The 57,671-nt window shown below is 72.7% G+C and carries 34 protein-coding genes (1 of these 34 running past the window's edge); 16 read left to right on the top strand and 18 right to left on the bottom strand.

Features of this window, described 5'->3' with window-relative positions:
* Nucleotides 1–422: the 3' portion of a gamma-glutamyl-gamma-aminobutyrate hydrolase family protein gene (locus ACFWPQ_RS23605; RefSeq protein ID WP_384038056.1), read on the top strand. The gene continues 289 nt to the left of window position 1, outside the view; 422 of the gene's 711 nt are visible here — the last part of the coding sequence; the start codon falls outside the window, past its left edge; its stop codon occupies nucleotides 420–422.
* A 3-nt stretch (nucleotides 423–425) separates the two neighbouring features.
* Here the strand turns inward: ACFWPQ_RS23605 and ACFWPQ_RS23600 are convergent, their stop codons facing one another.
* The 3 genes from ACFWPQ_RS23600 to ACFWPQ_RS23590 all read right to left on the bottom strand — a co-directional run bounded on the left by ACFWPQ_RS23600 (nucleotide 426) and on the right by ACFWPQ_RS23590 (nucleotide 16,948).
* A complete protein-coding gene (locus tag ACFWPQ_RS23600) occupies nucleotides 426–998 on the bottom strand; it encodes a MarR family winged helix-turn-helix transcriptional regulator (protein WP_384038053.1) in 573 nt (190 codons plus the stop codon).
* 64 nt (nucleotides 999–1,062) lie between these two features.
* Nucleotides 1,063–3,585, bottom strand: coding sequence for a right-handed parallel beta-helix repeat-containing protein (locus ACFWPQ_RS23595; RefSeq protein ID WP_384038050.1), 2,523 nt, complete (start codon nucleotides 3,583–3,585; stop codon nucleotides 1,063–1,065).
* A 37-nt stretch (nucleotides 3,586–3,622) separates the two neighbouring features.
* Nucleotides 3,623–16,948, bottom strand: a complete 13,326-nt coding sequence (locus tag ACFWPQ_RS23590) for a hypothetical protein (protein WP_384038046.1) — start codon at nucleotides 16,946–16,948, stop codon at nucleotides 3,623–3,625.
* Nucleotides 16,949–17,119: 171 nt separating this feature from the next.
* Here ACFWPQ_RS23590 and ACFWPQ_RS23585 point away from each other — a divergent pair, with 171 nt between their 5' ends.
* Nucleotides 17,120–17,977 carry a hypothetical protein gene (locus ACFWPQ_RS23585; protein ID WP_383712390.1) on the top strand — a complete coding sequence of 286 codons (858 nt, stop codon included), beginning with the start codon at nucleotides 17,120–17,122 and terminating at the stop codon, nucleotides 17,975–17,977.
* 46 nt (nucleotides 17,978–18,023) lie between these two features.
* A complete protein-coding gene (locus ACFWPQ_RS23580; RefSeq protein WP_046730425.1) occupies nucleotides 18,024–18,335 on the top strand; it encodes a hypothetical protein in 312 nt (103 codons plus the stop codon).
* A gap of 72 nt (nucleotides 18,336–18,407) precedes the next feature.
* Here ACFWPQ_RS23580 and ACFWPQ_RS23575 read toward each other — a convergent pair whose 3' ends face one another.
* From ACFWPQ_RS23575 to ACFWPQ_RS23565, 3 genes are read right to left on the bottom strand one after another with little or no spacing between them, the layout of a single operon-like run.
* Nucleotides 18,408–22,949 carry an FtsK/SpoIIIE domain-containing protein gene (locus ACFWPQ_RS23575; protein WP_384038043.1) on the bottom strand — a complete coding sequence of 1,514 codons (4,542 nt, stop codon included), beginning with the start codon at nucleotides 22,947–22,949 and terminating at the stop codon, nucleotides 18,408–18,410.
* Between the two features lie 59 nt (nucleotides 22,950–23,008).
* Entirely contained in the window at nucleotides 23,009–24,211 is a 1,203-nt protein-coding gene (locus ACFWPQ_RS23570) for a hypothetical protein (RefSeq protein WP_384038040.1), read from the bottom strand.
* Nucleotides 24,208–24,783 (bottom strand): sigma-70 family RNA polymerase sigma factor, encoded by a 576-nt coding sequence (locus tag ACFWPQ_RS23565; protein ID WP_384038037.1) that lies wholly within the window; start codon nucleotides 24,781–24,783, stop codon nucleotides 24,208–24,210. Before ACFWPQ_RS23565 ends, ACFWPQ_RS23570 begins: the two co-directional genes overlap by 4 nt.
* 300 nt (nucleotides 24,784–25,083) lie before the next feature.
* Here ACFWPQ_RS23565 and ACFWPQ_RS23560 point away from each other — a divergent pair, with 300 nt between their 5' ends.
* Entirely contained in the window at nucleotides 25,084–26,034 is a 951-nt protein-coding gene (locus tag ACFWPQ_RS23560; RefSeq protein ID WP_384038034.1) for a ricin-type beta-trefoil lectin domain protein, read from the top strand.
* A gap of 21 nt (nucleotides 26,035–26,055) precedes the next feature.
* Here ACFWPQ_RS23560 and ACFWPQ_RS23555 read toward each other — a convergent pair whose 3' ends face one another.
* Nucleotides 26,056–26,718 carry a polysaccharide lyase family 7 protein gene (locus ACFWPQ_RS23555; protein WP_384038031.1) on the bottom strand — a complete coding sequence of 221 codons (663 nt, stop codon included), beginning with the start codon at nucleotides 26,716–26,718 and terminating at the stop codon, nucleotides 26,056–26,058.
* Nucleotides 26,719–26,959: 241 nt separating this feature from the next.
* Between ACFWPQ_RS23555 and ACFWPQ_RS23550 the strand changes: the two genes are divergently transcribed.
* Nucleotides 26,960–29,293, top strand: a complete 2,334-nt coding sequence (locus ACFWPQ_RS23550) for a Tat pathway signal sequence domain protein (protein ID WP_384038392.1) — start codon at nucleotides 26,960–26,962, stop codon at nucleotides 29,291–29,293.
* Nucleotides 29,294–29,318: 25 nt separating this feature from the next.
* Nucleotides 29,319–31,238, top strand: a complete 1,920-nt coding sequence (locus tag ACFWPQ_RS23545; RefSeq protein WP_384038028.1) for a glycoside hydrolase family 97 catalytic domain-containing protein — start codon at nucleotides 29,319–29,321, stop codon at nucleotides 31,236–31,238.
* A gap of 34 nt (nucleotides 31,239–31,272) precedes the next feature.
* Here the strand turns inward: ACFWPQ_RS23545 and ACFWPQ_RS23540 are convergent, their stop codons facing one another.
* Genes ACFWPQ_RS23540 through ACFWPQ_RS23530 form a run of 3 tightly spaced genes read right to left on the bottom strand, consistent with a single transcriptional unit; the run spans nucleotide 31,273 to nucleotide 33,905 of the window.
* Nucleotides 31,273–32,187: a squalene/phytoene synthase family protein gene (locus ACFWPQ_RS23540; RefSeq protein WP_384038025.1), complete on the bottom strand. Its 915-nt coding sequence runs from the start codon at nucleotides 32,185–32,187 to the stop codon at nucleotides 31,273–31,275.
* Nucleotides 32,188–32,243: 56 nt separating this feature from the next.
* Complete coding sequence (locus ACFWPQ_RS23535) at nucleotides 32,244–33,206, bottom strand: alpha/beta fold hydrolase (RefSeq protein WP_384038022.1); 963 nt, start codon at nucleotides 33,204–33,206, stop codon at nucleotides 32,244–32,246.
* A gap of 30 nt (nucleotides 33,207–33,236) precedes the next feature.
* Nucleotides 33,237–33,905, bottom strand: a complete 669-nt coding sequence (locus tag ACFWPQ_RS23530; RefSeq protein ID WP_384038020.1) for an MFS transporter — start codon at nucleotides 33,903–33,905, stop codon at nucleotides 33,237–33,239.
* Between ACFWPQ_RS23530 and ACFWPQ_RS23525 the strand changes: the two genes are divergently transcribed.
* Together ACFWPQ_RS23525 and ACFWPQ_RS23520 are read left to right on the top strand one after the other, a co-directional pair.
* Nucleotides 33,891–34,826, top strand: coding sequence for a LysR family transcriptional regulator (locus ACFWPQ_RS23525; protein WP_384038017.1), 936 nt, complete (start codon nucleotides 33,891–33,893; stop codon nucleotides 34,824–34,826). The genes ACFWPQ_RS23530 and ACFWPQ_RS23525 overlap by 15 nt on opposite strands.
* Nucleotides 34,827–34,937: 111 nt before the next feature.
* Entirely contained in the window at nucleotides 34,938–35,690 is a 753-nt protein-coding gene (locus ACFWPQ_RS23520; protein WP_384038013.1) for a YoaK family protein, read from the top strand.
* A 49-nt stretch (nucleotides 35,691–35,739) separates the two neighbouring features.
* Here the strand turns inward: ACFWPQ_RS23520 and ACFWPQ_RS23515 are convergent, their stop codons facing one another.
* Nucleotides 35,740–37,266 carry an APC family permease gene (locus tag ACFWPQ_RS23515; protein WP_384038009.1) on the bottom strand — a complete coding sequence of 509 codons (1,527 nt, stop codon included), beginning with the start codon at nucleotides 37,264–37,266 and terminating at the stop codon, nucleotides 35,740–35,742.
* Nucleotides 37,267–37,441: 175 nt separating this feature from the next.
* Nucleotides 37,442–37,909, bottom strand: a complete 468-nt coding sequence (locus ACFWPQ_RS23510) for a nuclear transport factor 2 family protein (RefSeq protein WP_350788741.1) — start codon at nucleotides 37,907–37,909, stop codon at nucleotides 37,442–37,444.
* Between the two features lie 75 nt (nucleotides 37,910–37,984).
* Here ACFWPQ_RS23510 and ACFWPQ_RS23505 point away from each other — a divergent pair, with 75 nt between their 5' ends.
* Both ACFWPQ_RS23505 and ACFWPQ_RS23500 read left to right on the top strand, forming a co-directional pair.
* Nucleotides 37,985–38,650, top strand: a complete 666-nt coding sequence (locus tag ACFWPQ_RS23505; protein WP_384038005.1) for a TetR/AcrR family transcriptional regulator — start codon at nucleotides 37,985–37,987, stop codon at nucleotides 38,648–38,650.
* A complete protein-coding gene (locus ACFWPQ_RS23500; RefSeq protein WP_384038001.1) occupies nucleotides 38,647–39,312 on the top strand; it encodes an epimerase in 666 nt (221 codons plus the stop codon). Before ACFWPQ_RS23505 ends, ACFWPQ_RS23500 begins: the two co-directional genes overlap by 4 nt.
* Here the strand turns inward: ACFWPQ_RS23500 and ACFWPQ_RS23495 are convergent.
* Together ACFWPQ_RS23495 and tnpA are read right to left on the bottom strand one after the other, a co-directional pair.
* Nucleotides 39,293–40,522 carry an MFS transporter gene (locus ACFWPQ_RS23495; RefSeq protein ID WP_384037998.1) on the bottom strand — a complete coding sequence of 410 codons (1,230 nt, stop codon included), beginning with the start codon at nucleotides 40,520–40,522 and terminating at the stop codon, nucleotides 39,293–39,295. The genes ACFWPQ_RS23500 and ACFWPQ_RS23495 overlap by 20 nt on opposite strands.
* Before the next feature lie 382 nt (nucleotides 40,523–40,904).
* A complete protein-coding gene (gene tnpA, locus ACFWPQ_RS23490; protein ID WP_266991251.1) occupies nucleotides 40,905–41,333 on the bottom strand; it encodes an IS200/IS605 family transposase in 429 nt (142 codons plus the stop codon).
* Nucleotides 41,334–41,356: 23 nt separating this feature from the next.
* Here tnpA and ACFWPQ_RS23485 point away from each other — a divergent pair, with 23 nt between their 5' ends.
* The 3 genes from ACFWPQ_RS23485 (at nucleotide 41,357) to ACFWPQ_RS23475 (ending at nucleotide 43,739) form a co-directional block, all read left to right on the top strand.
* Nucleotides 41,357–42,637 (top strand): RNA-guided endonuclease InsQ/TnpB family protein, encoded by a 1,281-nt coding sequence (locus ACFWPQ_RS23485; protein WP_384037995.1) that lies wholly within the window; start codon nucleotides 41,357–41,359, stop codon nucleotides 42,635–42,637.
* Nucleotides 42,638–42,729: 92 nt separating this feature from the next.
* Nucleotides 42,730–42,960: a hypothetical protein gene (locus ACFWPQ_RS23480; protein WP_384037992.1), complete on the top strand. Its 231-nt coding sequence runs from the start codon at nucleotides 42,730–42,732 to the stop codon at nucleotides 42,958–42,960.
* Nucleotides 42,961–42,989: 29 nt separating this feature from the next.
* The gene (locus ACFWPQ_RS23475) at nucleotides 42,990–43,739 is read left to right on the top strand and encodes a cytochrome P450 (RefSeq protein ID WP_384037989.1); all 750 of its coding nucleotides are present in this window, start codon (nucleotides 42,990–42,992) and stop codon (nucleotides 43,737–43,739) included.
* A 297-nt stretch (nucleotides 43,740–44,036) separates the two neighbouring features.
* Here ACFWPQ_RS23475 and ACFWPQ_RS23470 read toward each other — a convergent pair whose 3' ends face one another.
* Entirely contained in the window at nucleotides 44,037–44,213 is a 177-nt protein-coding gene (locus ACFWPQ_RS23470) for a hypothetical protein (protein ID WP_384037986.1), read from the bottom strand.
* Between the two features lie 170 nt (nucleotides 44,214–44,383).
* Between ACFWPQ_RS23470 and ACFWPQ_RS23465 the strand changes: the two genes are divergently transcribed.
* Nucleotides 44,384–44,671: a glycoside hydrolase family 30 beta sandwich domain-containing protein gene (locus ACFWPQ_RS23465; RefSeq protein WP_384037983.1), complete on the top strand. Its 288-nt coding sequence runs from the start codon at nucleotides 44,384–44,386 to the stop codon at nucleotides 44,669–44,671.
* A gap of 167 nt (nucleotides 44,672–44,838) precedes the next feature.
* Nucleotides 44,839–46,068 carry an alpha/beta hydrolase family protein gene (locus ACFWPQ_RS23460; RefSeq protein WP_384037980.1) on the top strand — a complete coding sequence of 410 codons (1,230 nt, stop codon included), beginning with the start codon at nucleotides 44,839–44,841 and terminating at the stop codon, nucleotides 46,066–46,068.
* A gap of 49 nt (nucleotides 46,069–46,117) precedes the next feature.
* On the opposite strand, the gene ACFWPQ_RS23455 is transcribed toward ACFWPQ_RS23460, so the two are convergent.
* Together ACFWPQ_RS23455 and ACFWPQ_RS23450 are read right to left on the bottom strand one after the other, a co-directional pair.
* Complete coding sequence (locus ACFWPQ_RS23455; RefSeq protein WP_384037977.1) at nucleotides 46,118–47,614, bottom strand: tryptophan 7-halogenase; 1,497 nt, start codon at nucleotides 47,612–47,614, stop codon at nucleotides 46,118–46,120.
* 37 nt (nucleotides 47,615–47,651) lie between these two features.
* Nucleotides 47,652–55,583: an SDR family NAD(P)-dependent oxidoreductase gene (locus ACFWPQ_RS23450; protein ID WP_384037974.1), complete on the bottom strand. Its 7,932-nt coding sequence runs from the start codon at nucleotides 55,581–55,583 to the stop codon at nucleotides 47,652–47,654.
* Between the two features lie 303 nt (nucleotides 55,584–55,886).
* On the opposite strand from ACFWPQ_RS23450, the gene ACFWPQ_RS23445 reads away from it, so the two are divergent.
* The gene (locus ACFWPQ_RS23445; RefSeq protein WP_384037971.1) at nucleotides 55,887–57,038 is read left to right on the top strand and encodes a glutathione-independent formaldehyde dehydrogenase; all 1,152 of its coding nucleotides are present in this window, start codon (nucleotides 55,887–55,889) and stop codon (nucleotides 57,036–57,038) included.
* 63 nt (nucleotides 57,039–57,101) lie between these two features.
* Here the strand turns inward: ACFWPQ_RS23445 and ACFWPQ_RS23440 are convergent, their stop codons facing one another.
* Nucleotides 57,102–57,542 (bottom strand): acyl-CoA thioesterase, encoded by a 441-nt coding sequence (locus ACFWPQ_RS23440; RefSeq protein WP_384037968.1) that lies wholly within the window; start codon nucleotides 57,540–57,542, stop codon nucleotides 57,102–57,104.
* Between the last annotated feature and the right edge of the window lie 129 nt (nucleotides 57,543–57,671).

Below are 57,671 nucleotides of genomic sequence, written 5' to 3'. Positions count from 1 at the left end.
ACACCTTCGACCTCCAGGTCGCCCGCCACGCGCTGGAGTCGGGCCTGCCGCTGCTGGCGATCTGCCGCGGGCTGCAGGCCGTGAACGTGGCGCTGGGCGGCACCCTGGAGCAGGACATGGGCGGCCCGGACCGCACCCACCGGCACCTGCGCCACCCGGTGACCGTCCGTCCCGGGTCGCTCGTCGAGCAGGCGGTGGGGGAGGAGAAGGTGGACGCCTCCTGCTACCACCACCAGCGCGTGGACCGCCTCGGCACCGGACTCGCCGTCACCGCGTCCGCGGCGGACGGCACGGTCGAGGGACTGGAACTGGCCGACGCGCCGGGCTGGTTCACCGCCGTGCAGTGGCATCCCGAGGACACCGCGCACGAAGACCCGGTGCAGCAGCGCCTGTTCGACGCGTTCGTACGGGCCGCGCGCTGAGGCTCAGGCCTTCGGGCGCCGCCCGCTGCGGCGCGGCGCGGGCTCGGCGCCGTCGAGCAGTTCGCGCCGCCGCTCCTCGCCGTGGTCCTCGACCTGGAGCACGACCCGCCGCAGCAGCTCCGCGAGGGTGCGGCACTCGGCGTCGCTGAGCCCGGAGGTCACGAAGGCCTCCTCCTCGTTGAACGCCGGGAACACCCGCTGCATCAGCTCCTCGCCCTTGTCGGTGAGGCTGAGCAGGACCAGGCGCCCGTCGTCCGGATGCCCGGCGCGGCCGAGCAGCCCGCGCGACTCCAGGGTGCGGGCCACGCCGGTGAGCGTGCCCTTGGAGATCCCGGCCTCCTCCGCCACGTGCCGGGTCTCCGACTCGCCCCACACCCAGACGACCCACAGCACCACGAACGCGGTCCAGGTGAGGTCCGAGCCGCGGAGCACGGAGTTCTCCAGGTGCTGGCGCACGGCGGAGGCGGCCCGGTGGATGTTGGCCACGGCCGCCATCTGGTCCCGGCGGACCGGGATGCCGCCGAGCTTCGCCGAGGCGAGCTTCTCCGCTTCGGTGATGGACCGGTGACCGGGCACGGGTGGCTCCTTCTCGACTTTCGTTCGGCCTCAAATTATACGGTTGTACGGCGCGAGCGTGCCGTCAGTGGGCGGCCGGGTGGGGCAGGTCGTGGGCCTCCAGACTGATCAGCTCCTCGGCCGTCGGTGCGGTGAGCTCGGCGACGCGCTGGGCCTGGCGCTCGGTCATCTCCTGGAAGATCTGGCGGGCCGAACGGCCGTTGCCGAAGCCCTCACTCCGGGGCATGGCCTCGAAGAGGGAGAACAGTTCGGTACGGGCCGTGGGGGTCAGCTCGTAGCGGTGCCGGCCCGCCTGGAACTCGACGATCGACACCAGCTCGCCCGGCTCGTAGTCCTCGAAGAGGAGAGTGCGGCCGAAACGGGAGGCGAGGCCGGGGTTGGAGCCGATGAAGCGGTGCATGTCACCGGGGTAGCCGGCGGCGATGACCACCACGTCGTCGCGGTGGTCCTCCATCAGCTTGACCAGGGTCGCCACGGCCTCGGTGCCGAAGTCGTTGCCCGCGAAGGCCGGGGCCAGGGAGTAGGCCTCGTCGATGAAGAGGACGCCGCCGAGCGCACGGTTGAAGGCGGCGGTGGTCTTCGGGCCGGTGTGGCCGACGTACTCGCCGACCAGCGCGGTGCGGTCGACCTCGATCAGGTGGCCCCGGCGGAGCAGGCCGAGGGCCTTGAGGAGGCGGCCGTAGAGGCGGGCGACCGTGGTCTTGCCGGTGCCGGGGTTGCCGGCGAACACCAGGTGGCGGCTGAGCGGCGGGGCCGGCAGCCCGGCCTCCTCGCGGCGGCGGACCGTCTGCATGAGCTTGACCAGGGAGCCGACGTCCTGCTTCACGCGGTCCAGGCCGACCAGCTCGTGGAGTTCGCCGAGCAGGTCCTCCAGGTTCTCCTCCTCCGGCTCGTCGGAGTCGCCGGCCGTCCTGGCGGCGGAAGGAGAGGAGGGAGCGGCACCGGGTCTGCCGTTCGCGGGGGCCGCGGCCGGGGTGCCGAAGGTCAGCGGGGTGCCGTCGGCGGTGCAGTCCTCCAGGACCGGCTTGGCGCCCTCGTCGGTGCCCAGCGCCTCCGCACAGTCCCGGATGCGGCAGTGCCGGAAGACCGGGTCGGCGCCCTTGGCGACGTGCAGGGCCGGGAAGCCCGCCCGGGTGACGTCGACCGAGGTGAACGTGCCGCCCGCGCCCTCGGCCAGGAACAGGCCGTTCTTGCCCGGCCGGTCGATGTGCAGGCCGGTCACCTCCGGCCTGGCGCCGGTCCACACGACGGCGCCGGAGCCCGCGCAGTCCTCGACCCGGCCGCCCGTCACGGTCGCCTCGGCGCCCTCGTCGACCACCAGACCGGCCGCCCCCGCGCCGCTGATCCTGATCCCGGCGAGGGAGACGGCAGCGCCCTTGGCGACCTGCACGCCGATCTCCTTCGTCCCGGTCACCGTGGTGTCCGCGACCGTGCTGCCGGCGGGCGAGCCGATGCCGATCCCGGCGGCGGTCCCGGCGACCCGGCAGCCGGTGAGCGTGGCCACCGCCCGCTCCAGGACGCTGACCCCGGTCATGGCGACGTCGGTGATCCCGCAGTCGGTCAGCTCGATCCGGGCCTCGCCCGTGGCGTGCACCCCGTGCTCGGAGCCGCCCCGCACCCGGCAGTCCGCGAGCCGCCCGACGGCCGTACCGGCCAGATGCACCGCGCTGAAGGTGCTCCGGTCGATCCGGCAGTCGGCCAGGTCCGCCTCGGCCGAACCCGTCACCAGGAGCCCGTTGGCCCCGGCGTCGGCGACGGAGCAGCCGGAGGCGCTGAGCCGGGCGGTCTCCTGCACGACCAGCCCGCTGGCGGCCGCCCCCCGGATCCGGCAGTCGGTCAGCTCGGCCCGCGCCGAACCGGTCAGGTGCACCCCCGCCGCCCCGGGCGTCTCGATCCGCGACTCCCCGGCCGTCGCCTCCGTCGAGTCCTCCAGGAGCAGTCCCGCCCGGCCGCTGCCCGCCAGCACCGAGTCGGTCAGCCGCAGCCGGGACCGGCCGCGCAGCCGCATCCCGGACCCGGTCGTACGCTCCAGCCGCAGCCGTACGGCGTCCAGGCTCGCCGTGCCGGACAGCACCACGCCGGTACCGTCGACACCCGTCACCGCCGTGTCCTCCAGAAGGGCGCGGACACCGCCCGCCAGGTGCAGACCGGCCAGCCTGGCCCCCTCCAGACGGCAGCGGCGCAGCACGACGGCCGTCGTACCGCCCTCCTCGTCCTCCGGGCCCTTCACCTGGACCCGGCCGCCCTCCACCGAGCACTCCTCCAGGACCAGCCCGGCGCCCGGCGACACGCTCACGGCGGGCAGCCCCGCGTCCGCGCCCCACACCGTGATGTTGTGCAGGGCGCAGTCCGGCCCGTCCACGGTCACCGCGGGCGCCTCACCAGGGGGCGCCGCGATCACCACGCTGCCCCTGCCGTGCTCCGCCGTGAGCACCACCGCGCGGTCCAGGACCAGGTTCTCGGTCCAGGTGCCGGGGGCGATCACCACCAGATCGCCGGGCGAGGCGGCGCGTATCGCCTCGCCGATGGTCCGGTACGCGCCCCGGCCGCCCTGCCCCTTGGGCGCCACGGTGTGACGGGTGGTCATCTACGTTCCTCAGTCCTCGGTGATCGCCGCTGCCCGGTCACGGTGCCTGGTAGTACGTCGGGTTGATGCTCGCACGATACGTACTGGTCAGGTACAGCGACTGGATCGTCTTCTCGAAGATCTTGAAGGGTAGCTGGATCCAGAAGTCGGCGAAGCCCTGGCGGTGGAAGAGCCGGCTGCCGGTACTCATCACGAAGACGTTCTTGACCAGGCCGGTGGTGGCCGCCGTGGTGACCGAGGCGGCCGCGTTGATCCCGCCCTCCCAGACCGCGTCCCCGCCGTGCAGCTTCACGGTCTGCCCGTCCGCGTTGGTCACGCCCCACACGGCCGCGTTCATGCTGCCGTTGACCCAGCCGGACAGCGCACTGCTCACGACACCGAACGAGAAGTCGTACATACCGCCGCGCCAGCGGGTCGGCGTCTCGTTGCCCGCCCACTCGTTGACCCACGTCTTGTCGTGGTTGAGCGGACGGCGGGTCCACGGCTTGCCGCCGTCGATGTTGGCGATGCCCGTCTTGAACTGCCCGAGCTTCTCGAACCCGAGGGCCCGGTTCTCGTGCACCGCGGTGCTCAGACCGGTCTTGATGGTCGCGCCGACCGCCGCGTTCGCGAACGACTTCAGCGCGTCCTTGCCGGTGAACGGCTTGTTCTGGACGGCCGCGACGATCCCGTTGACGGCGAGGTTCGCACCGAACTCCAGGATGAACTCCTGGCCGAACTCCAGCGCCGCCTTCTTGGCCACGGACTGCCAGTACGGCTCGTAACGCGCCTCGCGCAGCGCCGCGTCGCCGCCGGGCACGACCGTTCCGGACCACGGCATGCGCTGGGCCTCACGGGTGGTGCGGCCCCAGCCGCGGATCTCGGTGAGCGCGCCGCGGAAGTCGTACTCGTTGCCGACCAGCCGCCAGGTGTTGAACGTGTCCCGCTCGAACACCAGCCCGCTGTCGGTGCGTTGGCCGATCAGATCGCCGTTCCTGTTGTAACGGTTCCACTGGCCGCGCCAGGCATCGGTCTCCAGGAACCCGCCGCTGTCGGCCTTGCGCTCCCGCACCACACCGCCGTGGTCGAACTCCTTCCAGACCGAGCCGGCCGGGGTGTTCTGCGTGACCGTCGTGCTGTACGCCCGCACCCGCAGCGGTCCGCCGTTGTGCACCGGGGTCTCGCGCAGGACGGTGGGCGCGGCCTGGCCGGGCACGCGCAGCTCGTCACGGAAGTGCCGGGCGCCGTCCGTCCACCGGTCCTGCCAGGCGTGTCCGTTCCACCAGCGGCGGACCTGCTCGCCGTTGCCCACGTCGACGGGCGTGCCGTTGCGTTCGTGGGTACTGACGCGCCAGTCGCCCTGGTTGTCCCGCCAGGCGTCGACGTACCGGCCGGAGTCCAGCATCCGGCGCTCGCGGACCAGGTTCCCGTTGCCGTCGTAGTCCCGGTAGGAGTCGTCCCAGGGCAGCCGCGAGTCGTTCGAGCCGCGGAAGAACTCCCGTCGGCCGTGGCCGAGTTGGGCGCCCTGGGCGTCCAGCTCACGCCAGGTCCAGCGGCCGGAGTCGGCGCGGCCGTGGCCCTCGATGACGCGTCCGGCGGTGCCGTCCGGGTTGGCGTGGCTCTGCCCGACGAGGTTGCCGTGCGGGTCCCGGTCCACCCAGGTGCGGTCACCGGTGAACTCCCGCACGACCCCGTCGGGGCGGCCCTCCCGGGCGGTTCGGGTGACGCCTGCGTCCTGGTAGACGTCCTGCCAGAGCCTGCCCTGCGGGTCGTTCGCGAGCTGCTGGCGGTAGCCCCTGAGGTCGCCGGCCTGCCAGGGGTGGTCGGCCGGGTCGGCCGGAGCGTGGCCGGGGCGCGCCGCGTGGTCGCCGACCTTCAGGGAGGTGCCGTCGTGCAGCTTGCCGCTGAAGCGAGCGAAGCTGCCGTCGGCCGCCAGGTCCAGCGCGCTGCCGTCCATCCCGACGTACCGCACTCCGGAGGTGGTGGCGCCGTCGCCCGCCTCCTTCGTCCAGGTGAACAGCTGGTAGGTGTCGTCGCCCCGGACATGGGCGTACGGCGGCCGGACGTGCTCGGCGCCGGCCAGCCAGCGGGTGCGGACCCAGGTGGGCGGGCGCTGCTCGCGCCAGCGGTCGGTGGTCAGGAAGCCGTCGCCGAAGGCCTCGTGCTTGCCGACCTCCTTGCCGTGCGGGGAGTGCCGTTCCCAGGTGGCGCGGAGGGTGCCGTCGGCCGGGTTCATGGCGTGTTCCTGGTACTGGCCGGCCCGCTCGGGCCATTCGGCCATGCCCCACTGCTGCTGGGCGATCCGGCCGTCCGCGGTGCGGTCGGTCCAGCCGCTGCCGATGCGCTCCCGGGTCCGCGGGCCCGAGGCGATCACCTTGCCGTCGCCGTCGTAACGGTGCCAGGTCCAGGCCCCGTTGCCGTCGTCGACGCCCAGGGTGTGGCCGGTCCGGCCGTTGAACTTCTGCAGCCCGTCGCGGTACTCGCGCACCGTGCGGCCCCAGCCGTCGGTGTCGCGCCAGCCGGTGCCCGCCGTGTCGTAGTGCCGGCTGCCCGTGCCGACCGGAGTGCCGGTGTCGTCCCAGCGCACCCAGTGGGTACGGGGGTTGGTGCGGGCGAAGTCGATCGTGTCGGTCCGCCGGAAGGAGTCGACGACGTCGCCGGAGGCACCGGGCAGCACCTGGCGCTCGAAGACCGGCACCTGCTTCTTGGTCGAGCTGAGCAGCTTGACGTGGCCGCCCGCGGCACCGGTCAGGTCGGCGGTGCCGTGGTGGAAGGACCCGGCCGCCACGGGAGCGCCGGACCTGGTGGTCCGCTCCCAGGTGCCCGCGGTGTGGTCGACGACGTACCGGTAGTCCGTGCGCCGCCCGTTGTCCAGCACGTTGAAGCCCTGCCGGGCCACGCTGCCGTCGGCGGCCAGGTGCACGAACTCGCCGTGCCGCGGGCTGGTCCGGTCGTCGAACACGATCCGGGTGGTGCCGTCGCCCCGCTGGGTGGCGTCCCAGCGCGCGAGCCTGCCGCCCGCCGCGTCCTCCAGCCAGGCGCCGGGGTGCTGCGCGGTCGGCGGAGCGACGACGAGGTGGCGTCCGCCGTGTCCCACGGGCAGCGGGGTGCCGGTGGCCGTGACGGCGCTCTGGGCGTCGTACCGGGTGAACGTCCCGTCGGCCAGAGTGGTTTGGTGACCGCCGCCGGGCAGCGGGACCGTCTCCTCGGCGAACCGTCCGGTGTTCTGGTCGAAGACCTGCCGGCCGCCGCCGGGGCGGGCGATCTCGATGCGGCCCGCCGGGTCGAAGGTGACCGCCCGTGCCGGGTCCGGCGCGAACGCGTCGTCCAGCCAGTGCGAAGCCCCGCCGAGCGGCCGGTCGAGATGCCCGGCCGGCGCGCCGTCCCGCCCGGTCAGCCGCAGCCCGTCGCCCGTGAAGTCGCCGTTGGGCGTGAAGGTGCGGTGACCGGTGTCGTGGACGGTGCGGAAGCCGCCGTTGTTCGGCAGCGCGGTGACGGTGTCGGGCAGCCGGTCGCCGTCGGCGTCGGTGAGACGGTGACCGCCGGCCCCGTCCGGCTCGGCGAACCGGGCACCGCGCTGCCCGCCGACCGGGTCGGCCAGCGCGGTAGACGTACTCACCGGGCGGCCCTGCACGTCGTACAGCACGGACTCACCGGTGACGCCGTCGATCGTGCGCGGCCGGTTTCCGCCGACCGCGACCACCCGTTCGGGCAGCGGCTGCCCCGCCGCGTCGGTGAGGCGGTGACCGTTCACGCCGTCCCGTACGACGATCCGGTCGCCGCGCGCGTTCGTCGCCGGGTCGAACAGGGCGAGGCCGGTGTCCTGATAGCGTCCGTCGGCCGTGAACCTGCTGGTCGCGCCGCTCGCCTCGTCGGTCACCCGGAAGCCGGAGCCGCCGGGCAGCACGGTGACCGTCTGGGGCTGCCGGGCACCGGACGGGTCGGTCAGCGTGAAGCGGCCCGTGCCGTCGTCGGCCAGGAACCGCTCCCCGCGCGTGCCCCGCGGGTCGGTCAGCGAGACACCGGTCTCCTGGAGACGGCCCTGACCGTCGTGGCGCACGGACACCCCGGTCGTGTCATGGGTGACCCTGACGCCGTTGCCGTCACCCAGGTCCTGGACCCGCAGGTCCAGACGGTTGCCCGCGAGATCGGTGACATGGACGTCGGCGCCGTCGGTGACCCACACCCGGTCGGCCGGGGCGGGGACGCCGTCCCGGCCGGTGAGCTGGACGCCCTCGTCGAGCCGGGTACCCAGGGCGTCCACCCGCCGGGTGACGCCGGTGTCGAGATGGGTGATCCGCGTCGCGTTGTCGGGCAGCCCGAAGGTGGTGAGCCGGTCCGATCCGGGGCCGCGAACCGTCAGGGTCTGGTGCGCACCGCGGCCGTTGAGGTCCGCGTGCAGACGCAGCCCTGTCGGCCCGCCGTCGGCCCCGAGGAGCGGCGTGTCGTGGGCGATCCGGTCGCCGCTCGCGTTGTAGGTGTCGACGGTGTCCGACTGCGTGTGCCGGACGTCGAAACCGCCGTCCGGCCGGCCGACGACCGTGCGCGTCGGGTCCGGGGCCAGGTGGTGGTCGACCACCCGCAGCGTCTCGGTGTTGTCCTGCGCCACGCTCCGCTCGATGGTCAGGCCGTTGGGCCCGCTCATGCTCGAGTTGTTCAGAGCGATGTGGTTGACCACGGGCGGGGCGGTGTCGGGCAGCGCGTCGAACTGGCCCGCGCCGAGCGTCGCGCCGCGGCGGGTGGCCCCCAGCTGGATCTCGTGGATCCGGGCCTCGATCTCGGTCGGCTGGACACCCAGGTCCTGCAGGTTCGTGTAGGCGGTGCGGAACCGGTCCTGAGCGGCGACCAGTTCGTGGTTGAGCTGCACGTCGTAGTCACTCAGACCCCGTGATGTGCCGGCGCCGCCCGGCGCCGCGCGCAGATCCTCGACCCGGTTCAGTTCGACCCGGGCGGACGACAGCTCGACCCAGGCCTCCCGGAAGGGCCTGCCGTCACCGCCCAGGAGCTCGTCGATCCGCGCCGACTCCGCGGCCCACGGCGTCTCCCCGGGCTGCCGGGAGGGTACGGCGAGGGTGGTGTCACCGGTGTTCCGGAGCGGCGTCGCGCGGTCCAGCAGACTCAGCGCGTCGTTCTGCCGCCGGGCCTGCGCGGACCTGTCCATGCCGTCGAGCATCGTCTGGAGCCTGGTCTGCGTGTGCGGGGTCGTGCCGCCGTCGGTGAGCGCGGTACGGACGCGGCCGGCCAACCCGTCCCCGTCGCCGCCGAGCCGCCGGAAGTCGTCGAGCAGCCGGTAGGCGTTCGCCTCGGCCCGCACCTGGTGCAGCAGTTGCTCGACTCCGGCGCGGCGAACGGAGTCCGGGCGGTCCCGCAGGAAGCGCTGGGCGGCGTCGGCCAGGTTGTCGAGGGCCTGCGCCCGCTGCGCCACCTGGTCGGCGGGGACGCGGTGGAAGGCGTCGAGCGCGCGGTCGACGTACCGGATCTGCGAACGGGCGCGCATGCCGTTCTCCCGGTACGTGCTACGGCGGAAGGCGTCCCGGTCGAGGAGGTCGGGCGCTGCGGGGTGAGCGGTGCCGGGCGCGGGTGCTGCGGTGGTGTCGCCGGTCCGCCGGGGCGGCCTCAGCACGTCGTCGAGGACGGCGTCACCGAGCGGCCGCGTGGATCCGCCGCCCAGCCGCGTGTCGTCCCTCGGGGGCATCGAGGCGAAGTCGCCGTCGTCGCCGTGGTGGGGCGTTGCCGGGTGGACGTCGTCGAGGTGAGGTGCGGCCTTGTCGGTTTCCGTGGGGTGGGGCGGGGTGGTGTCCGCGTCCGTGAGGTGGGGCGTGCGCGTCTCGCTGTCGGCGATGCGGGGCGGTACCGGCGACTGCGTGTCGGTGCCGTGGGGTGCCGGGGCCTTGGTGTCGAGGTCGTGCGGTGCCGGGGCCTTGGTGTCGAGGTCGTGGGGTGCCGGGGCCTTGGTGTCGAGGTCGTGCGGCGCCGGGGACTTGGTGTCCAGGTCGTGCGGCGCCGGGGACTTGGTGTCCGGCTCGGCGTGGTGGGGTGCCGGGGAGTCGGTGCCGAGGCCGTGCGGTGCCGGGGAGTCGGTGTCCAGGCTGTGGGACGGGAGGCCGTCGCCGGTGCCGGCGGGGGCCTTGGTGTCCGGGCCCAACTGGGTGTGAGGGAGCTGGGGTTGGGTGTGGGCCGGTGTCGAGTGGACGTCGGTCGTGGCGGACGAGGACGGTGCCGCCGTCTTGGCGTCGGAGCCCGGTGGCAGGAACAGCCGGCGGCCCTCGTCCGTGAAGTGCAGGCCCGCGGTGTCACCCTCGACCAGTCCCGCCCTGAAGAGGTGCTTGAAGGCCTTGTCGAAGGCCGTTCTGCCCAGGTCGACGGCCGCCGTGGTCTGTGCGCCGACCTTGGAGTCGGGCAGGGACCGGAAGCCGTCCGAGTTGCCCAGCGCCCGGATCATCTTCTTCATATGGTCGGTGATGCCCTCTACGGCCTTGAGCGCGTCCTCGGCCGACTGCGGAAGCTCGCTGAGGTTGGGGCCGTTCGCCCCGGCGGTCGACGAGGAGGTCCCGGCGCCCTGGTTCTTGGCCGGCCTGTTCTGCGGCTTCAGGGCGTCGAGGCGGGTGTTGATGTCCTTGAGGAGCTGCTCGCGCTGGTCGAGCAGGGTCTTCGCCATGTCCTTGCGTTCGCCGACGGCGGCCGCGTGGAAGTCCTGGGTCAGCTTGACCGACTGCTCGGCGTGCGGCTTCGCCTTGTTGAGGTTGTAGCGCAGCCCCTTGTCGTTGGTGGTCTTGACGGCGCTGTTCGCCTGCCGTACCCGGTCCGACGCGTCGTCGAAGGCCTTGCCGGCGGCCCGTGCGGCCGGGTCGACCGTGCCGTCGGCGAGGTAGCGTCCGTCGCCCTCCGCGTCGTGGACCGCCAGCGGCGACGGCCATTCGCTCGCGGCATGGCTGCCGAGCGGGTTGATGGGCAGCCCCGAGCCGAACTTCGCCTCGGGACGGTACAACTTGGAGATGACCGAGCCCAGTTCCTCCGGATGGGCGGTGTCGGCGAGCAGCCTGAACACGTCGTCCTTGAAGGCGCCTCCGATGAGATGGACCTCGCGCACCACCGACAGGGCGAGCGCCTCCTGCACGTGCTCGCCGTGGAAGACCTCCTGCTCGAAGGAGACCTGCCGAGTGCTGTGGTCGGGGTACTCGTAGGTCCAGCGGCCCCGTTTGCCCACCTCGTCGAAACCGGCGTCGTACTTCGCGCTGCGGACGACGTCGTCGCCGAACTTCAGCTGGTTCATCGTGTCGCGGTCCAGCGGGTGCAGCTGGTCGTGGAGCGAGACCCAGCCGCCCTTCTCCTCCAGGACCTTGGCGTCGAAGACGAGTGTGGTCGGCCCGTACCGGGTCGCCATCGGCTTGTCGCCGACCTCCATGCGGAAGAACACGAAGTCGTCGTTGCCCAGGTTGGAGATGTTCTTCGCCGAACTCTTCCCGGACGCGAGGAACCTGACGCCCCGTCGGGTCAGGTCGCCCTGGGAGGACATCACACCGCTGTTGGCGATGGCGTGATAGGCCGGAGTGGCGTGCTTGATCCGGTAGGGCAGGTCCTGGAGCCTGTCCCGCAGCTGCTGGAACTTCAGGCGGTCCGCCTCCGGCAGGTCCTTCAGCAGGTTGTCGAAGTCGGCACGCAGGTCCGTGATGTTCTTCTCGGACAGCTTGCGTACGAAGTCGTGCTGCTGGGACCTGGACAGCTTGTCGAAGCCGTCGAAGTCCTCGAACACCCTCCGCCACTGGGCCTCGGTCCCGGGCAGTACCGCCTTCCACTGCTCTCCGGTGTGCACCTCGCCGAACGCCTGGTTCTCGCGATAGCGCCGCAGGAGGTCCGGGATGCCGCGCTGAATCCGCTCGACGGAGGCGTCGGTGCCGAGGAAGCCCTTGAGCACGAGGTTGTCGCCCGGCTTCGCCGCCTTGACGGCGTCGTCGACCAGCTCGGCGAGGTGGTGGGCCACGGCGGAGACGGGCGTGTGCTCGTTGCGCAGCGTGTAGGTGCCCCCGAAGCGGGCGGCGTCCGTGACATGGCCCTGGAGGGCCGCGTCCAGGTCCTTGGCGGCCTGCTCCAGCCCCTCGGCCAGGCCCTTCAGCTCGCTGTGCGGAGTCGTGCCCGCCTTCACCAGGGACTCGAGTTTGTTGGCGAGCCGCCGGACGGTGACCGACTGGGACCGGATCTCCTCGCCGGTCCGGATGAACTGGTCCGCGCGGACCGGACCGTCGCCCGCGCCGCGGGAGGCGGCGTCCAGGTTCCGTGCGTGGGTCTGCAGCTTCAGGGCCCGGTCGATGTCGCCGGCGCCCGCGAACTGGTCGACGAGCAGGTTCAGTTCACGCTGGGAGAGCAGACGGTTGTCGAGTTCGTGCTGGAGCGCCTCGTCGAGTTCGCGGGTGACGCCCTTGAACCTGGTGTCCGCCGCGTCCAGGTTCGACTTGGCTTCCGCGATCTTGCCCTTGGCGGGCTGCGCGTGCTGGATCTCCGCCTGCTGCAGTTCCTGATGGGCCTTGGTCTGGTCGGCCAGGATCTCGTTGAGCCGCCTGGGCGGGGTCACGGAGGCCGCGCCACCCTCGCCGTGGATGGCGGGGACGGCGGTCGCGGGCGGGGGAGGCGCGTCGTTCGCCGTGGTGACCATGCCGCCGAGCAGCCGGGGCCGTTCCTGCAGGCTGAGCTGACGCAGGGCACCGAGATCGGCCTCCATCCGCACCGGGTCGACGCCGAGTTCGGTCAGCCGGTGGTGCGTGGCGTCGTACCGCTGCTGGGCGGCGTCGACGTTCTCGCGGGCGCGGATCTCGTCGGGTGTCGGGCCGCGGGAGCTGCCCGCGTGCCCGTTGTGCGGCACCAGATCCTCGGCCCGGCCCAGGTCGTACCGTGCCTGCACATGGTCCCGCCAGGCCTCGCGGCGGGCCCCGCGCAACGGGTCGTCCAGGTGGCCGAAGAGCGCGTCGACGCGTTCGCCGTCCCGGAACCACGCCTGCTCGATCTCGGCCGGGGTGAGCCGGGGCCCGCGCCCGGGCAGCTCCTGACCACCGGCGTGTGCGGTGTCCGGGCGCGGCGTGGGTGTGGTGTCGGGGGTGGACCGGGTCGGGCTGGGGACGGGCGTGTCGGTGTGCGCCGAGGTGGGGTGGGCCGGGCTCGGCAGCTCCCTGCCCCATGAGGTGGGCGTCGGCAGGGAGCTGAGCAGTTCGTTGTTGTGCAGGACGTGGCCGCGCAGGTCGGCGGCGAGGTCGTTGAAGCCGGTGCCGCTCCACTCCCTGGTGAAGGTGCGGTCGCCGCCGGTGATCGTGACGGAGACCGCGTTGTCGTCCACCTTGTGGGTGACGGTGATGGTCATCTCGTCCGCGTGGCCGGGCCGGCCGACGGTGAACGTCTTCACGTTCGGGCCGTCACCGCCCTCCCGTACGAGCGCGTCGCCGAGGCCCTCCCAGCGGCGCATCGCGTCCTGTCCGAAGGCGCGGCCGAAGTCCTCGAACGCCTCGCCCGAGGGCAGCCCGGACCACTTCTCGTTGATGAGACTGTCGAGCTGGCCCTCCGGGATCTGCTCGGCCCGCACCGGGATGACGGTGATGCCGTCCTCGACGCGGGCCGGGCCGGTGCGGTGCAGCCGGGTCGGGGAGAGAGTGATCTCCCACTGGTCCTGGTTGAGCGCGAGGGCGTCGTCGACGGCTCTGTTGTACCCGGGCGGGTAGGCCATTGCGAGCTTGCCGTGGTCGGCCGGGACCTCGATCTCGAAGACGACGCGGTTGCTGTTGACGCCGTTCTTCGCCCACTCCGCCTGGAATCCGAGTTGGTTGGAGGTGGAGGCGGGCAGCCGCTCCACGAACACGTCGGCCTGGGCGGCCCGCGGGTCCATGGACACGCCCCGCCACACGGTCATGCGCTGGTTGGGACCCTCGAACATCAGGTCGCCGGCGACCTTGTTGAACTGCTTGACCTTCCCGACCAGGCCGGGATTGGCCTCCAGGGCGCTGGGGTTGACGAAGCCGCCGTACCCCTTCTTCGAGGTGAAGGCGCCGCCGATGACGCCCTGCATGAACAGCTTGGTCTCGGTGTCGGCGGCGGCCTTGCCCATGTGGCCGCGGGCCGCGTGCGCGGCGGCGTCCCAGCTGTCCGCGGACGTGCCGGTGAGTCCGGCCGGGCGCGGGGGCAGCGTGACGTCCGGGGTGGCGGAGCGCAGCAGGTCGCCGGTGGAGCGGCTGTAGACATGGGTGCCGGAGGTGGAGGCGACGACGATCTCGTCCTCGCCGCCCAGTTTCGCCGGCCAGGTACCGGCGCCGTCGCTCACGGAGTCCACGGACTTGTCGGTGACCTTGACGCTCACCCCGCCGAACGGGCCGTCGCCGAACCGCACGGTCTCCTCGGCGAGACGGAAGCGGCCCAGCCGCTTGAACGTCCAGCTGTGCGCCACGGTGCCGCCGACGGCGTCCAGCTGTCGTACGACGAAGCCCGTGCCCTGCTTCTCCACGGTGTACAGGCCCGACTCGACCGCGCTGCCGTGGAGTTCGGGCGTGCCGCCGCTCGGTACCTTGACCGCGAGCTGATGGTCGCCGGGCACCCTGACGACGTGGCGGTCCTTGAGCAGGTCGTCGAAGGCGCCGGTGGTGTCGGCGGTGTGGGCGGCCGGCGCGGGCGAGGAGTGGCCCCGCAGCGGGGTGCGGGTGCCGGGCGGCGTGGGGGCGGCGTGGGTCGGCAGGTTCTCGGGGACATGCGCGGAGGTGCCGTTGGCCGAGCCCGCCAGCCCCTTGTCGGCGTCCGTGTGGGCGGGCGCGCCGGCGAAGGCGGGGCCGTCGGTGGTGCGGGCGCTGCGGCCGGTGTCGACGAGGTCGAGGGCCGAGCGGCTGTGGTCGCCGCCGGGCCCCAGGTGCCCGGAGCCGCCGACGGGCGCGGGAGCCGGCTCGTGGGTGCCGCCGTTGACGGGGAGCCGGTCGGAGGTGATGGGGTTGGCCGGGCTCGTCGTCAGCCGGTCGGGGGTGGTCGGGCTCGTCGTCAGCCGGTCGGGGGTGGTCGGGGTCGTCGTCAGCCGGTCCGGGGTGGCCGGGGTGATCGTGAGCCGGTCGGGCGTCCCGGGCGCCGGGGACGGCGAGCCGTGCGGGAGCCGCTCCGCCGGGGTGCCGGGACGCGGCGAGCCCGGCTGGTGGACGAGTTCGTCGAGGTGGAGGCGGGTCTGGTTGGCGTTGAGGGCACTGGTGGTGCGCTCGGCGAAGGCGTCGCCGGTGCCGGGTGACACGGGGGAGTGCGGCGTGTTGTGACGGGTGCCGGCCAACAGGTCGAAGGCCGAGACCCCGGCGTCGACGCTGCCCGGCCCGCCGTGTCCGAGGCCGGTCGGTGAGGGGTGCGCGACCGTCGTGGGGCCGGTGAGCAGGCTGTGCGGGGCGCCGGGCGCCGGGGCCGAGTCGAGCGCGGTGTGGGCGATGTTCGTGCCCGGGGTGCCGGTCAGCGTGGTGTGGGCGGCGCCGATACCGGGGGTGCCCGGCGCGTGCACGGTGCCCACGCCCGGGGTGCCGGTGAACGCCGAGTGCAGGGTGCCCGCGGTCGGGCCGGCGGCCGACAGGTCGCCGAGCGAGGCCGCCACCGGCGGCGGCGTGCCGTGCGTGCCGGTGAGGACCGTGCCGGCCGGCCCGTGGGTGGTGTTGTGCGCGCCGCCCGGCAGCAGCACGTCCGCGTGGGAGGTGAGGTTCGCCGGCGTCGGGGGCAGCCCGGTGAGCGTGGTGTGGGCGCCCCCGGAGACGGCGGCGACCGGGGTGCTGGTGATGCCGTGGGTGGCGCCGGGGACCCCGGCCGAGGCGGGCACGTGCAGGCCCGAGGCGGTGGTGATGGTCGGCGTGGCACCGGCACTCACCCCGAGCTCCCCATGCCCGCCCAGCGCGCCGAAGTTCTCCACACGCACGCTGCCGAGCTGCACATGCGGCATGTCGACCAGCGCGTCCACCGTGCGCGCCGCGTGGACGCCGAAGTTGCCGCGGTGGGCGATCGCCCCGACGTCACCGAGGTTCAGGGACGGCGGCCGCAGGGTGGAGGTGACGTCCAGATGCGTGCTCGGGATGTTGAGGTCGAGGTTGCGGATGCTGCTCTGCCCCGAACCCGCCCCGAACCGCACCTCGTTCAGCTGGATGCGCGGCATGTCGACCAGGGCGTCGACGGTGCGCGGGTCGACCGGGACCGAGCTGATCGTACGGCCGATGCCGCTGGTGATCGGGGCGCCGAAGACGTGCTGGCCGAGCACACCGCGGTCGAAGAGACCGATGCGCAGAGCGCGCGCGAAGCCGTACTCGCCGATCTCCGCCGCGTCCACCGGCAGGAAGATCCGTAGCCACTTGGTGCCGCCGAACTCCTGACCCACCCACCCCTTGGTGGCCTGCCAGCCCCGGGAGAGCGTCTCGGGCAGCCCCCGCACGAACCCGGGGATCGCCTTGAAGCCCTGCACGACCGTCAGACTCAGGGAGTTGACGCCGTGACTGATGACGTTGGGCAGGTTGTGGATGCCGTCCAGCACCCACAGGCCGCCCTTGTAGACCCAGGTGCTGCCGAGCCGCACCAGGTCCTTGAGCCCGAGCAGCAGGGTGGTGGGGCGGAAGCCGTTGGTGAACAGGTTCCGCAGCGCCTGGAAGGTGCCGCGGGCGATGTTGGCGAAGCCCTTGGCGAACGCGCTCGTCGCGACGCCCTTGATGATCTGGAAGATCGGCAGCGCCTTGGTGGTGGGCGCCAGGATGCCCAGCCCGGCCAGGAACAGGTCGAGGAAGCTGGCGTTGCCGTTGGCGAAGTCGACGATCGTCTTGATGAAGAGGGTGAGGTTGACGCCGAGGGCGAGCAGTGCGATCGGTCCGCCGAAGATCAGCGCCGGCACGATCAGGATGATCGCCAGCCACTGGAACGCCTCCCAGAAGATCTGGCACTCGGAGATCGGCAGCTGGATGTTGGAGACCCCCGAGATGCTGCCTGCCGCGGCGGAGGCACCCTCGCCGTGCTCGGTGCCGGCCTGCCGGGCCGTGGAGGCGTAGGTCTCCCGGTCCGGGTCGTCCTCGGACAGCCCGCGGCCCGAGTTGAGCGCACCGTCGGCACGGGACTGGAGGTCGACCAGTTTGTCCGCCCAGGTGTTCAGTGCGGTCGCCGCGCTCTCGAAGGACTGCGCCACGTCCTCGATGTGCCCGCGCAGCCGGTCGTTGACCTTGCCGCGCAGGGCGTCGGCGGCCTCGCCGACGAAGACGCTGTCACCGGCGGTGTTCATGACCGCGTCGATCGCCGTGCTGATGCGACGGGCCTCGGAACCCAGGTGGTTGAGCTCGGTGGACAGCGTCCGGATCTGGTCCGGCTCGCCTGGCGTGGGATCGCTGTCCAGCCCGATCGCGTTCCAGTCGCTCGGGCGTGGCATACGGGTTCCTCCCGGAAGCTGCGGGGCTCGGGGCGGTCACTCCCCAACTGACCACGCCACAGCGGCCGCCGCGGTTCACGTGATCTGGGTTACAGCCGCCGTCCCGGGTGAACCGGCGGGGCGTGTGCGGCGTGGTCCAACTGACCGGAGTCACGACTGGGAGGCCCACGCATGGCCGATGGCCTGAAAATCGAATACAACGTGCTCAACGACGCCAAACGGGACCTGGAGAACCTGGCCGGCGACATCGGTCCGCTCCTCGACAACAGCACGTTCTCCCGGCTGGGCCAGACGGACTACGACGGATACACCTCCACCGAGGCCGTGACGGTCCTCGGCGACCAGACCCTGGCCGACGCGCTCTCGGGTTTCTACTCCAACGCGAGCAGCACCATGTCCCACGCGGACAAGGGCCTCAAGGAACTGGCGGGCGCCTTCGGCTCGGTGGGCGAGGCGTTCCTGTCGTTCGACTCCGAACTGGCCCAGGGCATGGGCATCACCGGCAGCAACCTGGGACTGCAGAACTACTTCCGGGACAAGGACCTGTGGGACTACAAGCAGTCCCACCTCGACCAGTGCGTGCCCGGCCCGGACGGCAAGATGCCGGACTTCTGCTCCGCCACCGACCCCGGCGCCCCGCCGCTGGACCAGACGATCACCACCGACCGCGGCAGCGTCCACACGCACCTCACGCTCGACGACCAGCGCCATGTGATCAAGGAGGAGTCCACCGTCACCTACGACGGCAAGACGTACACCTCGGTCACCAACTACTCCAGCGACGGCAACCACTACACCACGGACACCTCGTACCCGGACGGCAGCACCGTGCACTCGGAGACCAACCTCAACTCCGACGGCAGCGGCACGATGGTGACCACCGGCAGCGACGGCGACCGCACCGAGTACACCCGCGGCCCCAAGGACGCCAACGGCAACCAGCCGGACTGGCAGCAGGTGGGCGGCAACACCGATGACGACGGCGGCGGCGGGAACGACGACTACAACTCCACGCCCGCCGCCTGGTGACCACCCGACAACCGCATCGAGACCGACAGGAACGGACAGGACCCCCATGGCCAGCTACAACGGCATCAACCTCGACTACCACAAGATCGAGGAGGTCGTGAGCCTGCTGCACGACGCCCACGAGAACCTGCTGCCGGTGCTCAGCAACCTGCGCAACCGGGTCAACACCCTCGTCGACGACGGCATGGTCTTCCAGCAGTCCAGCGAGGTCATCCGCACGACCTACAACAACTTCGACACCAGCCTCCTGGCCGCCGTGAAGGGCATCAACGACTTCTCGGAGATGTTCAACGGCATCAAGGAGAACGCGATCCAGTTCGACCAGGGCATCAGCAGCAGCCTGCAGAACAACTCGTAACGCCCGTACCCGAGAAGGGGCCTTCCCGGACTTCCCGGGAAGGCCCCTTCTCGCGCGGTGCGGCGGGGGTGGTCAGGCCCGCAGCGGGGTGAGCGGGACCTGGAGGGCGAGCAGCGCACCGCTCGGACCGGCCGTCCACGCCCGGCCCGGGTGCGTCGTCGCCCGGACCACGCTCGGCATCAGCCGTACGCCGACCAGGTCGCCCTCGGTGAGGTTCTTCGGCGCGAGCAGCAGACCGCGCCGCGCCCGGCGGGCCGCGAGCGTCCAGCCGCTCATCCCGCTCTGGAACCCCTCCGCCGAAGCCGCGTAGACCAGCCCCAGGCCCCGGTCGCGGCCCGAGACGGCGATCTCCTTGAGGAGCTTGTCCGCCGCTGAGCTGGTGATCAGGTCGGCGTCGTCGATCACCACCACCTTCGGCCCCGGCAGCGCGTCCAGCGCCGCCTGCACGGTGTCCGCCGACGGGTCGTTCTCGGTGAGCACGGTGGCCGTCGCGTGCCGCTCCAGGGCGCGCAGCGGCGACTCGCGCGGGGTGAGCACGACCAGCGAGGTACCGCCGGCCAGCAGGGACACCGCGATCGAGGCGAGCGTGTTGCTGCGCCCCGACCCGGCCGGGCCGAACACCCCGAACGCCGAGGCGGAGCCCGCCAGGTCGATGCCGACCGGGCCGCCCTCGTCGCCGCCGACGCCGAGCAGACCCCACATCGGCCGCCGGTCGGTCTGCGCGACCTTCTCGTAGGCCTCGGCGAACTCCACCGAGCGCGGCAGCACCGCGACCTGGAACGGCCGCCGGGCCTCGGACACCTGGGCGTCCCGCTTGCGGGCGGCCTCGCCGATCGTGCGCAGCGCCTCGGCCTGCTCGGTGCCGCCGCCGGCCGCCAGCTGCGCCACCTGGGTCTCGGTGCCGCTGAGGACGTGCCAGCCACGGCCCGGCGGGATGTCGGCCGGGATCTTGTTCGGCATCATGCCGACCGCCTGGTAGTCACTGCGGTCGCCCTGCCGCAGCAGCAGCTTGTGATCGTTGTGCGCGGCCATCCGCCCGCCCAGCAGCGAGCGTTCGGAGGTCGCGATGACATGGATGCCCGCGGCGGCGCCCTCACGGATGAGCCGGGTCACCTCCTGCACCAGCTGGCCGTGGTCGTGCTCGTCGATGATGACCGAGAGGGAGTCCCAGCCGTCGATGAACAGCAGGATGTGCGCGGGCCGTTCGGCCTTCGGCAGCAGCTTGCGCAGCTCGGCGATGCCGGTCGCGCTGTGCGTCTGCGCCAGGTCCTGCCGCTCGGTCAGTTCGCGGTTCAGGCGGTGCAGCATCCGGCCCAGCCGCTCCAGGTCGTGTCGGGAGACCACGCCACCGCAGTGCGGCAGCGCACCGAGCGCGGTGAGTCCGCCGCCGCCCGCGTCGATGCCGTAGATGTGCACGTCGGCGGTGCTCGCCGCGCGCGCCGCCGACCCGGCGATGGTCCGCAGCACCTGGGTGCGGCCCGAGCGCGGCGCCCCGATGACGTACAGGTGCCCGAAGGTGGCCAGGTCGGCCACGGCCACCCGGCGCTGCTGGAGCTGCGGCACGTCCTCCAGGGCGTACGGGATCACCAGCCGGCCCTCGCGGGTGGCGCCGAGCTCGTCCAGGTCCGCCAGGGTCAGTTCGCGCTGGAGCGGGGGCAGCCAGGGGCTGGGCTGCGCGGTGAAGTCGTCCAGCAGGTCGGCCGCGGTGCGGATCTCCTCGACGAGCGCCTGCAGGTCGGTCGGGGCCGGGCCCTGCGCGGAGGCGACCGTCACCGTCCGCGTCTCGGCGGGCAGTTCGGCAGGGCGGCCGAGCGCGTCCCAGCCCACGTCCACCGCGCGCACCGGCTTGCGGGGACCGGCCTCCGGCTCGGCCGCGGCGGCCGGGGTCTCCCGGGGCCGCTCCGCGCCCACCCAGGCGGTCTGGAACGGGTCCGCCCGCTTCGGCCCCCGCCGCACCAGGGCCCGCCCGGGGGTGCCGGAGGAGATGTCGACGGCGTCCTTGACGTCGATGATGTCCTGGCTCTCTGTCATGTCGGTGACCCGCAGCGCGATCCGCAGGTTGGTGTTGGCGCGGATGTCACCCGTCACCACACCGGCCGGGCGCTGCGTGGCCAGGATCAGGTGGATGCCGAGCGAACGGCCGCGCTGCGCGATGCTGATCAACCCGGGCACGAAGTCGGGGACTTCGCGGACCAGGGTGGCGAACTCGTCGATGACCAGCAGCAGCCGCGGCAGCGGGGCCAGCGAGGGGTCGGCGGCCCGCTTGGCCCGGTACTCGGGGTGGTCCTTGGCGTCGGCGGCGGCCAGCACCTGCTCCCGGCGCCGCAGTTCGGCGCCGAGCGACTCCAGGGCCCGCTCCACCAGGTGGGCGTCGAGGTCGGTGACCATGCCGAGGGTGTGCGGCAGGTTCGCGCACTCCTTGAACGCGCTGCCGCCCTTGTAGTCGACCAGCACGAAGGTGAGTTCGTCGGGCCGGTTGGCGGCGGCCAGCGAGGCCACGAACGTCTGCAGCAGCTCCGACTTGCCGGAACCCGTCGTACCGGCGACCAGACCGTGCGGTCCGTCCTGCACCAGGTCCAGGGAGAGCGGGCCGTCGAAACCGGTGCCGATGAGGAAGGACGTGGAGGCGGGGTCGGTCTGCCAGCGGTCCAACAGGGCCTGCGCGTTGGGCGGTTCCTGGTCGAGGAGGTCCAGGAGCCGCACCCGCTGCGGCAGTCCGGCGTCGTGCTCGGGGCTGACGTCCCGGATCGGGGCCAGCGCACGGGCCAGTTGCTCGCACCACTCGGGGGAGACCCGGTCGGCGCGCACCGCGGGCAGGTCGGGCGCGCCGGGCCGCCGCAGGGTCAGCCGCCGGTCGGCGGCGAGCACGACGCCCGTGCTCTCCTCCGGCAGCAGCCGTTCCTGCTCGTCCAGACAGACGCTGAAGATCCGCACCCGCGGTCCTTCGGTCAGCACCTGCACCATGCCCGGCACGTCGCGCAGCCGCCGCGCGCCGTCCGCGATCACCAGCACGTCGGGCTCGGCGAAGACCACGTCGCGCTCGTTGCCGGCCTGCCGGCGGCGCGACTGCACCTGGGAGACCAGCTCGCTGATCCGGGCGGCGGTGGACTCCGGGTCGTTGCCGATCAGCACCACGGGACCACCGGCCGTACCGGGCTTGAGATGCGGCAGCCAGCGCGTCCACGCCCAGTCCGCCACCCGGTCCGGCTCGGTCAGGACGACGACCCTCAGGTCGCGCGGGCTGTGCAGCACAGCGGCCTGCGCCACCAGCCAGCGGGCCAGCGGCTGCACCTCGGCCGCCGGACCGGCGATGCCCACCACCCCGTGCGCGGTGATGTCGACACCGATCGGCGTGTCGGGGATGTTCCAGCGGATCGAGCGGTGGTTCTCGTCCCGCGCCGGGTCCTCCAGCTCCCGCACCGACGGCTGGTCCACCGTGCCCAGGCGCAGCACCAGATGGTCCGGGTCGCGGCGGCGCCGCTCCCAGAGCCGGCCGCCGGGCCCGGTCGCGATCAGGGCGACCGCCGCCGGGTCCGGGCCGGTCTTGTCCCGCACCCGCCGCTCGCCCACCACCGCGTCCCGGACCTGCTCCTCCAGGACGTCACGGCGCTGCTCGTACGCCGCCTCCGACTCCAGGAACTGCTTGCGGGCCGCACGGCGGCCGGTCGCCCAGTTCGACAGCATCATCATCGGGCTGAGGAACAGGAACACCAGGAAGTAGTACGACTTGAAGATGCTGACCATGAACAGACCGAGGACGATCGGGGAGATCATCATCACGGTCGGGAACGGCCGCTTCTGCGGCGGCGACGGCGGCTGCGGCAGCCGGACCCGCTCGGCGTCCAGGTGCGGGGCGATCCGCGGCGGCCGGTTGTAGTCCACGCCGTAGCCGTCGGCGGACGGCGTGACGGCCGCGTCCGCCTCGACCGGGCCGCTCATCCGCAGCAGCACCGGACCCACCGTCAGGTCCTCACCGGCCGGCCACGGCACCGGGCCGGGCCCCGCCGGGCGTTCACGCGGCGGCTGCGGGCGGGGCCGGCGCAGCTGGGTGATGGCGTCGTCGGGCGGCGGCGAGGCGAGCCGGGCCCGCACGGCGGCCTCGGGGTCGGCGTCGATGCGCTGCCAGGCCGCGGTGCCGTCCGCGCCGACCGTCACCCACAGCCCGCTCTCCGGCACCCCGTCGGCGGCGTCGAGCCGCAGGGCGCACAGCGGGTCGGTGCCGATCTCGTGGCTGCCGGGACCGAGCCGCCAGGTGCGCCCGGCACCGGGCCCGGAGACGAGGTGCACCTCGGCGAGCACTCCGTCCAGGTCGGCGTCGTCCTGGACCCGGACCAGGTCGGCCGGGCGGGCCGGGCCGCCGAGCCCGACCAGTCCGCCGTCCCGGATCCCGCTGCCGGACACCGGCGTGCCGGCATCGAGCCGGTGGTCACCGGCATAGAGGTTCCGGGCCCGCGGCGCACCGGCCGCCGCCCAGTCCGCGCCGCCGGTGGCGGCGCCCTCGTCCTCGGTCAGGGCGGCGGCGAGATCGCCGACGGTGGCGTTCGAGGGCAGCCGGACCTGGTGGTCGCGGCGCTGTCCGTCCGTGGCGTCCACGGTGGTGATGGTGAGGTTCACGGCTCCCAGCCGGGCGTTCGTTCGTACGGGATCGGGGGACGGGTACGGCGGTCGGGCCCTCACGGAGCCTGCGGCGAGGTCGCGGAGACCCCGGCCGCCTCGGCGGTGCTCGGTTCCGCGAAGTCGTCGTCGCTCTCGACGGCGGCGGCCGGAGCGGGCACCGGCGCGGCGGCCGGAGGGGGCACCGGCGCGACGGCGGGCTCGGGCGCGGGGGCCGGCCGGGTCGCGGAGACTCCGGTCGGCCCGGTGACCGGGGCCGCGCCGGCGTCGAGGTCCGGCTCGTCCGGCAGCAGATCGGGGTCGGTCACGGCCACGGCGTCCGCCGGTCCCACGGCTTCGTCGGACGGCAGGTCCGGGCACGGCGGCAGAGCGGCCAGCGTCCGGGCCACGGCCCGCGACAGCGGCAGCACGTCGACCCGGGCGGCGGCGGGCGCGCCGTGGACGGTGAGCACCGCGTCCGGGGCGATCTCCAGCAGCCGGGTCCTGCCCCGGGCCACGCCCAGGCTCAGCAGCCGGACACCTGACGGCAGCGGCCGCTCCAACGGGTCGGCGCACACCGCGACCTCGACGCCGGGCTGCCCGACCGCCGCCGCGCTCGGCATCCCCGGATGCCGCGGGTGCACCCCGGCGGCGATGGCGACCCGGCCCTCCGGCAGCCGGGCGTCCAGCTGCGCGGCCAGGGCCTGGAGCACGGCGCGGGCCGAACGGGCGGCGCGCGACGGGCCGTACACGGACAGCGCGGGCGGACCGGAGCGCAGGTCGAGCAGTACGGCGTGGCCCATGTCGTGCCCCACGCACACCAGCAGCGGCACGGCGGACTCCACGCCGTCGTCCGTCAGGTCGGCACGGTCGATCCACCACAGCCGCGGGTCGCTCTCGTCCGCGGCCCAGGGCTCCGGCGGCTCGCGCAGCGCGTCGCCGTCCGCCGCGACCAGTACGGCCATCCACTCCGGGCCGGCCAGCACGCCGTAGGGCCGGACCCCGGGCCGGACGGCCGAGGCCAGCGCCGTGGCCCGCTCGGCGTCGGCCCAGACGGCCGGGTCGCGCAGCAGCCGCACCAGCAGGCGCAGACCGCGCCGGTAGCGCAGCTCCGTGCGGACCGGACCCGTGAAGGCCTTCACGGTCAGGTCGATCTCACGCCCGAGCCGGCGCCACAGGGCCTTCCAGCCGCCGCCGCGCCGGACCAGCCAGTGCATGACGGCGAGGACCAGCACCAGGACGCCGACGAGGCCGAGCAGGGTGGTGATGGTGTCGGAGGTCATGAGGTCGTCTCTCCCCGGAGATGCTCGGTCCCGGCCGGGCGGCAGCCGTGGGATTCGAGGGTGGCGCGCAGCGCGCGGATGCCGTGATGGGTACGGGACTTGACGGTACCCGGGGGCAGCCCGAGCTGACGGGCCACGTCGTGGCCCGGCTGGCCCAGCAGATGGACACGGGCGACGGCCTCCCGGTGCGCGGGCGCGAGGGTGCGCAGGGCGGAGACCAGCATCCGCCGGTCACCGACCTGGTCGGCGTGGTCGGGCACCGGTGCGGGGGCGGCGCTGCCGAAGTCCGCCGCCGTGATCCCCACCGGGATGGTCCGGTCCCGTCGCCGGCCGTCGACCACGAGGTTGCGGGCCACCCGGAACAGCCACATCCGGATGGGCCGGTCCCGCCAGTCCAGCCGGCCGGCCGACTGCCAGGCCCGCAACAGGGTTTCCTGGACGACGTCCTCCGCGCCGTGGGGGTCGCGCCCCATCATGCCGGTCACGAAGCGGCGCAGGCTGTCGCGCTCCGCGAGAAGGAGGCCGAGCGTCCGGTCCGCGCCGTCGGCGCGGTCATGGTCGATGAGGCTCACGGCCTCCGCCTTCCGGTGTCGGTGGTGCTGTTGTGCTGTCTTGCCGGGTTGCTCTGTGTCACTGTGAATCGTGTCAAGCGCGAACGCTAGCGCGAATAACGCCAGTTCCCGAAGTCACACCCGCCCCCGACTTCAACAGATTTGTCACAGGCAACTCCGCATAGGTGGACGGAAGGTGACGTTCGGCGGGATCTTCGTGGGCGGGCGGGCGGACGGATCGGTGCCGTGCCTTGGTTACTGTTCCTGTGCCCTGGATGTTCCGGGTGTTCCGAGACCTTCACGAGACCTTCAGGAGACGACGTGCCGCCCCTTCGTAAACCCCGGCCCTCGGCGGAACGGCCCGGCACCCCGGCGGGACGTTTCAGCGACACCTTCGCCCGCCGTCCCGCCGTACCCCGCCGCGGGCTCGTGCCGGGCGTGCGGGTCTGGGCGACCGTCGGCGCGGCGGCCGGGCTCACCGTCGTCGCCGCCCTGGCCGTGCCGCTGCTGAGCCGGGTGGACCTCTTCCCCGACCCGGACACCTCACCGGCCGCCGTGGTGGCGGCGGGCGAGCCGACGACGCTGGCCGGCACCACCGATTCCGTGTCCCCGTCGCCGTCCCCGACGCCGTCGCAGACCCCCTCCCACCAGCCTGAGAAGACCACCTCCGGCGGTTCCGGGTCGGCCGGGGGCACGGGCGGCTCGACCGGGCAGCAGTCGGGAGGAGGGGGCTCCGTCAGCTCCGGTTCGAACTCGGACTCGGGCTCCAAGTCCTCCACGTCCTCAGGGTCCTCCGGTTCGAAGTCCGGCGGCTCCAAGTCCTCCTCGTCCGGCAGTTCCTCGTCCGGCGGCTCCTCGTCGGGAAGCAGCGGTACGAAGACCCCCACCGTCCCCGGCGTGAAACTCGTCGGCACCGGATCCGGCCGGTGCATCGACGTCACCAACGCGGGCGGGGACGGCACCCGGCTGGAGATCCTGGACTGCTCGGGCGCCGCCAAGCAGAAGTGGGTCTTCCAGTCGGACGGCACCATCCGCTCGCTCGGCCTGTGCATGGACCTGGCCTGGGCCAACACCGCGAACGGCACCGCGATCCAGGTCGCCAAGTGCAGCGGCAACCGCGCCCAGCTGTTCTACCTCAGCGCGCAGGGCGACCTGGTCAGCGCCCTGGCCGACAAGTGCGTGGACGTCACCGACAACGGCACGGCCAACGGCACCAAGCTCCAGCTGTGGACCTGCGCCGGCACCGCCAACCAGAAGTGGCACAAGAGCTGACGGTCTGACGGCCGCGGCCGGTCACCTGGTCCAGTAGCGGAGGTTCCGGAAACGGGCCTCCGCACGGCCGGAGCCGTGGTCGTAGACCCCGTTCTTGAAGTAGCGGGTGGCCGGACCTCGGTCGGCGACGGTCAGGACCAGGGAGTCGTCGAAGTAGACCTTGAGGGTCCCGGTCCCGGTGCTCGCCAGGTGGGCGATCTTCACGTTGAACCAGGCGTCGTACGCGTCCGTCTTGAGCACCGTGCCGTCGTAGCGCCGCACGGTGCCCCCTCCGGTGTCGTAGACGTCGAGCATGATGTCCGTGGCCGGCGTGCCCGAGGGGTGCACGCTGCGCAGGATCTGCACGAAGGTCGCGCCGTCGGTGCCGGACGGCAGATACACGTCGGCGTCCCACATGTGGCCGCCCGTGCTGTAGTCGACCTTCCAGCGCATCTCGGTACGCGGATCGGTGTCGCTGCCCTCCTCGAAGGGCTCGTCGGTGGCGTACACCCACATGCGCTCGACGCCCCCGCTGGAGCTGTGCCGGTCACTGAGATCGAGGTTCCAGGGCTTCTGCCAGCTGTAGGTGAACGAGGTCTGCGTCCACCCGTCGGTGGGGGCGACGGCCGCCACGGCCACGGCATCGGTCAGGGGGAGGGCGGCCAGTGCTCCGGTGCCGGCCCGTAAGAAGGATCTCCGGTTCATCGACTGTCCTTTCCGGTGGAGGAGCCGAGAGAGATGACGCGACCGCAGGCAACTCCAATACATCGGAGGAGTCAAGGACTTGGGTCAAGGTTATTGATGTGAACGCGGAGCTCAAGCCTTCTTGATGACCCAAGTCGGCGTGATCCTCGCCGCGTTGGGGTTGTTGACAGGTGCAAGCTGGGTCCCTAGGTTCCCGGATACACCCGATGTATCGATGATCCGTCAGGTCTGGAGGACGATGATGACCTCGCACCCGGAGCAACGTTCGCCGGTGCCCCGCAGAGCCGTACTCGGCACTGCCCTCGGCGGCGCGGCGGCCGTGACCCTGCCCGGAACCGCCCACGCGGCGTCGGCGGAACCGGCCGCCGCGGAGGGCGCGAAACCGGCGGCGTCAGCGGCCCGACGCCCCTGGAAACTCCGCAACACCATGACCACGGACGGCGCATGGGACCGTTTCCTGCGCGGCCAGGACCTGCTGTGGAGCAGGCTGCCGACGCTCTGGTACGAGGGGCCGTTCCTCGGGGACGGCCTGCTCGGCAGCATGATCTACCAGGAACCGGGCGCCAACCAGATCCGCCTCACCGTCCAGCACGGCCGGGTCCAGGACCACCGCCCCGAGTTCGGCAGCGGCTGGGGCACCGCACGCCTGCCCGTCGGGCACCTCACCCTCGAACCTGTCGGCACCATCACCGCCGTCGACTGGCGCCTCAGCCTGTGGAACGCCGAACTCACCGGAACCGTCACCACCACCGCCGGCACCCTCACCCTCGCCGCCCTCATTCACGACGAGGTTCTCGCCGTCCGCGCCACGGCCGGCGACGGCGAGCGCGTCACCTGGGCCTTCCACCCCGAGGAGGCGATCAGCCCCCGCAAGATCCAGGAGTCACCGCCCGCCGGCTACACCGCCAACCCGCCCTGGACCACCCGGACCACGGCCGACGGCACCGAGCAGGTCCTCCAGCCTCTGACCGGCGGCGGCCAGACGGCCACCTCCTACCGCCGTACCGGTGACGAACTCCTGCTGAGCGTCGGGCACAGCTTCCCCTCCGACACGGCCGCGGAGGCCGACTCCCGGCGGAACCTGCGGAGTGCTATGTCATACAGCACCCTCAGACGACGCCACACCCACTGGTGGCACGCCTTCTACCGCAAGAGCTTCGTCTCCTTCCCCGACCAGCGCCTCCAGAGCTTCCACTGGATCCAGCTCTACAAGGTCGCCTCCGCCAGCCGCGCCGACGGCCCGGTCATGGCCACCCCCGGCCCCTGGCTGGAACCCACCCCCTGGCCGGCGGTCTGGTGGAACCTCAACGTCCAACTGGAGTACTGGCTGATCCACGCCTTCAACCACCCGGAACTGGACTCCCTCGCCACCACCCTGAGCCAGAGTCAGGAACAGCTCACCGCCAACGTGCCCGCCGCCTACCGCGCGGACAGCTCCGGCATCGGCCGCAGCTCCGACATGTTCGCCAACCGTGAGGTGGGCCGGCCGGGAACCGGCGCCGAGACCGGCGACCTCACCTGGGCCCTGCACAACGTGTGGCTCTCCTACCGCCACTCCATGGACAAGTCCCTCCTCCGCGACACGATCTACCCGCTGCTGCGCCGCACGATCACCTACTACTGGCACTTCCTCACCCCGGGCAGCGACGGCAAACTGCACCTCCCGAGCACGCTCTCGCCCGAATACCCCGTCGTGCCGCCGCAGGACACCAACTACGACCTGGCTCTGATCCGCTGGGGCTGCCAGACCCTCCTCGACTCCGCCGAACTGCTCGGCATCGACGACGAGCTGAAGCCGCGCTGGCAGGAGATCCTGGCCCGGCTCACCCCGTACCCGGTCGACGACAACGGCTTCATGATCGGCGCCGACACCCCGTACGCGCAGTCCCACCGCCACTACTCGCACCTGCTGATGGTGTACCCGCTGTACCTCGTCACCTGGGACCAGCCCGAGAACCGCGACCTGATCACGAGGTCCGTCGTCCACTGGCACGCGCTGACCGGAGCCCATCGCGGCTACAGCTACACCGGGGCCGCCTCGATGTACGCGATGACCGGCGACGGCGACACCGCGATCGGTTACCTGCGGAAGTTCTTCGACCCCACGACCCGCTACCCGTGCCGGGCCAACACCCACTACACGGAGGCCGGTCCGGTCATCGAGACCCCGCTGTCCGCCTCGCAGTCCCTGCACGACATGTTCTGCCAGAGCTGGGGCGGGATCATCCGGGTCTTCCCGGCCGTCCCGACCGCCTGGGCGGACCTCACCCTGCACGACTTCCGCACCCAGGGCGCCTTCCTGGTCAGCGCGGTCCGCAGGGCGGGCAGCACCCGGTTCATCCGGATCCGCAGCCTCGCCGGCGAGCCGCTCAAACTCCGGCACGGCCTGACCGGCCCCCTCACCGTCCTGCTCGACGACGGCACCCCGGCCCACACCCACGACCTGGGCGACGGCACCCTCGCCATCGACCTGCCCCGCGGCCGGGAGGTCCTCGTCCACTCCGGCCCCCGCCCCGACCTCGCCATCGCCCCCGTCGCCGTCAGCGAACCGGGCGCGGCGTGGGGACTGCCGTAACCACCGACCGGAAGGCAGGCTCCTCATGGCCGTTCCCCTCACCAGAACCATGGCCGCCGCGCTCTGTACCGGGCTGGCGGCCACCCTCCTCGCGACCGCGACCGCATCCGCATCCGCATCCGCGCGGGTCGAGCAGCAGTGGCAGCCGCCGCACACCTGGACCGTGTCCGAGGCGGCGCACGCCCCCCGCGCCCGGATAGCCCTCGACGACACCACCGGCACCCTCAGCCTCACGGTCTCCCGTGACGGCCGTACCGTCATCGAGCCGTCCCCCGTCGGCATCGTCACCCAACAGGCAGATCTCTCCCAGGGGTTGCGCTTCCTGCACCGCAAGGACCGTACGGTCGAGGAGCGTTACCGGGCGAAGTCCGGCAAGCGCCTGGACCGCCGGGTGCGGATGAACGAGACCCGGCTGTCCTTCGCCACCGCCGCGGGCGCCCGCCTCGACCTCGTCGTCCGCGCCGCCGCCGACGGCATCGCCTACCGGTACGTGCTGCCCGCCGGGTACGGCGACGTCCTCGGCGAGAGCTCCGCGTTCAACCTGCCGGCGGACGCGGGCGCCTGGCTCAGCACCTACCGGGTCGACAACGAGGGCCAGTTCAACCAGTACACCGCCGCGAGCGCCCCGACCGGCGAGTACTCGGACCAGGCCCTGTTCGCCACCGACGGCGGCTACACCCTGCTCGCCGAGTCCGACCTCACCGGCACCTACTCCGGCGCCCGGCTCGCCCACACCCAGGGCACCGGCACGTACCGCATCAGGCTCGCCGACAGCCAGGTCCACACCGCCGGGCCCCTCACCACCCCCTGGCGGGCCATGATCACCGGCGACCTCGCCACCGTCACCGGGTCCACCTTCACCGACGACCTCGCCCCGGCCTCCAAGGTCGCCGACACCTCCTGGATCCGCCCCGGCACCGTGCTGTGGACCTGGCTGGCCGGCGGCCGCACCGCGGGGCAGAGCCTCGACGCGCAGAAGGCTTACGTGGACTACGCGGCGGCGCATCACTGGCCCTACGAGGCCGTCGACTCCGGCTGGTACTTCAAGAAGGACGAGTGGGACGTCGCCGACCCCGACTGGCAGGCCGACAGCTGGATGCCCGAACTCGTCGACTACGCAAAGGCCAAGGGCGTCGGGATCATCGTCTGGATCCACCAGCGCGACCTCGACACCCCCGAGGAACGCGCCCAGTGGCTACCGGCGTTGGAACGCTGGGGCGTCAAGGGAGTCAAGATCGACTTCATGAACTCCGAGTCGCAGTCGATGTTCCAGTGGTACGACACCATCCTCGCGGAGACCGCCGAGCACCACCTCATGGTCGACTTCCACGGCGCCACCCTGCCCAAGGGCATCCAGCGCACCTGGCCCCAGGTGATGAGCATGGAGGCCGTCGGCGGCGAGGAGAAGCGCACCAACACCGCCGCCCACCTCACCACCCTGCCCTTCACCCGCAACGTGATCGGTTCGATGGACTTCACCCCCGGCGGTTTCCAGCGCGTCGGGCTGCGTCCGAACTCCGACGCGGCCGAGGCCGGACTCACCGTCGTCTACGAGTCGGGGCTCCAGATGTTCGCGGGCACCCCCGAGTCGTACGACCAACGGCCCCTCGCCCGGGACTTCATGGACCAGGAGCCCGCCGCCTGGGACGACACCCGGCTGCTGGCCGGCAGCCCCGGACAGGAAGCCGTGCTCGCCCGCCGCAGCGGGGACCGCTGGTTCCTCGGCGGGGTCTACGCCGGTGCCGCCCGCACCGCCACCCTGCCGCTGACCATCGGCCGGGGTCGCTGGCTGGTGGAGACGGTCCGGGACGGTGCCGACGGTCTGGTCCAGGACCGGCAAGTGCTGCGCGGCGGCGATGAGTTGAGCGTCGACGTCGTCGCCAACGGCGGCTTCGCCGCGATCGCCTGCCGCTGGCACCCCGGCGTCACCACCTGCTACCGCTGAGCGCGCGCCGCCCCACCGCTGAGCGCGCACCGTCCTACCGCCGAGCGCGCACCGCCGCCCGGCGGGCACCCAGCAACAGCTTCAGGGTGCCCGCCGGGGAGGGGGACGCCGAACCCCGCAGCACGTCCGTACCGCGGGCCAGTACCGCCTCTGCGGTCATCAGCTCGATCTCGACGAGGGCGCTCACCATCGGCCGGTGGGGCGCGGGCATCAGCGCCAGCACCTCCCGACCCGACCGCAGATCGGTCCGGGCCGTCTCGACCTCGTGCTCCACGAGGGAGCGCAGCCCGTTGGAGGCCCGGCCCGCTTCGAGGTCCTCCACCGTGACCGAGAAGCGCTTCAGCGTCTCCGCCGGGATCCCCAGATGTCCCTCCCGGAGGTCCTCGGCCAGGTCGTTGACGAAGTCCAGCCGCTGGCTGCCGTCGATGAGCGTGCGGCAACCCGCCCGGAACCGCCCGTCCGGGTCGCTCTCGGGCCCCAGCAGTCCGGCGATCGGCAGGAAGGCGGGCAACGAGTAGGCGTCCACATAGGCCTGGTAGTCGGCCTCCGTCGCGAAGCCGTCGAACGCCAACTCCGCGGCGGCGGTGGCCAGATACGACTCCACGACCTCCCGGTGCCGCGGGAACGAGGTGACGGTGTGCAGCAGGGTGCGGATCAGCGGATCGTCACTGGTGCCGGTCTCCAGTGCGATGCGCACCCGCCGCTCCCAGGCGGCCCAGGCCACCGCCCGCTCCGGCTTCGGGCCGCTGTCCAGGAGAATGTCCCCGTGGTGCATCACGGCCGTCGCCGCCACCACATGGGGCAGGACGGCAGGCGGCAGCAGCACCCGGCAGGCCAGGTAGGCGCTGCGCCGGTACCGGCGCACCCCCCGCCGCTGGGTGCCGTAGTCCCGGCGCAGTTCCGGGTCGGTGATGCCCGCCGCGGTCAGGGCCTTGTTCCACGCGTTCACCGGACGATCGTAGAGGCTGCCGCGGGCGGCCCGGCCGGGTGCCCTGAACGGTGCTCTCAGGAAAGGGACTTGAGGAAGTCGAGCAGCGCCGCGTTCACCTCGTCCGGCCGCTCCTGCTGGGTCCAGTGCCCGCAGCCCGCCAGCTTGAGCGGCTCGCGCACCAGGTTCGGCATCAGGGCGGGGAGGCGCTGGATGAGTTCGGGCGTGCCGGGGAAGGCCGGGACCAGGTCGCGGTCCCCGTAGACGTACAGCGCGGGCGGGGTGACCACCGCGCCCTGCCAGGGGGCGGTCAGTTCCCAGTTGCGATCGAGGTTGCGGTACCAGTTGAGGGCGCCGGTGAAGCCGTGCGAGAAACTCTCGGTCAGTGCGTCGAGGTCCGCCTCGGTGAACCACTGCGGCAGGGTCTGCGGATCGGGCATGTCCGCGAGCCAGCCGCGCTCCGGGTCGACCAGCGGCTGCCGGACCTCACCCGAGCCGGCGCCCTCCCCGGACGCCATGGTGAAGAACTTGCGCAGCGTGGTGCGCGGGTCCCGGCCGAACTCGGCGTCGGCGACACCCGGGCGGTCGAAGTAGTTCCAGTAGAAGCGGCCGCCGAACCTCTCGTCCATGGTCTTCAGCGGAGGATTCGTCCCCCGGAACGGCGGCGGCACGCTCAGCCCGGCCACCCCGCGCACCAGGTCCGGCCGCAGCAGCGCGGTGTGCCAGGCCACCGGGGCGCCCCAGTCGTGCCCGACGACGAACGCCCGCTCCTCGCCCAGCTCCCGGATCAGCCCGACGACATCGCCGACCAGGTGGAAGATGCTGTACGCCTCGACGTCCGCGGGATGGTCGCTGCTTCCGTACCCGCGCTGGTCGGGGGCGACCACACGGAAGCCGGCCGCGGCCAGCGGGCCGAACTGGTGCTGCCAGGAGTGCCAGGACTCGGGGAAGCCGTGCAGCAGCACTACCAGCGGGCCGGAACCCTCCTCGGCGATGTGCAGCCGGATCCCGTTCACGTCGACCATTCGATGCTGAACCATGTGCACGAGCGTACGCGCAACGATCTTCGGCTACCCGTCCTGCCCGGCTCCGGACGCGGGGGAGGCGTCCGGAGCCGGCGGAGGCGGCGCGGGCGGTCTGCGCCCCCTTCCCGCGACGGCGGCGGCGTCGAAGGCGTGCGTGGCCTCGGGCGTGGTGCCGGGCAGCAGGAACGCGCCGCCCACCGCGCCGTACCCGACGGCGGCCAGCAGCGGACCGTACCCGCCGGAACCCAGGCCGAGCGAGTCACCGGCGACCAGCGGCAGCAGCGACCAGACGGCGGCGGCACCGGGGATGAACGGCGCGGTGCGCAGCAGCACCCGGCGCACGCCCGGGGCGTTCCACACGTAACGGCGGGCCGCGTACAGGGCGGTGAGGAACCCCTCGCCGTCAGCGGGCGGGACGGACGCGCCGGCGGGACGCTGCCGCCTTCGTGGTGACCGCCATGTCGCTGCTCCGCGAGAGAGAGGTGCCGGGCCGGGCGTCCCGGGCGTTGCCTTCCTGGCTTTGCTACGCGGCTTTCTTATGCGCCGAAACCGAGCCGCCGCAAGCGAGGAGGCCGTCCCGGCTCGGCCTTTGCCCGAACGGGCAGCCACGCGGGCGCGCCCGGGTGCCGCACCCCCCCCGGGAAGGATCTGCCGGGCGCATCGATTGACGGCGAAGCATCGGCGGGAGAGATTGACGTCATGGAGCTGCGGCATCTGAAGTACTTCCTGGCCGTCGCGGACACCCGCAACTTCACCCAGGCCGCCGCCCGTTGCCATGTGGCGCAGTCGGCGCTGAGCCAGCAGATCGCCCGGCTGGAGAAGGACGTCGGCGCCCCGCTGTTCAACCGCACGAGCCGGTCGGTACGGCTCACCGCCGCCGGCGAGCTGCTGGAACCGCTGGCCCGCCGCATCCTGGCCGACGTCGACAACGCCCAGGCCGCCCTCGACGCGCTGGCCGGGCTGCACCGGGGCCGGCTGCGGCTGGGCCTGGTGCAGACGATGGCCGTGTCCTTCGACATGGTGGAGGTGGCGGCCGAGTACCGCGCCCGCTACCCCGGCATCGACCTGCGCGTGTCGAACGCGCCCAGCTCGCAGATGGCCGCCGCGGTCCTGGCCGGCACCCTCGACGTCGCCGTGGTCGGCCTCGGCCCCGGGCAGGTGCCGGAGGGACTGGACCGCCGGATGCTGGGCAGCGCCCCGCTGGTCGCCGTCGTACCCCGCGAGCACGCCCTCGCCGACCGCGAGGCCATCGACCTCGCCGAACTGCCGGACAGCCACCCGCTGATCCAGTTCTCCCGCGGCAGCGGCCTGCGCCGGCAGGTCGAGGCGGCCTTCGCCCGCGCGGGAGTCGAGGCGGGCCGGCACTTCGAGGTCGGCCAGATCCACGACATGATCCGGCTCGCCGTGCGCGGGGTGGGCGTCACCGTCGTCCCCCGCTCCACCGTCGTCGGCCCCGGCTCCCTGCTGGGCCTCGACACCGCCGACGACCTGCCCCGCGGCGCCCGCATGCTGCGCCTGACGGACGACGAGGCCGTGCACGACATCTGCGTGGTCTACGACGGCACCCGGCTGGCACCGGCCGGCGCCGCCTTCCTCGACGTCCTCGACCGGCACGCCACCCGTCGATCGGCATGAACGATCGCTGCGTCCGGATCCATATGTTGGACAGGGGGACCGGGTCCGCCGGAGGCTTGAGGGGACGCACCGAACGCGGCGCGCCCCCGTTCCCGACCCGAATGGACCACCATGTCGATCAAGGATGCGGTCCGGCCCGTAGTGCGTGACGCCCGGGCCACCGTGCTGCCCGACCCGGCCGACCGGCACGGCCCGCTGCCCCCGGTGCTGCTCGCCCTCACCGTGGTCACCGGCCTCGTGGACGCCTTCAGCTACCTGGTGCTCGGCCACGTCTTCGTCGCCAACATGACCGGCAACGTCGTCTTCTCCGGCTTCGCGATCGCGGGCGCCGCCGGTTTCTCCCTGGTCGCCTCGCTGGCCGCGCTTGCCGCCTTCGGGGCCGGCGCCCTGGTGGGCGGCCGCATCGCCCACGCCCGCCGGGCCCACCGGGGCCGCGTCCTGCACCTGGCGCTCGTCCTGGAGACGGCCCTGGTCCTGGCGGCCTACGTCGTCGCCCGGTACGACGCCCCGCTGGACGCGGCGGGGGCCCGCTACCCGCTGATCGCGCTGCTCGGTCTCGCGCTGGGCATCCAGAACGCGACGGCCCGCGCCCTCGCCGTGCCGGACCTGACCACGACCGTCCTGACCCTGACCATCACCGGCATCGCCGCTGACAGCAGGGCCGCCGGCGGCCACGGCGGCAGGACGGGCCGCCGCGCCCTCTCGATCCTGGCGATGTTCGCCGGAGCCCTCGCCGGCGCCTTCGCCGTCCGCCACAGCGACGCGTCCCTGCCGCTGCTGCTCGCCACCCTGCTCCTCGCCGGCTGCACGCTGACCGCGTTCACCCTGGCCCGCTCGGACGCGAGGTGGACCGACCCGCTGTGACCGGCGTGCGGACGCCGGGGCGCACGACGGGCCCGGTCGGCCGCCGTGCCTACTTCCCGCGGGCCGCCGCCCGGGTCGGCCGCCCCAGCGCCCAGAACAGGACACCGAGGAGCATGAACCCGACCAGCGGCACCAGCTCCGTCAGCAGGTACTTCCCGCGCTCGGCGTGGGTCCAGCCGTCCGGCGCGTAGTCGGCGCCGAACCAGTGGTCGCCGGCGCCGGGCGCGACCAGCTGCACGCTGGCGAAGAGGATGAGCAGGGTGAGGACGATGCTGATGACCCAGGGGAACGGGGCCCGGTACGGGCGGGGCGTGTCCGGGTACTTGCGGCGCAGGAACGGGAGCGCCGGGAAGATGCCCAGGTAGCTGACGAGGGTCGTCGACACGGCGAGCCCGAGGACCGCGCCGAAGAGCTTGGCCGCGCTGCCGTTGGTCAGCTGGTGGGCCAGGATCAGGACGCCGGTGGAGACCAGGCCGCTGAGGATGTTCACCCGCACCGGGGTGCCGAACCGGCTGGAGATCACGCCGAGGAAGCGGGGCGCCGCGCCGTCGTAGCCGGAGACGGCCAGGGCGCGGTCCGAACCCATGATCCAGGTGACGCCCGAGGACAGCACCGTGAGGATGAACATGATCGCGGCCAGGTCGCCGAGCACGGTGCCGAACCCGCTGAGCGTGGGCGTGCCGTCGGCGGCGACGTGGCCGCCGTACACCGTGAACACCTGCCGGATCGCGTCGACGAAGCCACCGAGGCCGGTGATCGCCTTGACCGGCAGGACGAGCAGGATGCCCAGGATCGGCAGCGCGTAGAGCAGAACGGAGAGGACGGCGCTGCGGAAGATGCCGTAGGGGACGTCCTTCTGCGCGTTCGTCATCTCGTCGCCGGCCGTGTTGGGCAGCTCGAAGCCGACGTAGTTGAACATCAGGACCGGTACCAGGCCGACGAACCCCGCGTAGGTCGGCGAGAAATCGCCGATGCCGAAACCGTGCAGACCGTGCTGGATCCCGTACACCACGACCGTGACCGTGAACAGGCCGAGCAGTACGAACCGGCTCCAGGCACCGATGGTCGGGATCCACTTGCCGACGTCGAAGGAGAGGATCGCGGCGAGCACGCCCACCCACACGAAGACGATCGTGAAGACGTAGAAGGCGGGGGTGCTCAGGTCCTTCCCGTCGTTGAAGAAGGTGGTGTACGCGGTGACGGCGGAGACGGCGAGGGTGCCGCCCAGCCACACCGGGTTGGTGATCCAGTACAGGAAGTTGTTGACGGCACCGGCCAGCCGCCCGAAGGCCCGGCTCGTCCAGATGTAGGGGCCGCCCTCGTCGGGGAAGGCGGCTCCGAGCTCGGCGATCAGCAGCGCGGAGGGCACGAAGAACACCACGGCCAGCACGATCAGCCAGGTGAACGCCTCGGCGCCGGACGACGCCACGGCTCCGATGGTGTCCACCCCGACGATGGTGCACAGGAGGAAGAACAGGATGTCGAAACGGCCGAAGTGCTTGCGCAGCTTCTGCCGTTCCTCCTGCGCAGCGGCCGGCGCGTCGACCGGCTCGGATGCGATGGGGCCAGCGGTCACCAGGAACTCCTGCATGCTCGGGTGAGGGGCGGAATTCGGCCAATGATCCGCCGCGCCGCACAAGCACACAAGCGGTCGGACCCAAGTCGTGACCATCGTTTCGGGCACTCATAGCCCCCGGAAATCTCCCGGAAACGCTGCGCCCCGAGCTGCCCGCCCCGCCTTCCGGCGCCGGTCAGGGCGTCGAGGGGCGGGTCTCCGTCCAGTCGACCAGCAGACGGCGCTCGGCGAACAGCCACTCCCCGTCCTGCTTCACGAACTCGTCGAGGTAGCGGATCGACGCGATCATCAGGGTGCGACGGCCGTCGTCCGCCACCGAGAGGTGGTGGGCCAGGCAGTAGCTCTCGCCGGTCGCGCGGTCCCCGTCCAGGGAGACGGTGCTCTGGCCGTTGAAGTGGGTCGTCGTCCGGTACGTGTTGAGGTTGTCGAAGACGGGGGCGAGGGAGTCGCGGCCGTGCAGTTCCTGCGTCGGCTGCGCCGCCGTGGCGTCCATGAACACCAGGAAGCGCGTGTCCTCCGTGAACAGACTCATCTGGCCCTTGGCATCCCGCCGGTCCGCGCAGTGGGCGTAGGCGTCGACCAGCTCGCGGATGGCCAGCCGGTCGGCGGCCTCCTGCGGGGAGACTGAGGTGTGGGCGGCCATGAGGGGTTCCTCCTGCTGTGCCGCACCCATCTATTTGACAGGTGTCTATTTGATGGGGGTATAAAAGCACTGCCGGTGTGGTCACGCAACGGCCTCGCACAGGACGTCCAGGAGGGCAGTGCTCTGAACGACCGGATCGATCCGCGCATCACCCGAACGGTCCGCGCCTTCGAGCAGGCCGTCGTGGAGCTGGCCTCGGAGCGTCCCGTCTCCCAGATCACCGTCGCCGAGCTCGCCGACCGGGCCGGTGTCACCCGGGCGACCTTCTACAACCGCTACAGCACCCCGCTGGACCCGCTCATCCAGGTCCTCCACGACGACCTCGAACGCGCCCACCGCCGGGAGGACGAGGTCCGGGCCCAGGGCGGACACTCCGCCCGGGAACTGCTCCGGCTCGCCACCGCCGGGGTCGCCGACCACGTCGAACGGTTCACGGACGTCTACCGGAACTCCCTGGCCGACCCCGCGGACAGCGGTGTCTACGAGGCACTCGTACGGCACTTCGGCGAGTACACCCTGGCGTTCCTGGCCCGCACCGAGCCGGCCGGCGTCCGCGGCGCCGACCGGCGGGTCATCGCCCAGTTCATGGCCCACGGGTTCGCCGGGGCCATCAAGGCCTGGCTCGGCGACCCGTCCGTCACCAAGGACGACCTGGTCGACGCGGCCGTGGCCTGCGCCCCCGCCTGGTGGACGTCCGGCTCCACGCCGGACGCCGCCTCCCAGCAACGGAGATCCTCGTGAACGTCGTCGTGTTCGGTGCGTCCGGCATGGTCGGACAGGGCGTCCTGCGCGCCTGCCTCCTGGACCCCACGGTCGGCAGTGTCCTGGTGGTGGGCCGCCGCCCGCTCGGCATCACCCACCCGAAGCTGACCGAGATCCTGCACGACGACTTCACCGACCTGTCCGCCATCGCCGACCGGCTGACCGGCCTGGACGCGTGCTTCTACTGCCTCGGCGTCTCCTCCGCAGGCATGAGCGAGCCGGAATACACCCGCGTGACCCACGACTTCACGCTCGCCGCCGCCCACACGGTGCTCGCCGCCAGTCCCGGACCGACCTTCACCTACGTCTCCGGCGAGGGCACCGACAGCACCGAACAGGGCCGCACCATGTGGGCGCGGGTGAAGGGCCGTACCGAGAACGCCCTGCTCGCCCTGCCGATGAACGCGTACATGTTCCGCCCCGGCTACATCCAGCCCCGCCACGGAGCGGTCTCCCGGACCCGCTCCTACCGCGTCATGTACACCCTCACCTCCTGGTGCTACCCCCTGCTGCACCGCCTCGTCCCCGCCCACACCACGACCACCGAGCACCTCGGCCGCGCCATGCTGGCGCTGACCCGCCCGGGCGTGACCGCGAGCAGGGTGCTGTACAGCAAGGACATCAACCGCCTGGGCGCCTGACGGTTCGCTCCCGCCCCGAGGACCTGCCCTGCCACAGGGCGCCCTGCCGTACGGCCACGAGCATGACGGCCAGGGCGGCCAGCGCGAGCGCGGCACCGGTGTAGAGCGGTGCCGTGTAGCCGAGGCCCGCGGTGATGGCCAGGCCGCCGAGCCAGGCGCCCAGGGCGTTGCCGACGTTGGACGCGGACACGTTGGCGCTCGCCGCCAGCGCCGCCCCGTGGGCGGCGTCGGTCACCCTGGTGATCATGCCGGGGACGGCTGCGAACCCGGCCACCCCCATCAGGAACACCAGCACCACCGACGCCACGGCGTTGCCGGCCAGCAGGCCGAACAGGCCCAGGGTGACGGCCAGTCCGAGGAGCGCGAGGACCAGGGCGCGGTCCCGGTCGCGGTCCGCGGCCCGGCCGCCGACCAGGTTCCCCACGACCAGGCCGACGCCGTACACCATCAGCAGCCAGGCGACATCGTCCGGGGAGAACCCGCCGACCTCGGTGAAGGTGTACGCGATGTAGCTGAACGCCCCGAACATCCCGCCGTAGCCGAGCGCGGTGGCGGCCAGCGTGAGCCAGACCTGCGCGGAGCGGAACGCGCGGAACTGGACCCGCAGTCCACCGAGTGCCCCGCCCTCCGGCACCGGGCCCGCCCGGCCGGGGACGAGGGCGACGATGCCGGCCAGCGTCAGCACGCCGATCGCGGTGACGGCCCAGAAGGCCGCCCGCCAGCCCCAGCGCTCTCCCACCAGCGCACCGAACGGCACACCCAGGACGTTCGCGAGCGTCAGCCCGGCGAACATCACCGCCACCGCGCGGGACTTCCGCTCCGGCGCCACCAGACCGCTCGCGACGAGCGAGCCGATGCCGAAGAACGAGCCGTGGCACAGGGCGGCGACGATCCGCCCGAGCAGCATCACGGAAAAGGTGGGCGCGATCGCGGACAGCAGGTTGCCGACGACGAACAGCGCCAGCAGGCCGACCAGGACCTGCTTGCGGGGCAGCCGTGCCGTCGCCGCGGTGAGTGCGACGGCGCCGACGGCGACACTCAGCGCGTACCCGGAGATCAGCCGGCCCGCCGTCGCCTCGGACACCGCGAAGTCCGACGCCACCTGCGGCAGCAGACCGGCGACCAGGAACTCGGTGAGCCCGATGCCGAACCCGCCGAGCGCCAGCGCGATCAGGCCGCTCGGCGTCCGGCGCGCCCCGAATCCACCCATGGACCGACCCTCACCGCCGGCGGCGGCCCCGTCCATGGACAAAGATCGACGGGGCTTGGACGAATCGATCCGGGCACGGTCGGGTCCCGGTTGCCCTTCTGTGCCAACTCGGGCTGCCAGCAAGGCAATTGACTCCGACCGGCACAGCGACCGGGGCGACGGCGTCGTAGCCTTTCGAGGTTTGTCGATCACAGCCGATCACGGCCGAACGCAGCCGATCGCAGGTGCGCCACCTCGGAAAGCGAGTGGAATTCCCATGATTGCCGTGCCGCCGTTCTACCTCTGATCTTGGCCAGTGCTCCGCCCTTCAGGGCGGGGGTGAAGGCCATCCTTGGCCCGGAGGCGCGAAGCGCCGGAGTGCTCTGCGCCCTTGGGATGAAGGTCAGACAGGGCGCTGCTGGTTTTCGATGTACTGCTTGACGACGGTCAGGGGTGCCCCGCCGCATGATCCTGCGAAGTAGGAGCCGGACCAGAAGTGTCCACCCCACAGGTACCGGCGGACATGACTGTCGTACTCCTGGCGGAGTCTGCGGGAGCTGACGCCCTTGAGGGAGTTGACCAGCTTGGAGAGCTGGACCTTGGGCGGGTAGTGCACGAGCAGGTGGACGTGGTCCTGTTCGCCGTTGAATTGCTTCAGCTCGGCCTCGAAGTCGGCGCAGACTTCCCGCATGATCTCTTCTGTGCGGGTCAGCATGGCGTCGGTGAACGCCTTCCGCCGGTACTTCGTGACAAAAACCAAGTGAACGTGCAGGTTGTAAACAACATGGCGACCAGTTCTGACATCGGGATTAGGGTTCCAGCGGGGTGACATAAACCAATGGTAGGGTCTCGATTGTGAGTCACAACACCCTGGTCAAGCGGCAGTTCGGGCACCGTGCCCGGCTTGCGCTGTCGCCTGCCGAGAGGTTGAAGGCAGACGGCCAGGCGCACGCGGCCCGCACGATGTGGAACCTGCTGCACGCGTGGTGGCGGATGATGCCGAAGGAGAAGCGGACACTCGCGAACGCGGACGCCGCGATCCGACAGGCCCGTGAGGACATCGACTTCCTGGCCGCCCTCCCCGCCCAGGCCGCGCAAGCGGTACTCAAGACGTACTTCCGGGCGTGGAAGAACTGCTGGGAGGGCCGCGCCGACGCCCCGAACTTCAAGGGCCGGTTCCGCACGGCGATGTCCGTGGACATCCCGCAGGGCCGGGACCTGAACATCACCCGCGTGCACCGCCGCTGGGGCATGGTCAACATTCCCAAGATGGGCCGAGTCCGCTTCCGGTGGACCAAAGACCTTCCGGTCGGCAAGCGTGCAGGCGCGGAGAACCGGATCACCGGGGCACGACTGATCAAGGACGTGCTCGGCTGGCACCTCGCCTTTCGTGTTCAGACCCTGGAGGTCAAACCCGGTCCCCACCAGGGGCCGGACGTCGGTATCGACGTGGGCGTCACCGTGCCCATAGCCCTGTCGGACGGGGAAACGTACGAGCACGGCGCATGGCTGACCGGCAAGGAGAAGGCAAGGCTCCTGTACTTGGAGCAGCGTGCCGCGCAGCGTAAGCAGCACCGCAAGCCCGGCGAGCGCACCAGCCGCCGGCTGCACCGTACCTATGACCAGATCGCAGGACTGCGCGCGAAAGCCAAGCGCCGGGTCTTGGACTGGCAGCACCAGACGACCACCGTCATCGCCCGCACATACGGCACCGTCGTGGTCGAAGCACTCAGCATCACGAACATGGTCAAGTCGGCCAGGGGAACCATCGAGGAGCCGGGGAAGAACGTTGCCCAGAAGGCTGGGCTGAACCGCTCCATCAGCGGGGAGGCATGGTGCCGGACGGTCACCATGCTGACGTACAAGACCGCCCAGCTCGGCGGCACCGTGGTCAAGGTCCCCGCCCCCGGCACCTCCAGGCGCTGCTCAGCGTGCGGCTTCACCACGTCCGGCAGCCGGGAGAGTCAGGCCGTGTTCGTGTGCAAGAACCCGGACTGCGGCTGGTCGGGCAACGCCGACCACAACGCAGCCCGGAACGTCTTGCACCTGTACCGGATGGGCCTCGCGCTCATCCCGGCTGCCGGGAGGGCAGTCGTCAGGCGCGCGAAGCGCGTCAAGCCCGCTGCCGCGAGGTAAGCAGGAATCTCCCGGCTTCAGCCGGGAGAGCACTTCAATGTCCGATACCTTCCGCGGAATCCCCCCACACCGCGGCCGCCGAACGCACGGTCGTGGAGTGGCTCGACAAGTTCGGGCTTTTCGAAAGCCCCACCCAGCGCGACTACTTCGCCCGCTCGCACTTCCCGGCCTTCCCCGGACGCTCCTTACCGGACGCCGACCCGGACCTGCTGGTACTCCCCGGCAAGGAGGTGATGTGGCTCCAGTCGTTCGACGACGTGCACAGCGACGAGAAGCCGGGCGCCACCCCGCCCGAGGAGTACATCCACTGCTGGCCCGGCTGACCAGGATCACGGAGGACCCGCAGGCTCCGTTGCTGCCCGACAATCCGTGGGCCCAGGCCCTGCGCGACCTGCGGCTGGACGTCGGTGAGCGGGCCACCGACGTCCAGACCGAACGCTGGGTGCAGGCCAACGTCGAGTACTTCGACGGGCTGCTCTGGGAGGCCGCCAACCGTGCGGAGGGGCGGATCCCCTCCCTCGACGACTACGTGGCCATGTGGCTGAAGCAGTCCGGGGTCTACCCCTGCGTCGTCTTCACCGACATCGCCTGCGGCTACGAGGTGCCCGCCGCCGACTGGGCCGGCCGCCGGGCCCGCACCCTGCGCGAGATGACCGCGGTCCTCATCGGCTGGGACAACGACCTGACCTCCTACGACAAGGAGGTCGCCCGCGCCGCCGAGCGGAACTTCCCGGTGGTGCAGAACCTGGTGTCGGTACTGGCGGCCCAGTACGCCCTGCCGGCGGGCACCGGCCTCGCCTACAGCCCCTACCTGCTCCACCGCGACCCCGGAGTGTTCGCCGACCCCGACCGGTTCGACCCGGACCGTTGGCTGCCGGAGCGCGCCGCATCCGTGTCGAAGGACGCGTTCGTGCCGTTCGGCGGCGGTGTCCACAAGTGCATCGGCGACACGTTCGGGATGACCGAGGCGACCCTGGCGCTGGCCACGATCGCGGCCCGCTGGACCCTGACCCCGGAGTTCCGGGGCCCGGTCGAGCCGGCACCGCGGCGCGCCACGCTCAGCCCCGCCCGGCTCCCGATGCGGGTCGCCGGACGACCGTAGCCACGGCGGGAACCGGATGCGGGCGGCAGGATCCACGTCGCCCGCACTCGGCACCACCCTTCGCGAAACCCTTTCTTCACACCTTGACTTAACATCACGGATATTGCTTGGATCTCGGTTCGGCACGGCACGACCCCCGACACCCCCACAGAGTCCAGGAGTTGCTGTGAGACGTACGATCACCGCGATCGCGGCCGTCACTGTCATGACACTGCCACTCATCGGCGCGAGTCTGTCCGCACGGACCGGCCCACCAGCGAACGGGAGCGCCGGGCACGGCCAGGTCGTCACCGGCACCTACTCCACCGGCGGCACGCAGGCGTGGCAGCCCCTGCCGATCGTCAGGACGGGCGCGGACCAGGGCGGTGCCGTCGACGCCACCGTGGTCGCCGACCCGGCCGCCCTCCGGCAGAAGTACACCGGCATCGGCTTCTCCCTGGACGAGACCAGCGTCTCCAACCTGTGGAAGCTCACCCCCGCCGAGCGTGCGGCGGCCGTCCGGCTGCTCGTCGACCCCGAGCACGGCGCCGGACTCGACCGGTTCCGGCTGACGGGACGGCGGCACCCTGCACTGGACACCGGCCCGGGACAACAACATCGACTGGGACCAGGTCGCGGCCACCACCAAGTGGAAGGACCGGCTGGTGACCGTCGACACGGGGACGAGGAGGTTCACGGTCCGCGACGAGCTGTACGGGCTCGGGCAGTTCGCGAAGTACCTCGCGCCCGGTGACGTCCGCCTGGAGTCCAGCGCCACGGATCACGGCGTCAGCAACGTCGTCTACCGCACCCGGGACGGCGGATACGTCACCGTCCTCGGCAACGGCAACGGCACGGACAGCAGGGTCCGGGTCACCGTCGGCGGCCAGAGCTTCGTGACGACCGTACCGGCGGGCTCCTTCGCCACCTACCGGTGGCACGGGCGGGCGTAGGGCTAACCCCCGGAGGCGACGACCGGCCTGCCGGATGGTGACGGCCGGGCCGGTCCACAAAGCTGAGAGGCGTCGCGGAACACACGCAGTCCGAGCCGTCCGAGCCGTCCGAGCGGTCTGCGCGGTCTGCGCGGCCTGTGCGGTCTGCGCAGCCAAGGAGGCCTGCCTTGCTCACCCGCCGCACCGCCCTGCTGTCGGCCGTCGTCGCCACCACCCTGTCCGCCGTCTCCGTGCGCACCGCGTCGGCCGCGCCGCGCACGGCAGGACGGGTGCGGCTGACCCTGCCCACGCCCAGCGGGCCCCATCCGGTGGGCACGGTCTCCGTGCGTCTCGTCGACACCGCACGCGCCGATCCCTGGATCACCGCACAGCCGTACCGGGAGCTGATGATCAGCATCCGCTACCCGGCGCGGGACACCGGCGGCCACCCCCGGGCACCGCAGATGCTGCCCGGCGAGGCCGCCGGCTTCGCCGCCGTGAACAACCTCGCCGGCGTGCCCGCCGACAAGGTCGACTGGGCGGCCACCCGCACCCACGCGCACGAGGGCGCCCCGGCCGACCGGGACCGGGGCCCGTACCCGGTCGTCTGCTACTCGCCCGGTGCCGGCGACCCGCGTTCCCTCGGCACCACCCTCTGCGACGACCTCGCCTCCCGCGGCTACGTCGTGGTGATGCTCGACCACACCTACGACGCCGCCGCCGTCCAGTTCCCCGACGGCCGGGTCGAACGCACCGTGCTGCCCGCGGAGTACGACAAGGCCTTCCCGGACGAGAAGCGCATCAGGGCCCTCCTGAGGAAGACGATGGAGGTGCGGGTGGCGGACACCCGCTTCCTGCTCGACGAACTGCCGCGCGCACTGCCCCGGGAACTGCGCGGCACCCCGGACTGGAACCGCATCGGCATGTTCGGCCAGTCGGCGGGCGGTTTCACCGCTCTCCAGGCGATGCACGACGACCGGCGGATCGCGGCGGGAGCCAACCTGGACGGCGTCGTCGCCTACGTCCAGGACGACGGCGACCACGGTTACCTCTCGACCGTCGCCGTCGACGGCCTCGACCGCCCCTTCCTGCTGATCGGCAAGGACGGCAACGACCTGAGCACGGTCCCGTCCTGGAACGCCCTGTGGCGGCACAGCCGCGGCCCGCGCGAGGGCCTGACCCTGCGCGGCGCCGAACACGCCACGTTCACCGACGAGGAGGCGATGGTCCCGCAGATCGCGCGCGGGCTCGGTCTGCCGCGGGAAACGGTCGTGAATCTCATCGGCACCATCGCTCCGGCCCGCGCCGTTCCTGCCGAACGGGCCTGCCTGGCCTCCTTCTTCGACCGCCGGCTGCGCGGCCGGAACGACACCGGGCTGCCGGGCAGGCTGCCGGAGGTGCAGCCCTTCGCCCGGTGAGCGGCGTGAGCGGAGTGAGCGGCCGTCTCCCCGGCCGATGCCGGGGGAGTCACCCGGGAAGCCAGCACAGGCCGTCGTCGGTGACCCCGAGCTTCCCGGACGCGGACGGCGACCGGGCCGGGCCGTCCAACGGTGCCCCGTACAGGGCCTGTTCCTGGAGGTCCTTGCCGGTGCGGAAGGTCTCGGTGACGACCCGGGTGGTCAGGAGCGGGTTCGTACGGTCGCCGGAAGCGGCCAACCGGTCCACCGCGCCCTCCAGTTCGGCCACCGAGGTGCTCCACCGGACGCCGAGCCCGCCGGCGCCGGGTATCCCGGTGTCACCCGACGCCACACCCCCGGCCAGCTCGGCGAAGGCGGCGGCCTCGTCGACGTCCACCCGGGTGATCTTCTTCGCCGACCAGAAGTACGAGTCCTCGTCCCGCTCCATGTCGTAGAACGCGACGAGGAACTCGTAGAACACCCCGTACTCCCGGCGGTAGCGGGCCTCGAACTCGGCGAGGCCGCGCTCCTCCGGCACCCTGCCCTCCAGGGCCGCGTTCACCGCGCGGGCCGCCAACAGGGCGCCGTAGGTGGCCAGATGGACGCCCGAGGAGAGCACGGGGTCCACGAAGCAGGCGGCGTCGCCGACCAGCGCCATGCCCGGGATCCACAGGGACGTCTTCCAGTAGGAGTAGTCCTTGCGCACCCGGACCCGGTCGTACGGCGGCTCGGTCGCCACCGGTACGTCCGTCAGCAGCCGGTCGACCTCGGGACAGGCCTTGATCATGTCCTGCCACGCGGCCCGCGGGTCGCCCTGCACGGCCGCGTAGTGCTCCGGTGCGATCACCGCCCCGACGCTGGTCAGGTCGGAGCGCAGCGGGATGTACCAGAGCCAGCCGGCGTCGAACGCGGCGCAGAAGATGTTGCCGTCGTTCGGCGCGGGGAGCCGGCGGCCGCCCGCGTAATAGCCGAACACGGCGAGGTTGCGGAAGAAGTCCGAGTAGACGCGTGCCCCGCCCACCCGGCCGTGGATCCGGCTGGTGTTGCCGGACGCGTCGACGACGAACCGGGCGTGCGCGGTGCGCGGGGTGCCGTCCCGGCCGGTGTACTCGACACCGCGCACCCGCCCGCCCTCGCTCAGCACCCGGCGCACCGGGCAGCCCTCGCGGACGTCGGCGCCCGCCCGCGCCGCGTTGCGCAGCAGGATCTCGTCGAACCGTGAGCGCTCCACCTGGAAGGCGGTCGCGGTGGGATCCGGCAGCCGGGGCGTCGTCGCGAAGGAGAACTGCCAGGGCTCCGGATCCCGGCCCCAGCGCAGGGTCCCGCCGCGCTTGAGGGTGAAACCCGCCGCCGCGACCTCGTCGGCGACGCCCAGCAGACGGCACAGGCCGTGGACCGTGGCGGGCAGCAGCGACTCGCCGATCTGGTAACGGGGGAAGGTCTCCCGCTCCAGCAGAAGCACGCGGTGCCCGCGCCGGGCCACGGCCGTCGCGGCGGTCGACCCGGCCGGCCCACCACCGACGACGATCAGGTCGTACTGCTCGTACTCCTCGTGCCGCAAAGTCATGCAGTATCTCCTCTTCCGAACGAGGCGGGGGCGGTGGTCACCTGGTCAGCCAGGCACGGATCGCCGCGGCCGTGCTGCCGGCGTCCTGGTGCAGCAGGGAGTAGTGGTCGCCCGGCACGTCCACGGCCTCGTGCGGCAGCGGCCAGTGCGGCCGCCAGTCGTCGTCGGGAGCGCTGCGCAGCATCTCCGCGGTGGGCCTCCCGCGCAGCAACAGGGCCGGGACCGGGGACGGTTCGGGCCGCCAGCTCTCCATCACCCGGACGTACCCGCCTCCGGCGATCAGCAGGGAGTCGTCCAGCCGGTCGACCACCTCGGCGTCGAGCGCGGCACCCGCGGACATCAGCGCCTGCCCGCGCACGTCCCCACGGCGCAGCACCCCGGCATGGGTGTCGAGCAGGACCACCCCGGCCGGCGGCTCGCCCTCCGCCGCCAGCTGCCGCGCCACGGCATGGGCGATCGCGCCGCCCGCGCAGTAGCCGACCAGGACGGGCGGCCGCTCGACGGGCAGCGAGCGCACGGTGTCGGCGTGCGCCCGCACCAGCGTGGCCACGCTGTCCGGAACGGCCCGCCGGGTGCCGAAACCGGGATGCTCCAGCACCTGCAGATCCCGCTCGCCGTCGAACTGCCCGGCCAGGCCCGTGGGCAGGCGCAGGTGCGGTGCCATGTAGTCGGGGAGGTAGACCAGCGGGGTGCCGTCGCCGTGCGCGAGCTGCAGCGGCGGCACGGTGTGCCGGGCCCGCTCCCCGCCGGAGAAGACCGGCAGGGCGTACGCGGCGAAGAAGCGCAGCGCCATCGCCTCCTTCGGCCCTTCCTCGCGCAGGACGCGGTGGTAGAGGGGGCTGAACCGGTAGGGGGCGTGGGGGAGTTGTGTGGGAGCGGCGGTCTGTGGCGCGGGCACGGGTTCGGCCTCGGCCTCGGACTCGGGCCGGGGTTGCCGAGGGGCGACGGCAGACTCCGCCCCCATGTCCGGTCCCTGCACCGCGTCCTCGTCGAGCAGCACCCCGTGGACGTGTGCCGTCAGCTCGGGGAGCGTCGGGTACTCGAGCACGACGGTGGGCGACAGGCGGACCCGGGTGAACGCGCTGAGGCGGTTGCGGACCTGCACGGCGGAGAGGGAGTCGAAGCCGATCTCGGTGAAGGAGCGTTCGGCGGGCAGCGCGGACGGGTCCGGGAAGCCCAGCACCGCCGCGATCTCGGCGCGGATCAACTCGGCCAGCAGCTCGGGGTGTTCGGACGGCGCGACAGCGGCGAGCCGCTCGCGCCAGGCACCGGGCGCCCGGGCGGCGTCGGCCGGGGGCGGCGCGTCGGCCGCCGCCGGGCTGCGCGGCAGCAGGTCGGCGAGGACGGGCGGCGCGTCCGGTCCCGCCGCGGCCCGCAGGTCCAGCGGCACCGGTACCAGGACCGGTTCAGGACGGCGCAGCGCGGCGTCGAGGAGAGCGATGCCCTCCCGCTCGCCGACGGGCAGCACACCGCCCTCGCGCAGCCGGTCCGGCGCGATCCGGCCCGCCATGCCGGCCGCGCCCGCCGTGGTCCACGGCCCCCACGCCAGCGACTGTGCGGGCAGGCCGCGGGCCACCCGGTACCGGGCGAGCGCGTCGAGGAACCCGTTCGCGGCGGCGTAGTTCGACTGCCCCGGCCTGCCGAGCACACCCGCGGCCGAGGAGTAGAGCACGAAGGCGGCCAGGTCCAGGTCCTTCGTCGCCTCGTGCAGATGCCAGGCACCGTCCGCCTTCGGCGCGAGCACGGCCGCGATCCGCTCGGGCGTCATGGCGGCCGTCACGCCGTCGTCCACCACCCCGGCCAGGTGGAAGACGGCGGTGAGCGGCGGCCGGCAGGACGCGACCAGCGCGTCCACGGAAGTCCGGTCGCTCACGTCGCACGCCACCACGCGTACGTCGGCGGCCAGTTCGTCCGCCCAGTCCGGGGCCTTTCCGCCGCGGCCGGCCAGCAGTAGGTGCCGGACGCCGCGTTCGGTGACCAGGTACCGGGCCAGGCTCGCCCCGAGCGCACCGGTGCCTCCGGTGACGAGGACGGTCCCCTCGGGATCGAGGTCGGGGGGCTCGGCGGTCGGCGGATCGGCGGGGGCCAGCCGGGGAGCCATGGCGACGCCTGCGCGCAGGGCGAGTTCGGGCTCGCCGGAGCGCAGCGCCGCCGCCACGGCCGCAGTCGAGGTCGGGGTCGAGGCCGCAGTCGTGGCCGTCGGCAGGGCCGTCGTCGTGGCCGCTGCGCCCTGTCGGTCGACCAGCACGATCCGGCCCGGATGTTCGGACCCGGCGCTGCGGACGAACCCGGCGACGGCGGCCTCGGCGAGGTCCGGGGTGTCCCCGGTGGCGTTCTGGGTGAGGACCAGCAGCCGGCCCGGCCGTGCGTCGGCGGTCCACTCCCGCACCCGCTCCAGCACGGCGCCGAGCAGCGCCCGCACCCGGTCGGGCACCGGCGTGTCCGGGGGCAGAGCGGCGGCCGGCCCGGCCACATCGAGCAGCTCGTGCTCCGGGGTCGCGCCGTCGGCCGGGGGCACGGTCACGGGCCGCCAGGTGAGCCGGTACGTCTCGGCCGGCGGCCGGGTCGCCGGGATCGTCCGGGTGACCACGGACTCCACGGCCGCCACCGGCAGTCCGGCCCCGTCGCTGAGGGTGACGCGGAACTCGTCCGGACCGAGCCGTCGTACGACCGCTCGCGCGGCGGCGACGCCGGTCGCGTACGCCGTCACCCCGGAACACGTCACCGGCGCTTTCGGCTCCCCCGGCTCCTCGGCCAGCAGCGCGGCGTGCAGGGCGGCGTCGAACAGGGCCGGGTGCAGGATGTAGGACCCTGCGGTCGCCGCTTCCCCGGGAGGCAGCGCCAGCTCGGCGAAGGTCTCGTCGTCCCGGCGCCACAGCGCGGTGACGGCGCGGAAGACAGGCCCGTAGCGATGGCCGTGGGCGGCGAGGCGCTCGTAGTCGACGGCGATCCGCTCCGCGCCCACCGGCGGCCAGGCGCCGGGCGTCTCCTCGGTCAGCGCTTCTCTCTGCGCTGCGGTCGGTTCTTCCGCCGGGGCGGTCGTCGCGGTGGCGTGCCGGGTCCATGGCTCGCTCGTGTCGGCCCGGCGGCCCCAGACGGTGACCGGCCGCCCGCCCGTCCCGTCCGGCGCCCCGGCCACCACCTGCACCTGCGCCCCCTGCCCCGGGGCGAGGACGAGCGGGGCCCGGAGCGCGAGTTCGGCCAGCCGGACCGGCCCGGCGGAGCCGTCCGCGCGGGCCGCCAGCTCGGCGAAGACGGTCGCCGGGACCACCACCCGGCCGCCGATCACATGGTCGGCCAGCCAAGGATGGTGGTCGAGGGACAGCACGCCGGTGTGCCGGATCACGGGCCCGTCGGCATCGGGCACCGGCTCGCCCAGCAGCGGATGGCCGGACCCGCTCCGCGGCCGGACGGCGTCCAGCCAGTAGCGCTGCCGCCGGAAGGGGTGGGTGGGCAGGGGACGCCGTCGGGCACCGGAGTCGGCGTACACCGACCGCCAGTCCACCCCGACCCCGTGCACGTGCAGCGCCGCCAGGGCCTCGACCGTCGTCCGGGCGTCTGCGCACGACACGAACACCGCACCCGCGTCCGGACCGACGCACTCCTCGGCCGCCACGCCGAGCGAGGGGGACGGCCCGGCCTCGACGAAGGCCGTGACGCCCTCCTCGGCCAGCAGGCGCACCGCATCGGCGAACCGGACCGTCTCACGGGCCTGCCGCACCCAGTGCCCGGCCGTGGCGAGCGCGTCCGTCTCCGCACGCCCGGTCAGCGTGGACACGACCGGCACGGCCGCCCGCCGGTAGGTCACCGACTCGGCGACCGCACGGTACCCGTCCAGCACCGGGTCCAGGAGTGGCGAATGGAAGGCATGGCTCACTCGCAGGCGCCGCTGCGGCCGTCCGACGGCGGCGGCCAGCGCCGTCACCGCGTCCTCGGGCCCGGAGAGCACGACCGACTCCGGCCCGTTGACCGCCGCGACCGCCACGGTCCGCCCGGGAACCCCGTCGAGCAGCGGCGTCACTTCGGCCGGCGACGCCCGGACGGCGATCATCGCGCCGCCGGCGGGCAGGGCCGCCATCAGCCGGCCGCGCGCGGCGACCAGCCGTACCGCGTCGGCCCGGGAGAACACCCCGGCGACATGGGCGGCGGCCAGCTCGCCGACCGAGTGCCCGACCAGCCGGTCCGGCCGTACGCCGAAGCCGGCGAGGAGGGCGTGCAGAGCGACCGCGTAGGCGAAGAGCGCGGGTTGCGCGTAGTCGGTGCGGTCCAGGAGACCCGGATCGTCGATCACCTCCAGCAGAGGGCGGTCGAGCCACGGGGTGAACTCCTCGCACAGACCCGTGAACGCCCGGTCGAAGGCGGGGAAGGCCGTCCGCAGCCCGCCGCCCATCCCGGGGCGCTGGGCCCCCTGGCCGGGGAAGAGGAGCGCCACCTTCGGCCGTGGGCGCGCGGTGCCTCGCAGCAGGGCCGGACCGTCGGCGCCCGCGGCCAGGTCACGCACCCCCCTGAGCAGGCCTTCGGCGTCCGGGGCCAGGACGGCGGCCCGGTGCGACAGCGGGGTCCGCGTCGTGGCCAGCGAGAGCGCGACGTCCAGGGCGTCCGCGTCGTCCCGTACGCCGGCCAGCTCGGCCGCCAGCCTCCCGGCATGGGCCCGCATCCCGGCCTCGTCACCCCCGCCGACCAGCCAGGGCATCGGCGGCAGCCGACGGGGCGGCGGCGCGGCCGAGTCCGCATCGGCCGCCGCGCGGTCCGCCGGGACGATCTCGGTCGGCTCCTCGATGATCACGTGGGCGTTGGTGCCGCCGATGCCGAACGACGAGACCGCCGCCCGGCGCGGACGGTCGCGGCGCGGCCACGGGCGGGCCCGGTCGAGCAGTCGTACCGCACCGCCGGACCAGTCGACGTGCGGCGACGGCCGCTCCGCGTACAGCGAGGCGGGCAGTTCGTCGTGGCGCATCGCCTCGATCATCTTGATCAGGCCCGCCACCCCCGACGCGGCCTGGGTGTGCCCCAGGTTCGACTTCACCGAGCCCAGCCACACGGGGTCGGCCGGGTCACGGTGCTGCCCGTAGGTCGCGAGCAGGGCGCCCGCCTCGATCGGGTCGCCGAGCGCGGTGCCCGTGCCGTGCCCCTCGACCGCGTCGACGTCGGACCCCGCCAGCCCCGCGTCGGCCAGCGCCAGCCGGATCAGGTCGCGCTGTGCCTCGCCGTTGGGGGCGGTCAGGCCGTTCGACGCGCCGTCCGAGTTCACGGCGGAACCGCGCAGCACCGCCAGCACCGGATGGCCGTTGCGGCGGGCGTCGGACAGCCGCTCCAGCAGCACCAGACCGACCCCCTCGGCCCAGGCCGTGCCGTCCGCGCCCGCGGCGAACGACCGGCAGCGTCCGTCCGGCGACAGCCCGCGCAGCCGGCTGAACACGACGAACGGCCGCGGGTTCGACAGCACCGTCACCCCGCCCGCCAGCGCCAGCGAACACTCCCCGGCCCGCAGCGACCGGGCCGCCAGATCCAGCGCCACCAGCGAGGACGAACACGCCGTGTCCAGGGTCAGCGCCGGACCGCGCAGCCCGAGGACGTAGGAGATCCGGCCGGACGCCACGCTCGGCGACGAGCCGACGCCGAGCTGGGCCTCCAGCTCGTGCGCCGGCCGTCCGCCGCCGTACCCGCCGGCGTGCATCAGGCCGACGAACACACCGGTGTCGGTGCCCCGCAGCTCCGGCGCCGGGACACCGGCCCGTTCGAAGGTCTCCCAGGCGACTTCGAGGAGCAGCCGCTGCTGGGGATCGGTGGCCAGCGCCTCGCGGGGCGACATGCCGAAGAACAGCGGGTCGAAGTCCGCGACCCCGTCGAGGAACCCGCCGCGGCGGGTGTACGTCGTCCCGGGCCGGTCGGGGTCGGGGTGGTGCAGCGAGGTGAGGTCCCAGCCGCGGTCGGTGGGGAACTCACCGGTGGCGTCGCGGCCTTCGGCCACCAGGCGCCAGAGGTCCTCGGGCGAGCTCACACCGCCCGGAAAGCGGCAGCCGACCGCCACGATCGCCACCGGCTCGGCCTCCGGACCACGCCGCGGCCCGACCCCGGCGATTCCGTCCGGCGCGGTTGCGCCCGCGGCGGTCCCGGCTGTTCCTGCGGATACCGGCCCGGTCGCCCCGTACAGCAGGGCGTCCAGGTGGGCCGCGACCGCGGCCGGGGTCGGGTGGTCCCACACCAGCGTCGCCGGCAGCCGCAGCCCGGTGCGGGTGCCGAGCCGGTGCCACAGGGTCATGGCGTCCATCGACGTCAGACCGAGGTCGGCGAACGCCGTGCCCGGATCGGCGGCCGTCCCCCGGATCCCCGCCGTCTCCGCGCACACCAGGTCGGTCAACGCGGCGCGTCGCTCACCGGGCGTCCGGCCGGCCAGCTCGGCGAGCCCCGGATCGGCCGGGCGGTCGGTGAGAGCCTGGCGCAGCAGGGCCCGGCGCAGCTTGCCGCCGGAGGTGCGCGGTACCGCCGGGGCCGGCAGCACCTCCTCGGGCACCTTGTGCGCGGAGAGCACCGCGGCGCAGGCGCGCAGCAGCGGCACCGGATCGAGGTCGAGGTCCGGGCGGTCCGGCACCACGAACGCCACCGGAACCTCGCCGAGCAGCGGATGGGCCCGCCCGACCACGGCCGCGTCCCGCACCCCGGGCAGACCGCACAGCACCCGCTCCACCTCGGCCGGGTCGACGTTCTCGCCGCCGCGCACGATACGGTCGCCCGCCCGGCCGGTGACGGTCAGAAAGCCTTGCCCGTCGAGCCGGCCCAGGTCACCCGTGCGGTACCAGCCGTCGCGCAGGGCGGCGGCGGTCTCCTCGGGCCGGTTGTGGTAACCGAGCATGACGCCGGGGCCGCGGACCCAGATCTCACCGTCGCCACCGTCACCGCTGGCACCGCGGTCCCTGTCGGTCCCGCCGGCCCGCTCCGGCGCGACGGCCCGTACCGCCACCTCCATGCCGGGCAGCGGCATCCCGCTGCTGCCGCGCACCCGGGGTCCGGTGGGCGACTCCACCGCGATCTTGCCGCAGGTCTCGGTACTGCCGTAGCCGTCCAGCAGCGGGGCGCCGAACCGTGCCTCCGTCTCCTCCCGCAGCTCGGGGTCGCTGGGTGCGCCGGCCGTGACGCACAGCCGCAGCGAGGGCACGGCACCGAGGCCGGCGTCCAGCAACTGCCGGTAGGTGAGCGGCACCCCGGCCAGCACGGTCGGTGCGTACTCGGCGACCAGGCGTGCCAGTGCGGCCGGTTCCCGGGCCGTGGTGATCCGGGCGCTCGCCCCAGCCATGGTGGTGCCCAGGACGCAGAGCGAGTGGGCGTAGGTGTGCGAGAGGGGCAGCGGCCACAGGACGCGGTCCGCCGCCGACAGCCCGAGCCGGGGCAGATAGCAGGCGGCCGAGGACCACAGTGCGGACCGCTGGCTGGAGATCGCGGCCCTGGCGGTGCCGGAGGTCCCGGAGGTGTAGAGCAGCCAGGCGGGCTCGTCCAGGCCGAGATCGTCCGGGGGAGCGGACGCCGGTGTCGTGGCCGTCGTCTCCCAGGCGGTGACCCCGTCGGGCAGCGGTCCGTCACCGGTGACCAGCAGCCGGACGGGACGTCCGGCCGTCAGCCGCGTGATCCGTGACAGGTGGTGCGGGTCGGTGACCAGCACGGCCGGATCGCAGTCGGCCAGCAGCCCGGCGAGCTCGGCGTCCGTGGCGCGGGAGCTCAGCGGCACCCCCACCGCGCCGGCCCGAACCGTGGCCAGCAGCCCCTCGGCCAGCTCCACGCCGTCACCCAGGCAGAAGGCCACCCGCGCCGTGCGGCCGACCCCCAGCCCGGCCGCCAACCGGGCGGTCCTGCGCTCCAGCTCGGCCCAGCTCACCGTCCGCCGGTCATCGGCGAAGGCGACCCTCCCGCCGTAGCGCTCGGAGTTCTCGACGAGCAGTTCCGCCACGGGCCGCACATCCGACGCCCCCGTCATTCCCACCAGGCTCCCCCTCGGTGCCAACACCCCTGCTGCCCGTCCCCGTTGGCGAGCCTACGGCCGACCGCACCGCGGACGTCCCCGGCTCGCTGGGCCGGGCGTTCTCCCGGTAGGAGGGCGATGTCGGGGACGGGGTTGCAGCGTCTGTGCGATCGGCGTTTTCTGGAGGTATCCGATGGTGAAACAAGAGCGCCCAGGGTCGCGGCACGCACCGGGGGCGCCGTCCCGGCTGTTCCCCATGGCCAGGCCTCCGTCCGCGTGGTCCGCCGTCGCCCGGCGTTCGACGCGGAGGTGAGCCAGGTGAAAGCCGTTGTCTACGAGAAGCCCTTCAGCGTCACGATCAGGGACGTCGACGACCCGCGCATCCAGCACCCGAACGACGTGCTGGTACGGGTCACGTCGAGCGCCATCTGCGGATCCGACCTGCACATGTACGAGGGGCGTACGGCCGCCGAGTCGGGCATCGTCTTCGGACACGAGAACCTCGGCATAGTTCAGGAGATCGGCTCCGGCGTGACCTCGCTGTCCGAGGGCGACCGGGTGGTCATGCCCTTCAACGTCGCGTGCGGCTTCTGCAAGAACTGCCTGGCCGGCAAGACCGGCTTCTGCCTCACGGTGAACCCGGGCTTCGCCGGCGGAGCCTACGGCTACGTGGCCATGGGCCCCTACAAGGGCGGGCAGGCGGAGCTGCTGCGGGTGCCGTTCGCCGACTTCAACTGCCTGAAGCTGCCGCCGGGCAACGAGTTCGAGACGGACTTCGTGCTGCTCGCGGACATCTTCCCGACCGGCTACCACGGCTGTGAGCTCGCCCAGGTGATTCCGGGCGAGAGCGTCGCCGTCTTCGGGGCCGGTCCGGTCGGGCTGATGGCCGCGTACTCCGCGCTGCTGCGCGGCGCGGCCAAGGTGTTCTCGGTCGACCGCGTGCCCGAGCGGCTCGCCAAGGCCGAGCAGATCGGCGCGATACCGATCGACTTCACCCAGGGCGACCCGGCCGAACAGATCAAGGCACAGACCCGGGGCGAGGGAACGGACAAGGGCGTCGACGCCGTCGGCTACCAGGCCCAGGCGCACGACGCGAGCCACGAGGAACCCGCCGTCGTCCTGAACACCCTCGTCGAGACGGTACGGCCGACCGGCATGCTCGGTGTACCGGGCCTGTACGTCCCGTCCGACCCGGGCGGACCCGACGAGTACGCCAAGCACGGCCAGCTGCTGGTGTCCATCGGCAGGATGTTCGAGAAGGGGCAGCGGATGGGCACCGGCCAGTGCAACGTCAAGCAGTACAACCGCCAGTTGCGCGACCTGATCATCGCGGGGCGGGCCAAGCCCAGCTTCGTGGTCTCCCACGAACTGCCGTTGGAGGAGGCGCCGAGGGCCTACGAGAAGTTCGACCAGCGGATCGAGGGCTACACCAAGGTCGTCCTGCATCCCGGACACGCCCTCGCGGCGTAGCAGCGGCGACGACACGGTGCGGCGGGCCGCCACCCGTGACCGGCCCGCCGCGCACGGCTGAGGCTACGGCTGTGGCTGCCGGGAGCCGCCCCCGCCCGTCCCGGCACCCGGAACCGAAGCCGGAACCGGAGCAGGGGTGAGGGCGGTGATCCACTCGGCGGGCCAGGGAGCACTCGCCCGGTCCGCCCGCTGCGGCACGTGCACGACCGTGTAACGGCCGGACGCGGAGAGTTGCCGGGAGCGGCCGTCGATCTCCTCGCCCCACACCTCGAACCGGAACGTCATCGAGGAGGTGCCGACACGTTCGACGGTCAGGACGGTCGTCACCTCCTGCTGGAACCAGAGCGGGGCGGTGAAGTCGACCTCGTAGCGCACCCGTGGTGCGGCACCGAAATAGCCGACGACGCCCCGTTCGCGCACGAGGGCGGCCTCGGCCGCCTCCACGAACCGCACCACCGCCGAGTTGTGGTAGTGCCCGGAGGCGTCGGTGTCCGGCCACTCCACCCGGCACCGGTGGACGGCTCGGACCTCGTCAGCGGGTTGAGGAGCCGGAGCAGCCAAAGAAGTGTCCTTCCGAGATCTGGTATCTCGTATTTTTCACGATCGTCACGTGAAGTCAATACGACTGAGGGG

This window comes from Streptomyces sp. NPDC058464 (assembly GCF_042721035.1).
In the GTDB taxonomy this organism is placed as follows: Bacteria; Actinomycetota; Actinomycetes; order Streptomycetales; family Streptomycetaceae; genus Streptomyces.
This window is presented reverse-complemented; position numbering and strand designations above follow the sequence as displayed.

Excerpts from the sequence above, each read along its gene's own strand:
- ACFWPQ_RS23535 (WP_384038022.1), bottom strand. The coding sequence starts at position 33,206 with ATGGTTCAGCATCGAATGGTCGACGTGAACGGGATCCGGCTGCACATC.
- ACFWPQ_RS23545 (WP_384038028.1), top strand. The coding sequence starts at position 29,319 with ATGGCCGTTCCCCTCACCAGAACCATGGCCGCCGCGCTCTGTACCGGG.
- ACFWPQ_RS23510 (WP_350788741.1), bottom strand. The coding sequence starts at position 37,909 with ATGGCCGCCCACACCTCAGTCTCCCCGCAGGAGGCCGCCGACCGGCTG.
- tnpA (WP_266991251.1), bottom strand. The coding sequence starts at position 41,333 with ATGTCACCCCGCTGGAACCCTAATCCCGATGTCAGAACTGGTCGCCAT.
- ACFWPQ_RS23555 (WP_384038031.1), bottom strand. The coding sequence starts at position 26,718 with ATGAACCGGAGATCCTTCTTACGGGCCGGCACCGGAGCACTGGCCGCC.
- ACFWPQ_RS23450 (WP_384037974.1), bottom strand. The coding sequence starts at position 55,583 with ATGACGGGGGCGTCGGATGTGCGGCCCGTGGCGGAACTGCTCGTCGAG.
- ACFWPQ_RS23455 (WP_384037977.1), bottom strand. The coding sequence starts at position 47,614 with ATGACTTTGCGGCACGAGGAGTACGAGCAGTACGACCTGATCGTCGTC.
- ACFWPQ_RS23570 (WP_384038040.1), bottom strand. The coding sequence starts at position 24,211 with ATGACCTCCGACACCATCACCACCCTGCTCGGCCTCGTCGGCGTCCTG.
- ACFWPQ_RS23580 (WP_046730425.1), top strand. The coding sequence starts at position 18,024 with ATGGCCAGCTACAACGGCATCAACCTCGACTACCACAAGATCGAGGAG.
- ACFWPQ_RS23520 (WP_384038013.1), top strand. The coding sequence starts at position 34,938 with ATGTCGATCAAGGATGCGGTCCGGCCCGTAGTGCGTGACGCCCGGGCC.
- ACFWPQ_RS23495 (WP_384037998.1), bottom strand. The coding sequence starts at position 40,522 with ATGGGTGGATTCGGGGCGCGCCGGACGCCGAGCGGCCTGATCGCGCTG.
- ACFWPQ_RS23595 (WP_384038050.1), bottom strand. The coding sequence starts at position 3,585 with ATGACCACCCGTCACACCGTGGCGCCCAAGGGGCAGGGCGGCCGGGGC.
- ACFWPQ_RS23590 (WP_384038046.1), bottom strand. The coding sequence starts at position 16,948 with ATGCCACGCCCGAGCGACTGGAACGCGATCGGGCTGGACAGCGATCCC.
- ACFWPQ_RS23530 (WP_384038020.1), bottom strand. The coding sequence starts at position 33,905 with ATGCCGCAGCTCCATGACGTCAATCTCTCCCGCCGATGCTTCGCCGTC.
- ACFWPQ_RS23585 (WP_383712390.1), top strand. The coding sequence starts at position 17,120 with ATGGCCGATGGCCTGAAAATCGAATACAACGTGCTCAACGACGCCAAA.
- ACFWPQ_RS23525 (WP_384038017.1), top strand. The coding sequence starts at position 33,891 with ATGGAGCTGCGGCATCTGAAGTACTTCCTGGCCGTCGCGGACACCCGC.
- ACFWPQ_RS23550 (WP_384038392.1), top strand. The coding sequence starts at position 26,960 with ATGACCTCGCACCCGGAGCAACGTTCGCCGGTGCCCCGCAGAGCCGTA.